This window comes from Ruegeria sp. HKCCD4315 (assembly GCF_013112245.1).
Lineage (GTDB): Bacteria > Pseudomonadota > Alphaproteobacteria > Rhodobacterales > Rhodobacteraceae > Ruegeria.
Genome location: NZ_WVRN01000002.1, coordinates 57,672 through 115,114, shown reverse-complemented (window position 1 = coordinate 115,114; position 57,443 = coordinate 57,672). Strand labels below are relative to the sequence as shown.

Sequence of the window (57,443 nt, the reverse complement as noted above, 5' to 3'; positions counted from 1 at the left end):
GCAAAACGCTTTCATCGCCTTGTCCGGCGCTTCGATCCCTTCTACGGCCGAGGTCATCAACTCCACAAAGTGGAGCTTGTATTGACGGACACAGAAAACAAGCAATTCGTCTTTGTCTTCAAAATAGTAGTGCAGGCTACCCAGCGACATATCTGATTGCGCGGCGATGTCGCGCAGCGTGGTGCGCGCATAGCCATAGATTTTCAACGCGTTGATCGCGCTTTCGGCTATCTCGCGTTTTTTCGCATCGCGTTTGCGGACCTTATGGGTTTTGCGGTCCGCAAGCTTGTTTATCGGTTCCACTTTATTCATCCCAAACCAACTTGGCCGTTCCGTGGCATAGGCCCACCCGCTAGGGGTGGACCAATCCGTTTATGCGCGGAGCAGATCCGAGGCTTTTTCACCAATCATCACACAGGGCGCTTGGGTATTGCCGTTTGTGATTTTCGGCATGATCGAGGCGTCGGCAACACGCAGGCCGGAAATCCCGTGCACGTTCAGTTCGGCATCAACAACTGCCATTTCATCCGAGCCCATCTTGCAGGTGCCCACCGGGTGATAGATCGTCTGTGCATTACCTCGGATCCAGGCACGTATGTCGTCGTCCGATTGCACTGCAGCCCCAGGAAAGCGCTCTGCGCCGCGGAATTCATCCATTGCAGGTGACATCAATATCTTACGAGCGATCTTCACACCTTCGACCATTACATCGAGGTCTTTCTCGTCTGCAAATGCGTTTGGATTGATGTTGGGTTTGTCCGTCGGATCGCTGGAAGCCAGTGTCAGTTCGCCGACAGAGCGGGTTCCCACAACCCCCGGAAGCAATGTGAAACCTTCAGATCCATCGCTGGGGTTTCCAGCACCATCTGAAATGAACCAAGTGGGCGCGAAGTGGAATTGAAGGTCCGGTGCAGGGGCATCATCCATAACCGTCAAATAGCCGCCGGCTTCACCGATGTTCGAGGTCAAAAGACCCATCCCCTTCTCCATCAGCAAAGCGCCTTGAGCTTCGTCTGTCGCATGGGCCAGTGTCACCGGCTGAGTACACTCGTAAGCCACTGGTGCCATGTAATGATCCTGCAGGTTCTTACCGACACCAGGCAGGTCATGCACAACGTTTATGCCGATCGCTTCTAACTCGGCCTTGGGGCCAATACCGGACAGAAGCAAGATTTGCGGTGACCCATAGGCACCTGCCGACAGGATCACTTCTGAACCAGCTTTTGCTTCAAGTATCTCATCACCAACTTTGAAACGTACGCCCGTACAGCGATCATCTTCGATGATCAGGTTCTGAACATGCGCTTCGGCCTGGATCACGATGTTGTCGCGCTCCAGCGCTGGGTGCAGAAACGCGCCTGCAGTCGAATTGCGGAAACCACCTTGCTGGGTGACCTGATACAGACCAAACCCTTCCTGTTCCGTGCCCTCATTGAAATCTGCACGCTCGGCATAACCCGCTTCGAGCGCCGCTTTTACCATCGCCTGGCTCAGCACATTCGGATCGCGCTGGTCCGCTACGTTCCAGGGGCCGCCAACGCCGTGGTTTTCGTCTGCGCCACGTTCATTGTTTTCTGACCTTTTGAAGATCGGAAGAAGATCTGCATAACTCCAGCCCGGATTGTCCTTGCCCCAATCATCAAAACAGGCAGGATTGCCCCGTTTATAGATCATCGCATTGATAGAAGTGGATCCGCCAAAAACCTTGCCGCGCGGGCTGTAATAAACCTTCCCGTCTGAATGTTCCTGCGGGACCGTGGTGTAGCCCCAATCAAGATCGCTCAGGAAAAGATTGGGGAAAGCTGCCGGAATATGGATGAACTGGTTTTCATCCGCAGGACCAGCCTCTAACACCAACACAGTTTTGTCTGCATCTTCGGAAAGTCGCGCCGCCAATGCGCATCCAGCCGCCCCTGCTCCAATCACAATGTAGTCGTAGATTTCTGCGGATTGTGCCTTGGCATGACGCGCCCCCAAAGCCAATGGCGCAGTGACCGCCACACCCAAAGCGGCGCTCTGACGCATAAACGCGCGGCGCGAAAGGTTCCCTGCACTGAAGGATTTTTGCAGTTTTCCAAGCTTTTCTTGCTTCACGATTTCCTCCCAAAATCTCAGCGTCACGGCTTCGAATCCGGGTGACGCGCAAAAAGTGAAGCACATTTTCTGGACATCTGTACAGTTTTTTAGTTCAAAGTTTACAGGGTGCCACCTGCTTGCGCTGCAGTTTCTTTTGCCTGTTGGAATGATCGAACGAAACTTTTGTGGACCTGCCTTGATCGCCTGGTTTGGACCTTCAGCGGATACATCGCCCAGAACCTTAGAGGTCTGAAACAGAACTGACGGGCTGCCAGTACGCAGGCCGTTTTCTACTGCGCGTGTTCAAGAGCTGTTCGAATTTCTTGGCGTTTTCTGCGTGCCTCGCAGTCCTAAAACTCGCAGCCTGATTATTTCCGCAAAAAAGAAAACCAATATGATATAGAGAGATACGAATATGATTTCTTGCAGTGCAATTTAACGACGCAACCGGGCAATCTTGATTTGGGAGGTCAAAAATGCTTCGTACGTTTGGATGTTCTATCTCGCTTTTACTGGCATCAACGACGGCCTTTGCCGACGCGGTTCCCAGCAAAGAAGCGGCGGAAGGATTATTTTCAGATCAACCGTATTCCCCATATGCCGAGCGCTCTTTTCCCGAACGCCCCTTATGGGGCGACACGCATCTTCACACTGGGCTTTCGCTGGATGCAGGAGCTTTCGGAAACACTCTGCTGCCGGATGAAGCATGGCGTTTCGCAAAAGGCGAGCAGGTCATTTCTTCCACCGGGCAACCGGTAAGGCTGGCCCGTCCGTTGGATTGGATGGTACTGACGGATCACACCGACCTGATGGGTTTTGCGCCGGATCTTCAGGCGGGCAAGCCAGGCGTATTGGCTGATCCAAAGGGATTGGAATGGTACGAGGGCTACAAGGCAGGTGGTGAAGAGGCTGGGAAAACCGCCTTCGACATCATCACCAACTTCTCGCAAATGACATTGCCCGAGGTTCTGTTAGAATCTTACAGCCCCGGTGCCGACGCTTTTGCTTTCACTTGGGAACACATTGTGCTGGCCGCCGAGAAGCACAACGATCCCGGCAATTTCACGGCTTTCATCGGGTTCGAGTGGACATCGGTGCCCAAGGGCTTCAACCTGCACCGGAACGTCATGCTGCGCGATGGGCCAATCCGAGCCTTGCAAATGGTACCGCCAGTCACGCAGCCGCCTTACGGTGATACGGATCCAAAATCCCTTTACGCATGGCTAGAAGAGTATCAGGAAAAGACAGGGGGCCGCGCTGTTGCTTTTGCACATAACGGCAATCTGTCAAATGGATGGATGTTCCCAACCGAAGACACGTATCACGGCGGCAAGGTCGACGAGGAATACGTGGCAGCCCGCGCGAAATGGGAACCCCATTATGAGGTCACTCAAATCAAGGGCGACGGCGAAGCACACCCCTTCCTGAGCCCCGACGACGAATTTGCGGATTACGAGAACTGGGATGTCGGTAATCTGGACATCACCGAGCTAAAGACTGACGACATGCTGGCTGGCGAATACGCCCGAGAGGCCTTGAAACGTGGTTTGATGCTGGAAGAAAAGTTCGGCGTGAACCCCTACAAGTTCGGAATGGGTGGCGCGACGGACAGCCATACCTCTTTGGCCACAGCTGAAGAGGATAACTTCTTTGGGAAATCGGTGAGTGTCGAGCCTTCGGCCTCGCGCATCCAACATCCATTCATTGCCAATGATCTAGGAGAGATTCCCGGCGACCTGCTTGTTGCTTCCGGATACACCGCAGTATGGGCTACAGATAACACGCGCGCTGCGATCTTTGATGCATTCAAACGGCGTGAAACCTACGCGACCACTGGGCCACGTATTGGCCTTCGGTTCTTTGGCGGGTGGGACTTCGATCAAGCGGATGTTGAAACCCGTTTCCTTGCGAATGTTGGCTACACCAAAGGTGTTCCAATGGGGTCAGACCTTCGCCCTCGCGAGGGTGATGGTGCACCCTCATTCCTGATTGCCGCACTGCGCGACCCGGTTGGTGCAAACCTTGATCGCGTGCAGGTGGTCAAAGGGTGGCTGGATTCAGAAGGAGCCATGCAAGAAAAGGTTTACGACGTTGCATGGTCGGACAACCGAGTTGCCGATGACAACGGTAAGATCCCTGCAGTTGGAAATACGGTCGATGTGGAAACTGCCAGTTGGGCCAACACGATCGGCACTGCCGAACTTGTGACTGTTTGGACTGACCCAGGTTTTGATCCGAGTGAGAGGGCGTTTTATTACGTTCGCGCCATCGAAATCCCGACCCCGCGCTGGGTGCTGTACGATAAGCTGCGATTAGGCGCTGAGCTTCCGGAAGACGCAGTACTTACGCATCAGGAGCGCGCCTATTCATCTCCGATTTGGTACACGCCGGCGGAATGATCAGGTCAACACATGAAATTGGATACCGGGGCGGTTACTACGGCCTCGGCTCCTCTTCCAGCGCAATGATCTGGGTCAGGGCATCTTTGAAGAGCGTGTTCACATCGTCTTGATGCACCGGCTCGATGCCAAAGCTCATGCGAAGCCCTATTCACGCAGAGTACCAAACATTGCAGGGGAGTTCAGTATGCCATGGTCAATCTTCGTCTGAAGCTCACCAGCCAAGTGACATCGTGACTTTTTTGCACTAAGCCTTACAAGGCTTGCAAATAGGACCGGCCTTCTCAATGCGTCGACGAATTCCATCGATTACTGCGATGCTTTGCTTCGAGGCAGCGGCTAAAACCGAAGGGTTTGCGCGTGCGGCAGAAGAAATGAACGTGACCCAAAGTGCGATCAGCCGCCAGATTCAAACGCTTGAGGCATTCGTTGGGCAATCGCTTTTCATCCGCTCGAAACAACGGGTCAAGCTTACGGCGGCGGGTAAGACACTACTCGCCGAGTTGTCACCGCTGCTTGAGGAACTTGAGTTAACCATTCTCAAGACCAGATCACATGACAGTGCTGAAGGCAGCCTGAACATCGGCGTTTATCCCACTTTGGGCAGCCGTTGGTTTATGCCGATCATTATGGGGCCTGAAGCCGACAAAATCCGTCACGTGCTCAATCTTGTGACTTACCTTAAAAACTCTGAGATTGATCCCAGCCTGGTGGATCTGGCGATCGCGCAGGGCGACGAGGGCTGGCAAGGGTACCGAGCCGACAAGTTAATGGCCGAAACGCTTGTCGCTGTGGGTGCCCCCGACCAATTCCCAATACCGGTTGAAGACCCGCATGCCCTATTGGACCACCGGATATTGCAACATTCTACACGCCCACTATCCTGGCAGATATGGTTCCGGCACCAGGACCTGAAATTGCCACGCAAGATTATAGGGCCAATATTCAGTCAATTTGAAATGCTGATCGATGCGACCAAGGCCGGACACGGCATCGCGATAATCCCCGACATTTTAATCAAAAAAGAACTGCATCAGGGAAGTTTAGTCAAAGTGCACCCTTTTGAAGCGAACACCAGCAGCGCTTACTTTCTGCTGACGCCGGAAACGAAAATCGGTGTAGCCCGAATTGAACGAATGCGAACTTGGTTCTTGGAAAACATGCGGCCTTGCGATCCTGCGGTCACAGGCTAGCCTAAATGAATTTTCGCCCCGACAGGTCTGAAAGTTGATGCGTTTTTGTTATCAAGTCATGAGGGATTGCAACTTTCAAATTGCCGCGTTCCGAATAAGTTTCCCCAAACGCAGCGCGAATGGGAGAGTCCCTTATGACCTTTATGCCCCAGATCAAAGACAGCGATGTAGATCTGATTCAGAACGCCATGACCACCATGCCTGACTATCGGTCAGTGTCAGATTTTGTTCCCGGCCCCGGAATTGCTCGGCTGGACCTGAAATTCGATATCGAAAAACTTCAGGGCGCGTTGGAAGAATGCCTAAAGCGCGAAGAATTCTTGGGAGGAATGCAGGATCAGGGTTTTGCTGCCCTGCCCCTGACCCAGCGCCCCGGCCAGACCGAATGGACCCCGAACGACCTGTCGGGCCGCTACTGGCTGCGCGCTGATGAGCGCTATGTCGAAGAGCCGCGTGAAGATCTTGTGCCCGAGATCGATTTCTCGGAATTCAACCCAAAATTCAAAGGCACTTATTTTGAGCATGTGCACGAAGAGCTGTCCAAGCGCTTCCCCATTGGCCGCACACGCATTCTGTCGAAAGGCCTGTACAACTGTAACTCGTGGCACCGCGATCCGGAACCGCGCCTGCATATTCCGCTGATCTCGAACCCCGGTTCACTGTTCATCGTGAACCATCACGTGACTCACCTGCCTGCTGACGGCTCGGTCTACTTCACCGACACCCGCGCCTATCACACCGCCCTGAACGGTGGCGAAAAGAACCGCGTACATATCGTTGCCGCATTAGCCTACGATCAGGTCACGGAATGAGCCTTTACGGGTATGTTGCCGCAGATGCAGGAACCAACTGCATCTGCGATCTGCGCAGTGATACACTGACCCAACCCAGCGCCAGAATGCGCGAGGCGATGATGTCCGCGCCGCTGGGCGATGATGTTTATGGCGAAGATTCAACGGTTGCTCGGTTGGAGCAAGAGCTGGCCGCTCGACTGGGTAAGGACGCCGCAGTCTTCTTTCCCACCGGCACCCAAAGCAATCTGGCCGCTGTTATGGCCCATTGCGAACGTGGCGACGAGATGATCGTCGGCGACCGCTATCACCTGTACTGCGACGAGGCCGCGGGCGTATCCGTATTGGCCGGGGTTTCGATGAACCCGGTGTCCGTCTCGGATGACGGAGGCGTGGACGCTGACAAAATTGTTGCGGCGATCAAGGTCGATGACCCTCATTATGCACGCAGCCGTTTGTTGAGCCTTGAAAACAGCGTCGGGGGCCGGGTCGTGCCACTCGACCGGATCGACGCAGGCGTCAAGGTCGCGCGCGATGCAGGTCTGGCCGTGCATCTAGACGGGGCACGGCTCTTTAATGCCATTACGGCTCTGGGCTGCGATGCGGCCACATTAGCAGCCCCATTCGATACGGTGTCAGTCTGTCTTTCCAAAGGGTTAGGCGCTCCGGCCGGGTCAGTTCTGGTAGGCCCCTCGGAAATGATGGGTCAGATCAGGCGCAACCGAAAAATCCTCGGCGGCGCGATGCGGCAATCCGGAATGCTGGCGGCGGCCGGCCTCTATGCTCTGGAACACCACGTGCAGGAATTGGGCGGCGACCACGTCCGTGCGGCACGACTGGCTAAAGCGTTGCGCGAAACCGAAATAGGTGAGGTGACCTCACAAACAAATATGGTGTTCCTGAGCCCCGAGCCCAAAGATCACGCCCATCTGATCGCGCACATGGCCGGATCGGGCATCAAGATCGGTGGGCAATCCCCCGCGATCCGTATGGTTCTGCACCGGGATGTGGACGACAGCGCGCTCGACGCCGCAATCTGCGCGTTCCAGAGCTTTCAGCCGACCTGAAACAAGGGCAGCCACATGACCGATGTTATGTCTTTCATCATGAACACCTCTTATGACGAGTTACCGCAGCCCATGGTCCACGACGCAGTGCGTGCCTTGGTGGACACGCTGGGGGTGGGTATGAGTGCAGTGCAGACGCCCCTGTCCCAGATCACTCAGGCTCATGCGCACATGATGTTTGGTGGGCAAGCAGCGCAGATCTGGCCCAAAGGCAAAACCGCCAGCGCAGCCGGAGCTGCCCTGGCCAATGGCATGACCATCGACGCGCTGGATGCCCATGACGGACACAAGCTGACGAAGGGCCATGTGGGCTGCGGTGTTATCCCCTCGGTCATCGCGTTGGCGCAGGCCGAAGGTATCACTGACGCGCGGGAATTTCTGACGCTTGTGGTCATCGGCTACGAAATCGGCACCCGCGCGGGCATCGCCCTGCACCGCAGCGCCTGCGACTATCACACGTCCGGCGCGTGGGTCGCACTGGCTGCCGCTGCTATGGGTGCACGCATTCTCGGGCTGGATCGGATCCAAACGCGTGAAGCGCTGGGGATCGCTGAGTATCACGGTCCGCGCAGTCAAATGATGCGTGCTATTGATGCCCCAACTATGGTCAAGGACGGTTCAGGCTGGGGAGCAATGGTTGGTGTCTCAGCGGCTTATTTGGCCCGCGATGGCTTCACGGGCGCGCCAGCGATCTCGGTCGAGGCTCGCGATCTAGCTGATATCTGGGGCGATATTGGGCAGCACTGGTACATTCAGGACCAGTATATCAAGCTCTATCCGGTCTGCCGCTGGGCCCAACCCGCCGCCGAAGCCGTCATGGCCCTGCAGCGCGCGCACAAGTTCACCGCCAGCGATGTGACCGCGATCAGGGTCGAAAGCTTCCATGAAGCTAAACGCTTGAACGCGATCCCAACAACGACCGAGCAAGCGCAGGGCGATCCTGAAGATCGGCTTGGTCACGACGTCATCCGTCGCAAATTCCTTCGTTTGACCGAACCGGTCATGGGCACGGACAAGGCACAAGATCTGCTGGCTAGCATTGAAAGTCTGCCTGATGGCGGCGATCTGAGCGTTATGCTCGGAAAGCTTAGTTATGAAAGTTCTACCTTCTAAGTCTTAAGGTGCGAAACCTCTTACTGATCTTTGGTTAAACGGTTTCCTGCACACGCTTGCGATACTGGTACAGATAGCTGTTGTGGGGCATCATCCGGTGACGGATGCGCTGAGCGCAATGCGGTGTGCTTGCGGGATCGACGTATTTACGCTTTTACGGCACCCGCCCGGTGGATTGCGCCAAATCGGCATGAAACTTGCCACCTTCGAACCAGCTACAGGCAATCCAGATCGCCGCGTTGTTTCATCATGTGTTCGAACGCGGTTGATGTGGACCGGGGGATGGCCCAGAGCGCGATGATTTTATGCATGGATCACGTCTCCAAAGTCGCCATCAACTGACCGTGGTAAGATGTTGGAGCAAGGCCCAAGGTCTTGAATAGGCGCTAGTAGAGCGCCGTGTCGTGACCAATGACCGGTTTCCCCAGCCGTTTTTCAAGCTCGGCCGTATGGTGCACCGGGCGGCGGGCTACTCCGTCCGAGGGGCGGCGATAGTTCGACATGCCGTTGATCAGGTAGGCATCCACATTCGGGGCCTGTTCGGCGGTGTAGTCGAAGCTCTTCCAGATCAGCTCTTCATCAAAGCACCAGACGCAATCATCGACATCTTCCTGCGTGGCAAACCAGCCCTGATCAAAGAAATTCCCGGCCCAGACCACGTCAAACCCGGCCTCTTTCAGGAACCCGACCGTGCCCATGTACCAGGAATTGGTGTGATAGCAGGCGTTCAGCGCCACCTTCTCGGCACCGATCTCGCGCAGCGCCTCGACCATGGCGTAACCCGCCATGTGGAAGGGCGTTTCGTATTTGTCGCTGAGCATCTCGCAATGCTGGCGGATGCCTTCAACGCCCAAACCGCTGGCATGCACCCAGTTCGAACCGACCTGCCCGCACACATCGGCATTGTTGATCGCCATGCACTCGACGAACTCCTCAAGCAGGCCAAAGTTCTTTTTCCGCTGGTCCAGACCGTGCTGATAGCCTGGAACATGCAGCATACGCCCATGTACGCCGACAGTATCGGGTGCCATGCGGATAAAGTCCGACGGAGCCGCGCAATAGTCGAAAGGCGGGCAGGTGAACCCCACCTGATAGGGAAACAGTTTACGCTCTGGGTTTTCCCACCGTTCAGGTTTGGTGAAAGTGTTGATGTGTCATCTATCCTGAGCGAGGCAGCTCCGCTTGTGCATCCTGAAACAAAGCGCAGCCGTAAATCTATTGCTTTTTCGGCAAGAACTCTTGCCAATTCTGGAAAGAGTTCCGCTGCATTTTGCAGGTTCAAACCGGATGTCAGGCAGAAGCGTTTACCGTTTCGTCTGCCTTTAGCCGGTGCTTATAAAGATGCTCGTAATGCGGCAGCGCTTGCGCATAGATCTCTTTGACGTGATCCGGCTGATCTTCAACCGAGCCATAGGTCCGTGGCATGGGCTTGAGCCCGCTGGACGCGCTCAGGCTGTCATGCCAGGACCCGTTATCATACCACCCCACTTCGGGCCGCGCGCCGGGTTCCCACGACAAGGCCTCGGGCACGAAGTCCAGACCGACGGCTTTGCACCAGGCCGATACGATATCTTCGGGGTTTTCCAGCAGATCGTCGCTGTCGATCACGGGCGGCGCTTTGCCGTCGCGTTCGGCAATCCGGTCAAAGAGTTTGCAATGTTCCTCGAACCCATACTCGGCCACGACCCAATCCGGGCCGCGCTTGAATATGGACGGGATAGACTTTGAAGGGTCACGGATCAGGAAACTGTGGGTCATCGGGGCGAGAAATTCATCGCTGATATCAGGGGCCAGAAAATGCGGCATGTCTTTGGAAAAGACCGGCTTGCTCCGTGCGGCCTGCAACATCCGATCATGCACCTTCTGCGTCGTCAGGCCCGGCACGCGTTCGCTGTCTGCGGTCAGGCGCGGCCACGCGGCATCGTCGCCCTTGTACCAGGCCTCGCCGAAGGGTTCGTGGAAACAGGCCATATCGCCCCGCATCCGCATCATCCATTCAAAAGCGGTTGATGTTGTACGGGGCGTGGACCACAGCAGTACAATTTTGTTCATCGCGTTCTCCCTGTTTACCGGTGCATCCATCCTCGCGCGAAGCCGGAAGAATGTTCGGGGCAACGCTGAAGCAGACCGCCGCACAAATCCATTGCTTTTGCTGCCGCGAGGATTATCAATTTGGACATGAGTACCATGCGACGTGTCCCCTCGATGAGCCCGCTCATCGCCTTTGAAGCGGTTGCACGGCTGGGCAGCGTCACGTTGGCAGCGGAAGAGCTGAACACATCGCAATCCGCGATCAGCCGGCACATACGCAATCTTGAGGAACGGTTTTCGCTGGAACTGTTCCAGCGTGACGGTCGCGGGATCGCACTGACGGCGGCCGGCAAAAGCTATCACGCGGCGGTGTAATCGGCCCTGACCAGCCTGCAATCGGCCGAGCATCGGCTGACGCAGGCGCAGCGCTCGCTGACCATCGCCTGTTCGTATTCCGTCAGCCATCTGATCATCATGCCCCATTACAACCAACTGCGCCGCCGTGTGGGTGAGAATGTCACAATCAATGTGCTGACGTCGAATTACGAAAGCCAGAGCATGGTCAACGAACCCAATGCCGACGTTGCCATCGGATACAAGTTCAACGGGCCGGGCGGGAAATTGCAAAAAATCCTGCACGAAAATGTCATCCCCGTCGCCTCGCCCGAGTATATCTTACAGCACAAAGACATCCTCGAAGGACCGATCGAGGGATGGAGCCAACTCCGCTTTCTTGACCTTCCGCAGGGCACGCTCGGTTGGGCAACGTGGAGCGATTGGTTCAGCAATCACAACATCACACCCAACATTGCGCCGGCCGACACGTTCAGCAATTTTGTCTACCTGCTCGAGGCCGCCTCTTCCGGCGCGGGGATCGCGCTCGGATGGCAAGGATTCATTGAGCGCTACCTAAAGATCGGCTCTATCCAGACCATCGGCGACCAATGGTATTCCACAAACAACTGCCTGTGGGGGCGGTGTACCCAGCAAGGCCATAACAAAAGATCCGCCCAGGATTGCCTCGCCTTTCTAACCGAACTCTTCGAAAACGCACCAATGCGCCAAAACTAAACCAAGCAGCAAAGCATCAGGCCCCATCTTCATGCCGCGGCAGAGTCGGGACCGTCTGCAAAGATCATGAGCATCATCAGTGGGATGCGTGCCTGGAACTGCATGTATTCGTGATAGTTCACCGCGTAGCGCATGGTCAGCGGGTTGGTGATGACGGCCAAGTCCACGTCCCGTTCTGCCATGGCCTGGCGAATGCGGTCCATGCGGTAGTTGTTCATCGTGTCCCAATTGATGTCCGGTGCAGGCAGGACGGCCTTGGAATATTCGCCAAGCGGTTCACGGTCCATCATCAGGCTGTTTCCAAAGTTGCTGCGACGTCACGCAGACGCAGGTTTTGCGGGTCAAGAACCGCATCTGGCAGCACGATGGCTTTGTGCATTTCACCAAACACGATCACCTCAAGCTCGGTCCCCGGCTGCGCGGCCTGTGGTTTGACAAAGGCAAAGGCCAGATTGCGCCCCGTGACCGGACCAAAGCCACCCGACGAGATCAAGCCGACCTTTTCGCCGTTCAGATAAACCGCCTCACCGCCCAGCACATCGGTACCCTCCATCTGGACGTCCAGATAGGCGATGACCGAAGAACTGCCGGTCTCGGCCAGCTTGGCCAGCGCCTCTTTGCCAACAAACGCCTTGTCGAACTTCACAAAACGCATCTGGTCGGTGTGCACGGGGCTGGCGTCATTGGCCAGTTCATGCCCGCCGCGATAGGCTTTTTCCATACGCATCATTTCCAGCGCCTTTGACCCAAACGGCACCATGCCATGGGGCTGTCCCGCGTCCCAGATCGCGTCCCACACAGCGCCAAGCTGATCCATGGGCGCGTGCAGCTCCCATGCCAGTTCGCCCGAGAAGGACAGGCGCAGCGCAATCAGGTTGACCCCTGCAACCGACATTTCACGCGCCTTGAGCCAGCCGAAGTCGGCGTTTTCCAGCGACGCATCGCTGAGCGGGGCCAGCAACTCGCGGGCTTTGGGGCCCGCCACGGTCAGAATGCCCCAATCGTCGGATAGGTTGCGGATGCTCACATCCTCGGACCCGCGCTGATGCACGGTGATCCAGTCCCAGACGCGGCGCTCGGACGGGCCGCCGGTCACAAACCAGAACCGATCCTCGGCTAGCCGCGCAATGGTTGCCTCGCCCTCGATCGTGCCTTGTTCGTTCAACAGCAGCGTCAGGCAGGTGCCGCCCACCTTTTTGGGCATCCGGTTGGCGCAAAGCCGGTTCAGATACGCCTCCGCCTCGGGGCCGGTGACCTCGAACTTGGAAAAGGCCGAGAAGTCGCCGATGCCAACGCCTTCATGTACCGCGCGGGCCTCGGCCAGGGCGGCCTCCCACGATGGGCCACGTTTCCAGGACTCGGGCTCTTTGCCACCCCATTCGGGTTTGCCGTAAACGCGGGGACGCTCCCAGCCGCCAGCCTCTTCGAACACGGCATGCAACGCCTTGGTCCGGTCATGCACGCCAGAGTTTCGGATCTCGCGGCAGGTTTCATATTGCAGCTGCGGATAAGGCAGCGACAGGCGCGTCATGTAGTTCTCGCGGCAGCGCTGATAGATATAATCCTCGTCCACACGGCTATGGAACCGGCGCGGATCAAAGCCGCGCATCGAGATATCGGCCGTGCCATGCACCATCCATTGCGCCAGCGCCCGGCCCAGTCCCGGCCCCCAGGCAATGCCCACGGTCGCACCGCAGGCCAGCCAGTGATTGCGCAAGCCCGGCGCAGGCCCGACCAGCGGGTGGCCGTCCGGCGTATAGGTGATTGCGCCATTGACGATGCGTTTGATGCCGCGCTCCATCAGGCAGGGATAGCGTTCAAAACACTTCTCCAACCACGGCATAATACGGTCATAGTCGGGTTCAAACAGTTCGTTCTCGCTGTCCCAGGGGCAGCCCTCGCGCCATTTGGCCAGCGCGTCATGGGTGTCATACAGCCCGATCAGCGCCCCACCCTGTTCGCGGCGCAGATAGCCCGTAAAGTAATCATCGCGGGTGACGGGGATTTCATGACCCATCGCCTCAAACTCGGGCACCGCATCGGTGACCACATAGTGGTGCTGCATCGGGACAATCGGCAGGTCCAGCCCGCTGAAGGCCCCGATCTGGCGCGCATGGTATCCACCGGCATTGACCACATGCTCACAGATGATGTCGCCCTGCTCGGTCACCACCTTCCATTCGCCCGAGGGCATCTGCTGCACATCCGTCACCCGGTTGCGGCGCAGCACTTTGGCCCCCCGCATCCGCGCGCCCTTGGCCATCGCCTGACAGGTGCCGGATGGGTCAACATGGCCATCATCGGGCGTATAAGTCCCGCCGATGATATGCGACGTGTCATAGATCGGGTTCAGCTTGGCGATTTCTTCGGGGGTAACCCAGCGACACTCCTGCCCGCGGGCCAAAACCGCGTCACGCGTGTGCATCAGCCAGGCACGGTGATCCTCGGTTGCGGCCACGCGCAAGGACCCGCAATTGTGCCAGCTGACGCCCTGCTCGGTCTCATCCTCAATGGTTTTATACAGATCCACCGCATAATCGTGACAGATCCCCAACGCATGGCCCGCCGTCATGCGACTGACCAATCCCGCCGCATGCCAAGTAGCCCCGGACGTCAGTTCCGCCTTTTCAACCAGAACAACATCTGTCCAGCCTTCCTTAGCCAGATGATACAGGACGCTGGCACCCATATTGCCACCGCCGATTACAACGACCCGAGCCGATTCCATTACAGTTCTCCGCGTTTCCTGCCGGAGACACTTCCGCATCGGAAAAATTTTGTCCACATTTTTTTCCTGCAGTATATCTTTTTGCCAATAACTTGATTCGGAGGACCACAATGGACGGTGCAGTCGTAAGAGAATCCAACCAGGATCGCATGCGGCGCATTCTGGGCGAAGACGGGTACGCGCAGCTGTTTCGCAACATTGACGAAGCCGCAGGCCTGCCAAACGCGGCATACTGGTCGCCCGAATGGTTCGAGATGGAGCAGGAACTGATCTTTCGCCGCTCCTGGGTGTTCGGCGGCGCGCGCGCGGAAATCCCCGAACCCGGCGACATGAAGCCCATCGACATCGCTGGCACGCCGATCGTTCTGGTCCATGGCCGCGACGGTGTGATCCGGGGGTTCCAGAACGTCTGCCGCCATCGCGGCATGCAACTGGTCACCGAACCCTGCAAAAAGGCCACGCTGACCTGCCCCTATCACCGATGGGCCTATGGGCTGGACGGCAAGCTGCGGTCCCGGCCGCATTTCGACGGGCCCAATTCCAGCGGCACGTTCAAAGACGGCGGCGGCGACAAGCTGGACCTGATCCCGGTCCGGGTAGAAGAGTTCTTTGGCTGTCTGTTCGTCAACGTTTCGGGCGACGCGGATCCGCTGGATGTGTGGATGGCCCCGGTTCTGGATCAGCTCAAAGGCTATGATCTGTCAGCCATCCGCTGGGCCGGGAAGCGCGATTTTACGGTCGAGGCCAACTGGAAGCTGGTTTACGAGAATTATATGGAAGGCTACCACGTTTTTGCCCTGCATCCCCGCCTGCTGGACTTTGCCCCAATGGACGTTCGGTGGTCCGGAGAATGGCGTGGTTCGACCTTCGTCAATGGCTACCGGTTCCCGAAACTAGAAGAAGGCCGCGGCCAGGGCCTGCCCCATTATCCCGGCCTGTCCGAGGAGGATCGCATGCAGGGACAGTGGTTCCTGACCATGCCGCATTTCGCAGTCGAGGTGTATCCCGATCAGTTTACTGTGTTGGTCGCCTACCCCGAAGCGCCGGACAGATGCCGAGAGGAACTGCACGTTTTCGTCATCGGAGATGAGGCCGCAACCGGCGACAAATACCGCAAGGAACGCGAAGACCTGATCCAGATGTGGGACGATCTGAACGTCGAGGACATATCGGTCCTCAAAGGGCTTCAAAATGGCCGCCGCTGCTTTGGATACGACGGCGGCCGTCTGTCACCGCATTGGGAAGGACCAACATTGGCCTATTCCCGCAAAATCATTGAACTGATGGCGGATAGCGAGACGATTTAACGGGACTTCATGATCACGGGCGTGTTGGTGTGAACGATCTGCAAATCGTTCTCACCATTGTTAATGTATTTATGTGGCTTATCGCCGGAAAACCCAAAACTGTCGCCTTCTTCCAGCACAAAAACATGGCCATCTACTTCCAGAGTCAACTGCCCGGACAGGACATAGCCCACCTCTTCGCCCTCATGGCTCAACGGGTTGTCGCCGGAATGACCTCCTGGAGAAAACTGCATCAAAGACATAACAATCTGACCGTCGATGCCGGGCGACATCAAATACACTGAATGATCCAGATACTCGGTGCCGGCAAGGCGTGAAAAGTCAATTCTACGGCGAAATCCCTTGCGAACGACATACTCGTTTTCCACAGGATCATCATTGGGCGAAGGCGGGAACAACCAGCCTACCTCGATCCCCAAAGCTGCACTGATCCGCTGTAACGCGTCCAAGGAAGGCTGCTTCTGCCCCCTTTCAACAAGGCTCAGAAACCCAACCGACAAAGACGCCGCTTCTGCGCATTCGGCCAGCGTCATACCCATCGCGCGGCGCACCCCACGGATTTCGTGGCCAACTCCAGCATTGGCATTCGCCGCTTCGGTTTGAGACGTTGAATTCGACTTTGTTACGCGCGCCATAAATCAGTTCCTGGACCTTTCGCAAAACTCTGGCAATCGACGCTTACACTGCAATCAACGAAATGGCTATCCGTGCCTCCCAACACCCTCAAAACAAACTCTGACTGGGTAGATCAAGAACGTGATTTGTGGGATAACGGATTGGCGTCTATGCCGCTGTCCGATGGCTGAGCCTTGGTCCGGTGCAAAATCAATCAGATTGAAAGTCTTGAAGATCAGTCGCCACAGCCACCGCCGTCTCCCGAGCTACAGTCGCCTGCATCTTCGTCGGCAAAAGGGTCATGACTTTCAAACACCAGCGTCAGCTCACTTTTAGAGCTCAGGCTATTGAGGGTGATTGCAAAGCAGACCAGCGGCACGCTCAACCAAAGCGCACCGAATAATAGATCGCCACTCTGAATGATGGAGCTGGCGCCGGTGCAAATGAAGACGATCAAGAAAACCAGCATTATGAAAGTTCCAACTTTATTTTTCATCTTCCAGATGCCTTTCGGAGGAGTTCCGAATAGCTCTTTGTACGCTCGGACGGTGGCCTTGTAGTCGTCCAGATGTCTGGGGCCTTGACCGCCGGGGTTGTGGTGCACGGGTTTGCCCAGCTTTTTGCAGAAGACATCCCAATAATCGCGACTGTGCTGCATATGCAGGTGCCACACCAAATCGACCGCCTTCGAGGGGACGTTTCGCTCTGATCGCGTGGCACAAAGATACATGAATTTCTTGTATTCAGTGATCGCAACGGCAGCAGTATCAGGAGAGATGCAGTTTTCGGCCATCAATTGATCAATGAATGGCGCGCCTGTCGCATCATCAGGCATTTTATGCGACTTAATCAGCTCCCATAGCTGAGTATTGAGAGAGGTCATCGGAGCCTCCTATGTTTTCTCTTTTTTGCGATTTCTGCCTAGCGCACGAATATGACAGGTTTGTGACACGAGCGGGAACGTGTTGGAAATGCAAAGACCTTGAACGGTTCACGACCAATCTGACCTACCACCGGCATTGGGGCCCAGCGCTTTCAGAGCAACCCTGCACCCCTTCAGTCCTCAGGATTTCGCGCGTGTTTTCGACGCCACAAGGAATACGTTCCTGCGAACCAGAGTCATAACTGTCGATCCCTCACAGAAACAAGTTTTCGAAACGAGAGTGTCGGCGCTGATAAACGTCTGTCGACACCCCGGTCCAGCGGCACCACGCAATAGGAAAACACGGAATAAGATGCGCTTCAATGGTGAACCTCACCAAGGGACAATTCCTGAACGCAGTCCAATAAGGCAGTGGTGTAATGAGATTTATCGTCCCTCAGCCGAAAAAGCGGTACGGAAATACTGACGGCGGCAATCGGGCAGGCGTTCTCGTCCAGGATGGCCGCGCCAAAACAAACGATACCGACTTCATTCTCTTGACTGTCAAAAACGAAGCCTTGGGCACGGCATTGATCGATCTGCGCGCGCAATTTGATTGGATCAGTTGTCGTAAACGGGGTGATCGGCTGCAAGCTCGAAGCATCCAATAAGGCTGAAAGCTTTTCGTCCGACAGCGCCGAAAGATAGGCTTTGCCGACCCCACTGGAGTGAAGCGGAACAAAGGTGCCTATTGTCGAGTTCATGCGCACCGTCTCAAGGCTTTCGATTTTGTCGATATAGACCAGTCCCTCACCGCTTGGCACGGCGAGGTGTACGGTTTCGCCGGTCTGATCCCTGACGCGCACCAGGGCATCCCGGGCGCGGTCCCGAATGTCCGACGATGCCAAGGCAAGACGGGCAAGATTGACCAGACGTGGGCCGGGTTTGTACCTTTTGTCTCTGAGTTGCACGATCAGCCCTTCGGCTTCCAAACTGTTTAACATGCGGTACAGAGTCGGGCGTGTAAAAGCACATTCTTCCAAAAGATCGGCCAGGGTCGGCGGGTTTTTGCGGTCACAAATGTGCTGCAACAGCCCGATGCTGCGCGCAAAGCTTTGGGTTCCTTGGACCTGTTTTACCATTCCGGCCTCTCAGATTGACGGCACATATCAACGATGTAAATTTCCATATAATGAATCTGTTGTCCACAATGTGGTCATTCTAAATTGCTAAAGAAGGTAAGCCGAGATGCCACTGACCAATACAGACGAAAACCCGATGGTGCCCTATAAACACCCGATGCCGCAGGATGCCCTGCCGGAAATCGTGGTGCCCAACGCGCTGGCCGAAAATGACCCCCGTATGTGGGTCCAGCAGACCGAGACGGTGTTTTTCCGCCCACTGTGTTTGAACGTAAGTCAAGGTTATTGGATGAACCTTTTGAAGGTGACCAAGGCAGGCGTTCTGTCCCGCCATTGCCATCCGAACCCCGTACATGGCTTTGTTCTGAAAGGCCGCTGGCATTATCTTGAGCATGACTGGGAAGCCACTGAAGGGTCTTATGTTTATGAGCCTCCGGGTGAGACCCATACTCTGGTTGTGCCGGATGATGTCGAGGAAATGATCACTTATTTTCAGGTCAATGGGGTGATGTACTATTGTGATCCTGATGGAAATCACCTCGGTTATGAGGATGTTTTTACCAAGATCGACATGTGCCGTGCGCATTTCGAGAAAGTCGGCCTCGGAGCAGACTACGTGAAGAACTTCATCAGGTAACACTCATGAGCAACGTATCATACGACTTTACAGGCCGTACCGCTGTGGTGACGGGTGGGGCAGCCGGGATCGGGGCAGAAATCGCACGCCACTATGCGGCAGCAGGCGCCAACGTGGCGATCTGGGACTTGTCGGAACCCGACGACGCCCCTGAAGGCGCGATCTCATGCAAAGTGGATATAAGTGACCCAGACCAAATCGCCGCAGCCGTTGCAAAGACCAGAAGCGCCTTCGGCGGCGTTGATTTTTTGTCGCACAATGCAGGTTTCGCCGGGCCGACCCTGAGCGTCGTGGAGAGCGACCCGAAAATCTGGGCGCGCGTCGTCGAGGTTAATCTGACCGGAACATTTCACTTGGCTCACGCCATTGTTCCACTCATGCAAGAGGCCGGCTTTGGTCGGATCATCAACATGGCATCGCTTGCGGGCAAGGAAGGCACACCCAACGCCTCGGCCTATTCGGCGTCCAAGGCGGGCGTCATCGGGTTTACCAAGTCAATGGCCAAGGAACTGGCCCAGACTGATATCCGCGTGAATTGCATCGCACCTGCCGCCATCAAGACGGCGATCCTGGATCAAATGACGCCAGAGTTTGTGCAGATCATGGTCGACAAATCCCCAATGAAACGTCTGGGCTGGGTTGAAGAGGCTGCACGCATGGTGATGTGGCTCAGCTCGGAAGATTGCACGTTCAACACTGGTGCCGTCTTTGATCTTTCAGGCGGAAGAGCGACCTACTGATCGCGTACATTTGCAATTTCACGACCGGGCCTGTGTTAGTGGCCGCACATGTATTGGCAGCGCAGCACGGCCCATAGTTTTTGCAAGCCCGCGCGCGCAACTGAAAGTCTTAAATCCGTTTTTGGCACCATCGGATTTGTCGGTGTTGTTTCGGGCTCTGGCACCTTGGCCAGTGAAATGGCGATCCGGGCGAGCAAGTCCCAGGAACCTGCTCGACCCGTTTCCAATATCCCCAGCCATACAATTTGCCGCGGTTTTGACCGGATCAGCTGCGCACCAAGTGCCCACCATCAACGTCCAGAACGGTGCCGGTCAGAAAGTTATTTGTCATGGACAGGACAACAGCTTGTGCGACTTCTTCCGCGGTTCCGACGCGGCCGACGGGCAAGCTGCCGCCGACTTGCGCGTACATGGCTTCTCGTGCCTCTTCCGGCACCGCAGCATAGGCTTCCGTATCAACCATACCGGGACTGATGCAATTCACACGGGCACGGCCCGACAGTTCCAGCGCCAGCCCTTTGGCTAAGGCTTCAACCGCCGCGTTCACCGCAGCCAGACCTGTTGTCCCGGCAGACGGGCGGCGGCTGAGCACACCGGAAAAGAACGTGATGGAAGCACCTTTGGTCAAAGCAGGCAGGACCTCACGCGCGGCCACATACGGGCCGATGAACTTGGCCTCAAACATACCACGCAATGCGTCAGTGGGCAGCTCTTCATAGGCCCCATGCGCAGCGCTTGAGGCCGAGATCACCAAGTGGTCCACCGTCCCGAGATTGGCGGCCCAGGATTTCACGCCTGCCTCATCCGTAGTGTCTACGGGCGCGATTTGCACAACACCCCCGACCTCTGTCGCCGCCGCCTCAAGTTTGGCCAGACTGCGACTGGCAAGTGTGACTTTTGCCCCAAGGGCGACTGCCATCTTGGCCGTAGCCTTACCCATACCACTACTGCCGCCGATGATGACGACGTGTTTGCCTGCAAGGGCGGCTTCAAAAACCGTACTCATTGTGTTGGTTCCTTGTCTTTAGGGTTACCTGTTCGGGTCAGTTGATGCTCAGCACAAGCTTGCCAGTCGTCTCGCCTGCTTCCAGACGGCGATGGGCCTCAGCAGCTTCGTCAATCGGCAACATGGTGATCTGAGGACGCAGAACGCCGGTTTCCAGCAGGTTGAACACGGTCGACATATCAGCGCTGAAGGCATCGGGGCGGTTCAGGAAATACGTGTAGATATCGCTCACCCGCACTGAAACGGATTTCTGGAAGTGCTTTGTCAGATCTTCGGCAAAGCCACCTGCGGGCGGTCCCGCAAGGAACCCAAACACTACGGCCGTACCTAGCGGTGCCAGCGCGTCGAGGTCCGATTTCAGTGTTTCGCCCGAGATTGGATTCAACGTCAGATCAACACCACGTCCTTCAGTGATCTCCAAAACTCGCGCAGCGACGTCTTCTTGGCGGTAATCAATGACGTGATCAGCGCCCTGCTCATATGCGTAGCCAAGCTTGTCGGTGCTGGCAGAGGCAATCACGGTCATACCCAGATGTTTGGCGATTTGCAGAGCCATCGTACCAACACCGCCCGCCGCCGCGTGAACCAGCACGGATTTTCCTGCCACTGCACCACCGAGATTGACCAGCATATGATAGGCGGTCATTGCATTAACCGGGATCGCGGCAGCGGTTTCAAAGGTGACGTCGTCAGATAGCCTGGTCACGTAAGGTGCCCCAATCACGGAATGCGTGCCATAACCGCCCGCACCGATCGGCCCCATCCAAGCCACACGGTCGCCCATGGCAAAGCCTTCGACCCCTTCGCCCAGCGCTTCAACAACTCCGGCGCCTTCGACGCCTGGTACGTGCGGCAGGGTAGGCATCATACCTTCTGGCATCTCTCCCCGTCGGATGATCGTGTCGATAAAGTTAACGGCTCCGGCATGGTTACGGATCAAGACGTCGCCGGGGGCTGGCTGAGGAACGGCGCGGTCGGATTTGCGCAGAACATCGGGCCCACCGTTTCGCGTGATTTCGATTGCATAGGACATAACGTGTCTCCTTCTGTTGTGCAGAAAGTAGAGACCGTCAGTTGTAATGATAATCGTTGATTTCAGGAGTTATTATCTCAAAAATAGAATTATGATCTACAACGACCTTGCCCTGTTCACTCTTGTCGCTGACCATCTCAGCTTTTCCAAAGCTGCGGACCAACTTGGTATCCCTCTGAGCCGGGTCAGCCGAAGAGTTGCCGAATTGGAAAACCATCTCGGCACCAAACTGTTTGAGCGCACGACCCGCCAAGTACGTCTGACAGAAGAAGGCCGCCGCCTTCTGGATCGCTGCCAGGAGCCATTCGAAGCACTGCGAGAGGTTGCGGGATTTGCTGACGAAACCAGACGCCAGACCATACGCATTACGGCCCCGCCCCTGGCCGCCCGTGCAACGATTGGCCCACGTTTGCTGGAGTTTGCACAGCAAAACCCACATGTGCAGCTGGAAATGACACCCACGAACGTCATGTTGGATTTTTTCAGCGACAATATCGATTTGGCCTTTCGGGTCGGTCCACTGACGGATTCCAGCCTTGTCGCAAAACGCCTTTGGTCGGTTCCTTACTGTTTTTGCGCCGGGTCGGGTTTTATTGAGGAGAACGGATTGAAGGGCGCGATTTCTCGGCAGGTTTTTCAAAGCTTACCTGCCCTGACCGCTGGCCAGCCTTGGGTTTTGGAAAACGGCGACAAACTGCAACCCAGCAACGTCGCCCACAGTTTAATCGACCTTGACGTCATCGCACTCGCCGCGCGTCGCAATCTGGGCGTTGCAATGCTGCCTCTGGACATGATGGGTGGAGATTTGCACGAGCTTGAGGTTCAGGATACGCGACCTTTGACACGAGAAATGTTCGCCGTTTATCCCAGCCGCCGCCTGCTGCCCGCGCGGGTCAGAGCATTGATTGATTTCATGGCACCGGGATAGCGCCTACCATTCGATTGGCGCCCCATCGCGAAAGAAACCGCCTGTCGGGCCGTTGTTCGGCAGAGTTGCCGCCCAAACAACACCCCTCGCCCCCTCAGACACCGGGCGGCCACCCCCGCCCATGTCCGTGGCAACCCAACCGGGGCAAACGGCGTTGACAAGAATACCTTCGTGTTTCAGCTCGGCTGCGGTTTTGATGGTCAGCGCATTCAATGCTGCCTTGGATACACCATAACCTGCCGTGCCACCGGACATGTCGCTCAGCGCGCCTGAACCGGAAGACACATTGACGATCCGGGCACTCGCGCCACGTCGCAAAAGAGGAGTCGCTGCGATTATGGTATCCCAAGCACCAAAAAGATTGGTGTCAAAGGCACGCCGCACGCGATGCAGGTCGGCGCAATGCGCCTGCTGATCCGTGTCGTAATCCACACCTGCGTTATTGACCAAAATATCGAGACGCCCGTAGCTGGGTTCAATCTTCAGAATAAAGGCGGCGGCGACAGAGTCCGGGTTCGATACGTCCAGCTGAAAGGCTTCCACCCCGTACCCGATCTCATCTGCGGCCCGATGTCCTTTATCCAGGTTTCGAGAACCGAGCAGAACTTTTACCCCATGATCTCTGGCCAATTGTCTCGCGACTTCTTTTCCGATGCCTCGGTTGGCGCCGGTTACAAGTGCGATGCGTTGGTTGGTCATGCAGATCCCTATGACTTTGTGTCAGCCGGCATATCTAAAATAGATCGTGGCAATGCAGCCAGCACCAGTCCACTCCTAAAAGTGGAACGGTGTGGCAGTCCTTCAATCTATCAATTTCCTTGATTTGCACGCTCGGCAGCAATGGCGACAAGGCCGCGATCTCCGGTTTCCCAAAGCGCCGTCATGGTCAGAGAGGTTACAACCCAGCGGTCCCCGGATTTTTCCAGCGCATAATCATAGCGTCCGCCCAGAACCCACAAGCCATCCTCAATGCGGTGGGTTGCGGTGAAATCAGCCTGCGCCGTGGCTTCGGATTCGGCAAGTGACGTGATGGCATGGTTGGTGACCATGTGGTGGGTGCTTTCAAACCCAGGCAGGAATGCAGACCAACCTGCGACAAGGTCGTCGGCGGGTTGGGTGACTGGGTCACCGCCCCAAAGGCTGGTGTAATCGGTCGTCACCGTATCGGCAAAGGCACCGCGCACACGGGCCCAGTCGTGACGGTCAGCACCCGCTGCGATATCGGTGATCGTGGTTGAGATGGTGGCCTGCTGATCGGCGAAGGCTGCGCTTGCGATCATGGTGGCAGCTGCAAGTGTGGTTGTAAGGTTTTTGGGCATCGGTCTACTCCGGGGTAAAGGGCAGGCGCCGAAGTCAACTTCGGCGCCTGATAAGGTGTTCAGCTGTCCAGACCAGCCTGGAAGTGATCGGCCACGGTGTCCGCTGCACGGGTCACATCCTCGGGGTTGTCGTAGAAGTCGAACTGCGTGACGTCTTCCAGCCACTGAGCCGTCGCATTGCCCGCAAATCCTGCAAGGAAAGTCTGTACGCCCTGCGGGATGGCCGCGCTTTCCGAGTGCACAATGGCCAGCGGTTTGTCCAAACGCTGCGGATTGTCGGCAGGGTGATAGGTCAGCCAACCTTCCCAGCCTGCATTGTTCCACTTGTCGTCATATTCGGGGATGCCACCACGGTCGGCCTCATAGTAATACCCACCAATCGGCATCAGAACACCTTCGGCACCTTCCGGCCCGGCTGCAGGAATGATCTGCCCACCCGCGGCTTCGGCAGCGTGGGAGACTTCGATCAACCCGGCAACGCCTTCTTTGCCCCCATAGACGGCTTCAACAATCTCTTCATTCTGAAGCCAGGGTGCGACAAGGCCGACGCGCTGCACCAACGGATTTCCGGAAACGGCATCGACCATGTAACCGGCCGAAGCACAGATCCCGAGCCCGTTGATGTGATCGGCATCTACTTCGGGCAGGGTCGCAACATATGCAAACGCTGCCTTGATGTCCGAGGTTTTGGCCTCGGGGCTTTCAACATAGCGCACATTGTTGGGCAGGTCGCCCGACTTGCCCCAGCCACGGAAATCGAAGGTGAAGGCGGCGAACCCGCGCGACGCCATTTCCTGCGCGTAGTTGGCTGGCATCTGTTCCTGCACCGATGTCCAGGCCCCGGTGACAACAACCGTGGGCAAAGGCGCGTCACCGCGTTCTTCCGGCAAATACAGCGTGCCGGTCAGGATAGACCCTTCGTTTTCAAAGGTTACAGTGCGGGTTTCGACCTGCGCAATCGCGGCAGTCGAAGCCATTAGTGCAGCGGCGGTGTTAAGGGCGAGGGTTTTCATGGCGGTATCTCCCAAAATCTGTCTGGTTGGGCTCAAGCCCGATGACATGAAAGATACGAAGGCGGCGGATGCGATACTTGCACCGGTCTGCCCGGTTTTTGAAAGATTCTGCTTCAGCCGTTTCGCCCATCTCCCCGAAGCGAACTGGCCTGATACCTTGGCATGGGGACTGGATGTCGAAATGTATGTGGTTTGGAGACACCTGCACATGTAGGGCGATGGCGAAATGAAATTCAGAGACCCTGTAATCGCGAATTTCCGCACCGGGAAGAGTCCGGGTATTGGCGAAAGTTATCCGACCGAATAATCCTCCCTAACGCCTTGGTCGGCCCGACCGGACTGACCCTTTTTGAGAACGAGACGACCATGACCCCCGATATTCTATGCCTTGGCGAACCGATGCTGGAGTTCAACCCGCAGCCCGACGGGAATTACCTGCCCGGACATGGCGGCGACACGTCGAACTGTGCCGTCGCTGCAGCCCGCCAAGGCGCGTCCGTCGGCTTTGTGACACATCTCGGAGCCGATACGTTCGGCAATTCATTCATGGATCTGTGGAAGGCGGAAGGCATCGGCACTTCAACCGTACGCCAAGTGACAGACGCCCATACCGGCGTTTACTTTGTGACCCACGGCGCGAATGGGCACGAATTCAGTTATTTCCGGGCTGGTTCCGCCAGTAGCCGGATGAAAGCAGAAGACCTGCCCGTCAAGGCCTTGCAGTCGGCAAAAATCCTGCATGTTTCGGGCATCAGCCAGGCGATTTCGGACGTTGCCGCCGATGCCGTGTTCGCCGCCATCAAGATAGTGAAAGAAGCCGGTGGTCTGGTCTCGTACGACACCAACCTGCGCCTGAAACTTTGGCCGATCGAGCGCGCCCGCGCCGTGACCCATGCGGCGATGGCGCAATGCGATATTGCGCTTCCAGGTTTGGATGACGCAGAGCAGCTGACCGGGCTGTCTGACCCGGATGCCATAGTAGATTTCTACCTGAGCCTTGGCGCAAATATCGTCGCCTTGACCCTTGGGGCAGAGGGCACATTGGTGGCCACCCCGAATAAACGCGAGCGCGTCAAAGGCCGCCGGGTCGAAGCTGTGGATGCCACCGCTGCTGGCGATACCTTTGACGGGGCTTTCCTGTCGCGTATTGTTGCCGGAGACGACCCATTCACCTCGGCCCGCTACGCGAACGCCGCTGCTGCCCTTTCGACCCAAGGATATGGCGCGGTTGCTCCGATGCCGTACAAGGACGCGGTCGAGGCGTTTTTGGCCGAAGGGGACTGACCCATGAAACACGCTGTTGTCATTGGTGGAACGCGCGGGATAGGCGCCGGGATCGCTGACACGTTGCGACAAAAGGGGTGGCGTATCACAGCTACGGGCGTTGGTGCAGACGAAGTGAGCCGCCACGCGAAGCTGAATCCAAATGACACCTGCACGCAGCTTGATGTACGCGACACCATTGCCGTGAACACCTTCTTTACCAATATGCAGCGCTTGGACGGATTGGTGAACTGCGCCGGAATACTGGCGCGAGGCGCTGAATATGATCTCGAAACCTTCGAGAAGGTGATCGACATTAACCTTACCGGCACCATGCGCTGCTGCCTGGCTGCGCATCCTTTGTTGGCTGCGTCGGGTGGGTCAATCGTGAACACCGCATCGATGCTCAGCTATTTCGGCGGGCCCCTTGTTCCGGCCTATTCAGCGTCTAAAGGCGGTGTGGCGCAATTAACCAAAGCGCTTGCCGGAAAATGGGCCGCTGACAGCATCCGCGTCAACGCCGTAGCACCGGGATGGATCGAAACGGAAATGACCGAAGCCCTACGTGCCGATCCGGCCCGCAACCAGCCGATCCTGGGCCGTACACCGCTGGACCGTTGGGGTAAACCTGCTGAGGTCGGAGCCTTGGCAGCGTGGTTGCTGTCGGATGAAGCCGCTTTCGTAACCGGTGCCGTATATCCCGTAGACGGCGGCTATTCTGCGATGTGATGATCTGTGCCGCTGAGTCATCCCAGCGTTAGACCATGCTGACGATCGAAGTGATCTTTCAATTGCCCTTTTATAGTTCGTTCGCAAACGGTATTTTAGAGCCTCGCTCCGGCCCACCTAAACAGGCAGGCCGGACAAAGTGAGTGGTTCTGCTTAGTCGTACAAAACGGCCGAGATCTTCGGGTCGTCAATGTTTGAGGCGTCGTAGTAGTAGAAGCCTGTGTCGATCAGCGCCGGAACCTCTTCTCCGTTCAGGGCCGCAACCGCTGCCTTCACCGTTTCATATCCGATACCCACCGGGTTTTGCGTGATTGCACCCGCCATCAGGCCGCTCTTGATTGCGTCTTTCTGGGCTTTGCCGCTGTCATAGCCAATAATCACCAGACCTTCGGTGCCCAGTTCCTGAACGCCGTTTACCACACCGATGGCCGAGCCTTCGTTGGTGCCAAAGATTCCATTCAGATCAGGGTTTGCCGTCAGAATTGCTTTGGTGACTTCGGTCGACTTCAGGTGGTCGCCCTGGCCGTATTGAACCGTCACAACTTCGATATCCGGGTACTTCTCAGCCATGCGATTGACGAAGCCGTCGCGGCGATCGATCCCGGTACGGCTGGTCTGATCATGGGCGACAACCGCCACCTTACCTTTGCCACCGATTTTTTCGGCCATCTTGTCTGCGGCCAGCCCGGCTGCCGCTAGGTTATCCGTCGTCGCAGTTGAAAGCGGAATGTCGCTGTCTACACCGCTGTCAAAAGCGATGACCGGAATGCCCTTATCGTTGGCCTGTTTCAAAAGCGGGATCGCGGCTTGACTGTCCAGAGCGGCAAAACCAATAGCCTTGGGGTTATTCGCCAAAGCTGCGGCCAACATGTCGATCTGGCGGTCCACCATGGTCTCGTTATCCGGGCCTTCGAAGGTGATTGTGACGTCAAACTCATCTGCCGCCTGTTCCGCGCCCGACTTCACCGCTTGCCAGAACTGATGCTGGAAACCTTTGGACACCAGTGGGATGTAGATTTCTTCGGCTGCCGCCATCGAGGCGGGTCCTGCCAGGGTGGCCGCGCTCAGCGCACCCAGAATGAAACGACGTGAAAACATGTTTTCTCCTCCAGTTGGTCGTTTTGGCCTTTTGTTTAGTTGTTTGGTCACCCCGATTTCTTGCGTCGCGCCATATCGGCGTAGACGGCCAGGATGATGATTGCTCCGGTCACAACGGTCTGCCATTCCTGCGCGACGGACAGTACGCGCAACCCGTTGGTCAGCACGGCCATGATCAAGGCGCCAATCAGCGTCCCCAGGATGGTCCCGCGCCCGCCGGACAAAGACGTACCGCCGATGACCACGGCTGCAATCGCCTCCAGCTCGTAACCCAGCCCAAGTGCCGGCTGCGCTGAATTCAGACGCGAGGCGATCAGGATACCGGCGATGCCGCAGATCGCTCCGGCCAGGGCGTAAATGCGCATCTTCCACATGTCGGTGTTCACGCCGGACAGGCGCACCGCTTCTTCGTTAGAGCCCAGCGCAAAGGTGTAGCGACCCAGAACCGTGCGACCCAGAATGTAAGACGCTGCAATGGCCACCAGAAACAGGATCAGCACACCGTTGGGAATGGGCAGCGATGGAAAGACCTCTCCGATCAGTGACCCGCGCGAAATCTGGTCAAAGCCCGGCGTGTCGTTGAAGTAGATTGGTCGCGTCCCCGAAATCACCAGTGACAGACCTTTGAGGATCAGCATCATCCCCAACGTGGCGATGAAGGGCGGGATCTTCATCTTGGCGACGAAAGTGCCGGAACACAGCCCACAAAATGCGCCTGCTGCAATTGCTGCAATAACACCCAACAGCAGCGGCATCCCGAGATAGGTCAAAACCACGCCAGCTATGACTGCGCAGAACGTCATCAGCGTTCCGACGGACAGGTCAATTCCTCCGGTAATGATGACCAACGTTGCCGCGACGGCCAGAACCCCGTTGACCGACGTCGCCTGCAGAATGGCGATCATGTTCGATGTCTGCATGAAGTTGGGTGATGCGATTGAGAACCCGATCAGCAGCACAATCAGACTGGCGAAAGCCAACAGCTTTTGATAGGCGCCGCTGTCCGCAAGCCCCGCCAGTGGCTTTTTCTTTTCGATATCGGTTGCTGTGGTCATTGAACTGTCCCTGTTACCTGCATCGCCGCGGTACGTTGCGTGGCCAGATGCATGATGTCTTCTTGAGTGGTGTCTTTTCCGCCGGGCAGTATCCCGGTCAGCCGCCCCTCGCACATCACGGCGATGCGATGGCTGAGGCGCATGATCTCGGGCAGTTCGGATGAGATCACGATGATCGTCTTGCCCTGCCCCGCCAGTTCTTCCAGCAGCTTGTAGATTTCAGATTTCGCGCCAACGTCGATGCCGCGGGTCGGCTCGTCAAAGATCAGTATGTCGCAGTCGCGCAGCAGCCATTTGGCGATGACAACCTTCTGTTGGTTCCCGCCTGACAGCAGTCGAACTTCCTGCACATCCGACGGCGTTCGAATGCCCAATTGCTGGATGTAGCTTTTGGCGGTGTCGCTGATTTCACCATCGTGCAGAACCCCGCCTGCGCCCGTGAACAAGTCCATCGAGGCAAGTGCTATGTTGTCGCGCACGTTCATGCCGGTGGCGAGGCCGAAATGCTTTCGATCCTCGGACAGGTATCCGATCCCCGCTTTGACGGCGTCAGTTGGTGACTTAATCGACACCACCTGACCATGTACCCGAATTTCGCCGCTATCCTTGGGATCGGCCCCGAAGATAGCCCGTGCAACCTCTGTACGACCTGCGCCCATCAGACCGGCAAAGCCCAGAATTTCGCCCTTTTGGACCGAGAAGCTGACATCCTGAATTTCGTTGCTCCGGCTCAGCCCGGTGACCTCCAGAGACATCTCAGCATCACCCAGATCGGGCACGTCCAGCGGTTCTTCCTTAACCTCACGGCCCACCATCATGGCGATGATCTGGCTGATCGGGGTTTCAGCGGCCCCTACTGTTCCGACATATTCCCCATCGCGCATGACCGTTACGCGATCCGAGATCTGCTTGAGCTCGTCCATCTTGTGGCTGATGTAGACTACGCCCACGCCCTCGGCCTTGAGGCGGCGGATGATCACGAACAACTCAGCAATCTCGGCGTCATTCAGGGCAGCCGTGGGCTCGTCCATGATCAGCACCTTGGACCGAAAGGACAGTGCCTTGGCGATCTCGACCATCTGCTGTTTCGCGATGGTCAGACTGCCCACCAACGCCTTTGGATCAAGGCTGAGGTTCATCGAAGCAAAGATTTCGGCGGTCTGCGCATTCAGCGCAGCCTCGTCCAAACGACCAAAGCTTTTGCGCGGTTCGCGCCCGATAAAGATGTTCTGAGCGACGGTCAAATCGTTCATCAAGCTCAGTTCCTGATGGATGATCCCGATGCCCAGATCCTGCGCTTCGCGCGGGGTTGTCGGGCTGACGTCGCGCCCTTCGATCTTCAGCGTCCCGCCATCACGCTGATAAATACCCGACAAGATCTTCATCAGCGTACTCTTACCGGCACCGTTCTCACCCATCAGCGCGTGAACTTCGCCCGGTTCAAGATCGAATTGCACGGATTTCAGCGCGTGCACGCCGGGGAAGAATTTATCAATCCCCGTCATTTCGACCAATTTTTGCATTTGCCCTCCCATGTGCCCCTCTCCCTTGGGCCCAGCGCGCACTACATCACCGCGCCGATTTGCCAGGGGACGAATTCAACGCCCCCAAAGCCAAGTTCCTCGCTTTTGGTTTTCTGACCCGAGGCGACGCGGATGAGCATTTCGAACAGCTCTTCGCCCTTGGCCTCGATGCTGATCCCGTCGGTCACGACGTCACCGCAGTTCAGGTCCATGTCCTCGGACATGCGCGCGTACATTTCGGAATTGGTGGCCAGCTTGATACAGGGCGTTGGTTGGTACCCTGAAACCGAGCCGCGCCCGGTGGTGAACACAATCAGGTTCGCGCCCGAAGCGACTTGGCCGGTAACCGAACAGGGATCAAAACCGGGGCTGTCCATGAAAACGAACCCGTGTTTGTCCACCCTCTCACCAAATTTATAGACGTCGCGCAGAGGGGCTGTGCCCCCTTTGGCGACCGCCCCCAGCGATTTCTCCAATATGGTCGTGAGGCCACCGCGCTTGTTGCCAGGGCTTGGATTGTTGTCCATCTCACCACCGTTGCGGGCGGTGTAATCCTCCCACCAGTGGATGCGGTCGATCAGCTTTTCACCGACCTCCACGGTCTCAGCACGGCGCGTCAGCAAGTGCTCTGCCCCGTAGATTTCCGAGGTTTCAGACAAGATCGTTGTACCGCCGTGGCGCACCAGCAGATCCGAGGCGTATCCCAAAGCCGGGTTTGCCGTTATCCCTGAATACCCGTCCGATCCCCCACACTGCATACCCACCGTGATGGCACTGATCGGCGCAGGCGCGCGTTCGGCCTGATCAGCCAACTCGGCGATACCGCGCAGCTCCTCCAGCCCCCGTTCGATGGTTCGCCGGGTTCCGCCCTCGTTCTGAATCGTCATGTAACGCAGGGCGCCGTCAGCGCGGATTGGTCGCCCGCCGACAAGGTCGGCCACTTGCATGACCTCACACCCCAGACCAATCAGCAGAATGCCTGCGAAATTCGGATGCTGCGCATACCCGGCCAGCGTCCGGAACAGGGTGGCATAGCCTTCATCGCTGGCGGACATGCCGCAGCCGGTTCCGTGCACAATTGGGACCACACCGTCAACATTGGGAAAGCTGTCCAACAGCCCGGATTTTTCCGCCGCCTCGGCAATGAAACGCGCCACAGACCCCGAGCAATTCACGGTGGTCAGAATCCCGATGTAATTGCGAGTGCCCACTTTGCCGTCGGACCTGTGGTAACCGTCGAACGTCCGCTCTTCGGTCAAGGCAGGCAGCGGAGCGTTGGCGCTTGCGTGCGCATAGTCCTGCTGATGCGCCCCCATGCCGAGGTTGTGCACATGGATATGCTCGCCCGGCGCGATATCGCACTTGGCCTGACCGATAATCTGACCGTAACGAATGATATTTTCCCCGGCTTGAATTGAGACCACGGCGATCTTGTGACCACGAGAGACTGATGCGGTCAGCGGCACGGGAACCAATGCGGGCTGCTCGCCTGCGTTCAGATCGCGCAATGCAATGACAACATTGTCTCGCGGGTTGAGCTTCACGACATCGCGCGTCGCCCCTTCCAAAACACTTATGCCGCTATGTGCTTGCATCTTTTCCCCGCTTGCTTGGCCCATGTTGCTAATCTCAAATTCACTACTTGTCAACTAACATGTTAGAATGCTAAATTACAAAACATGAGCAAGCAACAAGACATAAACGCTGCACTGCTGCCTGAGATCACGACAATCGAAGGGCCGCTTGCGCAGCGTGTTCACCACTCACTGAAACAGGCGATTCTATCGCTGGATTTTCCACCCGGCGCGAATCTCAGGAAGGCACCCGTGTGTGAAAGGCTGGGTGTTTCGCGCGCGCCTGTGGCCGACGCGATTGCACGTCTGGCGTCGGAAGGGTTGGTGGATGTGGTGCCGCAATCGGGCACCCGTGTGTCCTACTTTTCGATGGATGAAATCCGCGAAGGCGTCTTCCTCCGCGAAGCGCTGGAACTTGCGACCGTTGCAAAGGTTGCCCGCGACCTGACCGACGATCAGCGCAAAAGACTAAGCCGCAATATGCGCCTTCAGGAACTGCTGATCGAGGACGAGGATATACCGGGCTTTTATCAGGCCGATGAAGAGTTCCACGGCCTGCTGATGGAATTCACTGGCTTTCGTCGCCTCGCGGATGTGGCCCAAACCGTTTCCTTGCAGGTCAGTCGCGCTCGTATGCTGCTGCTGCCCACCCCCGGCCGGATCGCCGAGACTTTGGCAGAGCATCGGGCCATTTTCGAGGCAATCAGCAATCGCGATGAACAGGCTGCGCAGGATGCTATGCGCACCCACCTTGGACAATTGATGCCACGCATCGAACTGCTGGAACAGCAAAAGCCTCATTTGTTCAACCTTACACCACAACTGCACAGTGAGGCAGGATGACAGTTTCTCAGACAGAATTGCTGAACAATCGGACCGCGCGGCCTGTTCCATTGACCCGCATGGGGTTTGGCGGGGCGCCGTTGGGAAACCTGTATCGCAAAGTCTCGGATGAGGACGCGCAGGCGGCATTGCAGGCCGCTTATGACGCCGGCATCCGGTTTTTCGATACCGCGCCCCAATATGGGCTTGGTCGGTCAGAGCAACGGTTTGGGCAGGCGATTAGCCGGTTTGGTCGCGAAAACATTCAACTGTCGACCAAAATTGGCCGGCTGCTTTTGGATTGCGAACCGCATGAAGTGACACCCGAAGCTTTCGTCGATGTGCCGCAGAAACGGATCGTGTTCGACTACACTTACGACGGGGTCATGCGATCTTACGAGGCCAGCCGCGACAGAATTGGCGTGGCCAACTCTGACATTCTTCTGGTCCATGATGTCTGTGTCTTCAGTCAAGGCAGTCAGGAAGTGTCTGATGCCAAGGTCCGCGAGCTTTTTGATGGCGGCGGTTACAAGGCTTTGACCGAGTTGCGCGATGCAGGTGAAATCGCTGCAATTGGGGCGGGCGTAAACGAATGGCAGGTTTGCGAAAAACTGCTTGGACTCGGGGATTTCGACGGCTTCCTGCTGGCCGGGCGCTACACACTGCTGGAACAGGAAGCCCTCGACAGTTTCCTGCCACTTTGTGAGCAGCGCGATGTCGGCATTATCCTTGGAGGACCTTACAATTCGGGCATTCTCGCGACCGGAGCTGTACCAGGTGCCAAATACAACTACGCCGACGCGCCCGAGGATATACTCGAGCGGGTACGCAAGATCGAAGCCGTTTGCGCGGCGCACGATACTCCGCTGATCGCCGCGGCGTTGCAATTTGTTCTGGGTCATCCTTGCGTCAAAACCGTGGTACCGGGGGCCGTTAACGCATCCGAAGTCCAATCCAACGTCGCATTGATGGAGCGCGACATTCCCCCCGGCCTGTGGTCGGATCTGCGGTCCGAGGGCCTGATCCGTTCAGACGCGCCCCTGCCAAGCGAGGCTGCAAATGCTGCGTAACATCGACCCGATCCTTTCACCGGAACTTCTTTATACCCTCAGGGCCATGGGCCACGGGGACGAGATCGTTATTGCAGATGCGAATTTCCCCGGCTCCAGCAGCGGACCGGACTGCATCCGGGCCGATGGGTCTTCGGCCAGTGAAGTGCTGCAAGCTGTTTTATCCGTGATGCCGTTGGATACTTTCGTACCTGATCCGGCGTTGAGCATGCAGGTTGTGGGCGACCCCAAGGCAATTCCTGACGCAGTCGCGGACTTTCAGCGCATCATAGACGCAACCGCCGACAACCCAACCAAAGTACAGGGGCTGGAACGGTTTGCTTTCTACGCGCGGGCAGCGAACGCTTTTGCCATTGTTCAGACAGGCGAACGCAGGCTTTACGGCAACATCATCCTGAAAAAGGGTGTGATCGGATGAAGATCGATGCGCATCAGCATTTCTGGGCTTTGGCGCGTGGCGACTATGGCTGGTTGACGCCTGATCTGGACGCGATCTACCGGGATTTTACGCCGGACGATCTAATACCGCTGCTAAAAGCTGCCGAGATTGATGGCACGGTCCTTGTCCAGGCGGCACCCACAGTGGCCGAGACCGAATATATGCTCGCTCTGGCCGACCAGCATGCGTTCATCAAAGGTGTTGTGGGCTGGGTCGATTTTGAAGCCGCTGATGTGGACGCGCAGATTGCTGCCTTGGCCGTTCACCCGGCACTGGTTGGTCTTCGTCCGATGATACAGGACATTGCTGACCCTCTTTGGATGCTTGGCGATGGGCTTACACCAGCTTTTGAAGCGGTTCAGCAGTACGACCTGACATTCGATGCACTGACCTTACCCCAACATCTGGTCCCGCTCAGACAACTTCTTCAGCGCCACCCCGATATGAGTGCGGTAATGGACCATGGCTCAAAACCTTTGATCAAAGACGCGATCTTGGACGGCTGGTCCGAAGACATGTCGACATTGGCCCGAGAGACCAGTGCGTGGTGCAAGCTGTCCGGCCTCGTGACTGAGGCTTCCACAGACTGGACTGTTGAAGATCTGCGTCCCTACGTGGATCACCTACTTAACACCTTCGGCCCGTCGCGTCTGATTTGGGGCAGCGACTGGCCGGTTTGCAAATTGGCCAGCAGTTACGAGCGCTGGTGTGAGACAACCGACACGTTGCTGAACCAGCTAAACAGCACAGAACGCCAGGCGATCATGGGTGGCAATGCCGCCCGCGCCTATAACCTCAGGGATTGAAATGACCATATCCACATTGGATTCCAACGGGCTGTGGCTCGGCCGTATTGAGCGTGCCGGGGTCGGCCCCAGCGTGGTAACACTGCGTAATGGTCGGGTTGTCGATATCACATCTAAAACGGCTCCAACCGTCCGAGACATTCTGGAACGCGAAGACGCAGCGGATTACGTGCGCAACGCCCAAGGTGAAGATATCGGCCCATTAGACGCCGACCACCAATGGCTCGCACCGTGTGATCTGCAAGCGGTTAAAGCCTGCGGTGTCACATTTGCCGGATCCATGGTCGAACGTGTGATTGAAGAACAGGCTGCAGGCGATCCCGCCAAAGCTGACGCGATCCGGGCGCGCATCGGGGGCCGGATCGGGGACAGCCTCTCGAACATTGTTCCGGGATCGGACGCGGCGGCAGAGGTCAAAGAAGCACTGATCGCCGAAAGTCTCTGGAGTCAGTACCTTGAAGTCGGGATCGGCCCCGATGCCGAGGTTTTTTCCAAGGCGCAGGTCCTTTCATCAGTCGGGTTCGGTGCAGAAATCGGGCTTCACCCGATCTCGACATGGAACAACCCCGAACCCGAAATTGTTCTGGCCGTTACCTCACGGGGTGAGATCAAAGGCGCAACGCTGGGCAACGATGTGAACCTGCGCGACGTCGAAGGGCGTTCAGCTCTGTTGCTGAGCAAAGCCAAGGACAACAATGCCTCTTGCGCGATCGGGCCGATGATCCGATTGTTCGATGATGGGTTCACACTGGACGATGTACGGCAAGCCGAACTGACGCTGACCGTCACCGGACCGGATGGGTTTGTCCTGAACGGCAGCTCATCCATGTCCCAGATCAGCCGCGATCCTGCCGATCTTGTGGAGCAGACAATCGGACGTCACCACCAATATCCTGATGGGTTGATGCTGTTTCTCGGCACGCTCTTTGCTCCGACCCAGGACAGGGATACTCCGGGCGGTGGATTCACACACAAACTTGGCGACGTCGTAACCATCGCCAATGCACAACTTGGGGCGCTGACAAACACTGTGCGCCTGTCGACCGAATGCCCCAAATGGACCTTTGGGGCGTCACACCTGATGCGAAACCTTGCCCATCGCGGCCTGCTTTAAGTGAGAACGAACATGTTGACTGGAAAACACCTGATCGCTGGCGAATGGGTCGGCTCAGATGCGACTTTTGCGTCCGAACCCGCGCATGGACCAAGCCACGACTTTTCTGTCGGGACAGCGGCATTGGTCGATAGCGCAGTAGAAGCGGCCGAGGCGGCGTTTGCCACATTCGGGTGGTCCTCGCGATCCGAGCGCGCCGCGCTGCTACGCAAGATCGCAGATGAGATCGACGCGCGCGGGGATGCGATCACCGAGATTGGCACTCAGGAAACTGGCCTGCCCGAAGCGCGTCTGCAGGGTGAGCGTGGCCGTACCGTCGGCCAGCTGCGTCTCTTTGCCGATCACATCGAAGCGGGCGACTATCTGGACATGCGCCATGACCCGGCCATGCCGGATCGCGCGCCCTTGCCCCGCCCCGATCTGCGGATGATCCAGCGCCCGCTGGGTCCTGTTGCGGTGTTCGGCGCGTCGAACTTCCCGTTGGCTTTCTCGGTTTCCGGGGGCGATACCGCCGCGGCAATTGCCGCCGGATGCCCCGTTGTCGTCAAAGGCCATTCGGCCCATCCAGGCACAGGCGAGATCGTGGCTCAGGCCATTGACGCGGCCATCAAAGCAACAGGGGTTCATCCCGGAGTGTTTTCACTTGTTCAAGGCGGCAAACGCGATGTGGGCACGCGTTTGGTGCAGCATCCGCTGATCCGGGCGGTGGGCTTTACTGGCAGCCTTGCAGGTGGACGGGCGTTGTTCGATCTGTGCGCACAACGGGACGAACCCATCCCATTCTTTGGTGAACTGGGTTCGGTCAATCCAATGTTCATTCTGCCACAAGCTGCGGCTGCACGTGGGGCTCAGATCGGCACAGGCTGGGCGGCTTCGCTGACGATGGGTGCCGGTCAGTTCTGCACCAACCCCGGTATCGCTGTGATCATTGACGGTCCGGATGCCGACGCGTTTCAGTCGGCAGCCCAGACCGGGCTGTCTTCGGTCGCTGACCAGACAATGCTGACCGATGGTATTGCCGCAGCCTATCGGGACGGCGTTTCGCGTGTCGCCGCCGGAACAGGTGTTTCTCAAATTATGGGCGCCAGTTGCGCGACACGCGATGCGGCCCCTTACCTGTTCACTGTTTCCGGCGATAACTGGCTGGCCGACAAACAACTGCAGGAAGAGGTTTTTGGCCCATTGGGCATCATCGTGCGCGTAAAAGACGTCTCGCAAATGCAACAGATCGCGCGGGCCATCGAAGGGCAACTGACCTGCACGCTGCATCTGGACGCGGGTGACAAACCCGAGGCTCAGGCGCTGCTTCCGCTGCTGGAACGCAAGGCGGGTCGTCTGCTGGCCAACAGCTTCCCGACCGGTGTCGAAGTCTGCGATAGCATGGTTCACGGCGGCCCCTACCCTGCTTCAACCAACTTTGGCGCGACGTCTGTGGGAACTCTGTCGATCCGCCGTTTCTTGCGGCCGGTTTGTTATCAGGACATCCCAACAGACTTGCTGCCCGAAAAACTGTGAGGCACCAATGACAACTTTCAACCCATCCAACCGACTTGCAGGTAAGACCGCTCTGATTACAGCTGCAGGACAAGGCATCGGCCGTGCAACTGCCGAACTGTTCGTAATGGAAGGCGCACATGTGATCGCCAGCGACATCAACGATGTTTCGCTTGCCGAACTGGGCAGTATTGCGGGTATCGAGCCGCTGAAGCTGGATGTCACCGACAATGAAGCGGTGACAACCGCCGTCGCCGACCTGCCGCACCTCGACGTTCTGTTTAACTGCGCGGGCTACGTCGCAGCAGGGTCAATTCTTGAGTGCCCAGAGAAGGATTGGGATTTCAGTTTCGACCTCAACGTCAAGGCCATGTTCAGACTGATCAGACTGACCCTGCCAGGGATGCTGGAAAATGGTGGCGGATCGATCATCAATATGTCCTCGGTCGCATCGTCCATCAAAGGCGTTCCAAACCGGTTTGCCTATTGCGCGTCAAAAGCTGCGGTCATTGGCCTGACAAAATCCGTGGCAGCCGATTACGTCACGCAAGGCATTCGGTGCAACGCGATTTGCCCTGGCACCGTCGACAGCCCCAGCCTGCATGACAGGTTGCGCGCGACGGGAGACTACGAAAAGGCAATGACCGATTTCATCGCCCGTCAACCGATGGGCCGAATTGGCACAGCGGACGAGATCGCAGAACTGGCACTGTACCTGGCCAGTGACGCCAGTAAATACACCTCGGGTCAGCCATTTGCCATTGATGGCGGCTGGACGATCTAAACGGAAGGACCTTGCAATGAGACTGCTACGTTACGGCCTAACGGGGGCCGAGAAACCGGGTATATTAGCGTCGGACGGCTCTGTTCGCGATCTATCCGGTGTGGTCAATGACATTTCGGGCGACGCTCTTGGCGACGCCGTTCTTGAAAAATTGCGTGCACTCGATGTGGACAGCCTGCCAGCGGTGAATGACGATACGCGCATAGGTCCCTGTGTTGGCAATGTCGGCAAATTCATCTGCATAGGTCTGAACTATGCGGATCACGCGGCGGAAAGCGGCATGGAATTGCCAGCTGAGCCGGTGATTTTCTTCAAGGCCACCTCTGCCATCATTGGACCCAACGACACGGTCGAAATCCCGCGCGGGTCGGTCAAAACCGACTGGGAGGTGGAACTGGGCGTCGTCATCGGCAAAGAGGCCAAATACGTCTCCGAGGCCGAAGCCATGAGCCACGTCGCCGGATACTGCGTGGTCAACGATTTGTCCGAGCGGGACTTTCAGCTTCATCGCTCGGGCCAGTGGGTCAAAGGAAAATCCGCAGACACGTTCGGCCCGATTGGCCCTTGGCTTGTGACACGTGACGAAGTGCCTGATCCTCAAAACCTGGCGATGTATCTTGAGGTGAACGGGCACCGCTATCAGGACGGGTCGACCAAAACGATGCATTTTGGCGTTGCAACGGTGGTCTCACACCTGTCGCAGTTCATGTCGCTGCAGCCCGGGGACGTGATCTCAACAGGAACGCCTCCGGGTGTTGGTATGGGCCAGAACCCTCAGGCCTATTTGAAACCCGGTGACAAGATGGAACTTGGCATCGAAGGTTTGGGCGTACAGCGACAGGACGTTGTGGCCGGGTAATCCAAAAGCGTCCAGCGGCACCCAAAACATTCGTTCAAGTAAACCCCGGACCACGCGTTCGGGGTTTTGTCTTTTCATAATCACATTCGATTGCTTGCCTCGGCGAACTGGGCGGGCCCGGCATATCCCGACTGAAGCGAGACAGACCTTAATGCTTAATTTTTAGACTACATGCTGCGGGTGTGTTCAAAAATTGAGCTTCCCGGACGAGCTTTGATCAAAAAACAGCCCATGCGGATAGAGTTTCGACACCCAAGCGGTGAAATACGCCTGATGTTCACGACGTGAAAGCCGCAGCCATCAATCAGTTCGCCCCCATACCGCCTGCGTCACATGCGACGCCGCCGCGCGCCGAAGGGCGGGTTACACTGTCCGCCAAGCTGTTTCGGGGGCGCAGCGTAATCGATCGTCTGCGGCAGGCGGGTTCGTTCAAATGCCTGTTTCCACGGGGACACGACCCCCTTCTGAATGCGGTGCTTTTGAACACGGCCGGAGGAGTAACCGGCGGCGACGCGTTCCACTTTTCGGGCCACGCCGGTGAGGGCACGGGCCTGACACTAACAACTCAGGCCTGTGAACGGGCGTATAAAGCAAAACCCGGTCAGACGGCGCGGATCGTCAACACCCTGAGCGTCGGGCCGCAGGCGCGACTGAACTGGCTGCCGCAAGAGACGATCCTGTATAATGGCAGCGCGTTGACACGGCGCTTGCAGATTGACCTGGCCAAGGACGCCTCGGCGCTAATAGTCGAGCCTTTGATCTTTGGCCGCGCAGCGATGGGCGAGACACTGACCGACATCCGCCTGAGCGATCGGATCGAGATTAGGCGCGACGGGGTCATGGAGTTTCTGGACGCCACCCGTTTCACCGGCGACCTGGCCGCCCATCTGGCCAGACCCCATATCGCCAATGGCGCGGGTGCCATGGCACTAGTCGCGCTTGCCTCCCCCACCGCCGAAAGCCAACTGGTCCCGATCCGCAAGATGTTGCCAGATACAGCCGGGGCCAGCCTGGTCCGGCCCGACCTGCTGGTGATCCGGCTGCTGGCCGAAAACGGTTTCACCCTCCGCAAAAGCCTGTTGCCCCTGCTGCGGCGACTGAACACCGACACATTACCCCGATGCTGGATGCTCTGACATGAACCTGACACCGCGTGAGAAAGACAAACTGCTGGTCGCCATGGCCGCCGAGGTCGCCCGCAAACGGCTGGCTCGCGGCGTCAAACTGAACCACCCCGAGGCCATCGCCCTGATCACCGACGCCGTGGTCGAAGGCGCGCGCGATGGCCGGTCTGTCGCTGACATGATGCAGGCCGGGGCCGAAGTGATCACCCGAGACCAATGCATGGAGGGCGTGCCCGAAATGATCCACGAGGTGCAGGTCGAGGCCACTTTCCCCGATGGCACCAAACTTGTGACCGTCCACTATCCCATTCGCTAAGAAAGGACCACAGTTATGACACGTATGCTTTTCCCCGCCCTGATCCTTGCTGGCCCCGCTGCGGCCCATACGGACACACATATCCACGCCCATGCCACAGACTACGCCGCGTTGGGCGTTGGCCTTGCTGTTATCGCGCTGGCCGCACTGGTCGTGATCACGAAGCTTCCGAAATGATTCCTGGCGAGATCATACCTGCCAAAGGTTCACTGACGCTCAATGCAGGGCGCAGCAGTCGTCTTGTTGTTGTCGCCAATACGGGTGATCGACCGGTGCAGGTCGGCAGCCACTACCATTTTGCCGAAGCGAACTCTGCCTTGGATTTTGATCGTTATGTGGCCTTGGGGATGCGATTGGACATCCCGGCAGGCACTGCTGTGCGATTTGAACCGGGTCAAACGCGCGAAGTTATGCTGGTACCCTACGACGGGCGCCGCCACATCTATGGTTTCAATGCACATATTATGGGGGCTCTGAAAGATGCCGGGCAAGATCAGCCGGAGTGACTATGCCTCCATGTTCGGCCCAACGGTCGGCGACAAAGTACGATTGGCAGATACCGATCTGATTATCGAGGTCGAGAAAGACCTGATCGTCGAGCGCGCAACAGCTGCGCGTTTCAGCGAAACCGGCCACCGCGAAGACGTCTATGGCGAAGAGGTCAAATTCGGTGGCGGCAAGGTCATTCGTGACGGGATGGGGCAGTCTCAGGTCACACGCGCCGAAGGGGCGGTGGATACGGTGATCACCAACGCGCTGATCGTCGATCATTCCGGCATCTACAAAGCGGATGTTGGGCTGAAAGACGGGCGCATCGCCAAGATCGGCAAAGCCGGAAATCCCGATACGCAGCCCGGCGTCGACATCATCATCGGCCCTGGCACCGAGATCATCGCGGGCGAGGGTCGCATTCTGACCGCAGGCGGGTTCGACAGTCATATCCATTTCATCTGCCCACAACAGATCGAAGACGCGCTGCATTCCGGCCTGACCACGATGCTGGGCGGCGGCACCGGACCGGCGCATGGGACACTGGCGACCACCTGCACACCCGGCCCCTGGCATATCGGGCGGATGTTGCAGGCAGCGGACGCGTTTCCGATGAATCTGGCCTTCGCAGGCAAAGGCAACACCTCATTGCCCGCAGCACTTGAAGAACAGGTCAAAGCCGGTGCTTGTGCCCTGAAACTGCACGAAGACTGGGGTACGACCCCCGCCGCCATCGATTGCTGCCTGTCGGTCGCTGATGCAATGGACGTGCAGGTGATGATCCACACCGATACGCTCAATGAATCGGGCTTTGTTGAAAACACCGTAGCCGCCATGAAAGGCCGCACAATCCATGCGTTCCACACCGAAGGCGCAGGCGGCGGCCACGCCCCGGACATCATCAAGATCTGCGGTGAAAATCACGTTCTGCCGTCCTCGACCAATCCTACGCGGCCCTTCACCGTAAACACGGTCGAGGAGCATCTGGATATGCTGATGGTCTGTCACCATCTCGACAAATCCATCCCCGAGGACGTGGCCTTTGCCGAAAGCCGCATCCGGCGCGAGACTATAGCGGCCGAGGATATCCTGCACGACATGGGGGCTTTCTCGATCATCGCGTCTGACAGTCAGGCCATGGGCCGCGTCGGAGAGGTCTTGATCCGCACGTGGCAAACTGCGGACAAGATGAAGAAGCAGCGCGGGCGTCTACCCGAGGAAACCGGTGAGAACGACAATTTTCGCGTCCGTCGTTACATCGCGAAATACACCATCAACCCAGCCATTGCCCATGGCCTGAGTCACGAAATCGGAAGCATCGAGGAAGGTAAACGCGCTGATCTTGTTCTTTGGAATCCTGCTTTCTTCGGGGTGAAACCAGAGATGGTTTTGCTGGGTGGCACAATTGCCTGCGCGCAGATGGGGGATCCGAACGCATCGATCCCTACGCCGCAGCCAGTTTACAGTCGCCCTATGTTCGGCGCGTATGGGCGATCGGTAGAAAACTCGGCGATCACTTTTGTCTCGCAAGCAGCCTATTCAGACGGGCTTGGTGATACACTGGGATTGGCAAAAAAGACCGTCGCCGTCCAAAACACGCGAGAGATTGGCAAACAGGGTCTTTTGCTGAACGACACGACGCCTCATGTCGAAGTCGACCCGGAAACCTACGAGGTCCGGGCAGATGGCGAATTGCTGACCTGCCAACCCGCCGAAACGCTGCCAATGGCGCAACGATACTTTTTATTCTGACCAAAAATTGTGCTGCGTTGCGACACGCGCAAGGCGGAAATGACCAAACACTATCTACTGAGTGAGGCCGATATGACAAATATTAAACCCCATGGGAGGACCAACGTTTACGAGGGTCCAAATGGCACATTCAACAACACATACGACCGCGCGCTTTTCGCTGCCCGGTTTGATCGCATCCGTCGGGTCGTCGATTTACTCGGCTCTGACCAGGCTAGCCGAAGCCCAATCACGCGTCCGGCAAGTCGAATTCCTGCAATCGCTCAGCGACGAGGAATTGAAAAAACGCGGTCTGACACGCGAACGGATCGTGCACCGGGTCTTTGCGGATTCAATCTGGCTCTGACCAACACTTCTACAGAGGAGGTACTGGTATGACCGCCCTGCTCTGTACTGCGCATCGTTATTCGGATCACACACATGGCGATCCGGCAGATTGCTTGTCTTTGACTTACGATGACCGGTTTTTGCGCCGCAAGGTTCTGACCTGTGAAAGCGGTGAACAGATCCTTATCGATCTGGCACAAACGACGTCTTTGAACCACGGCGGCGCATTGGTTCTGGATGATGGGCGCGAAGTGGAGATACAGGCCGCACCCGAAGCGTTGCTTGAAGTAAAAGCGCCGGACCTAACGCGTATCGCATGGCATATCGGCAATCGCCACACGCCCTGCCAGATCGAAAAGGATCGACTTTTGATTCAGGTCGATCACGTTATCCGGGACATGCTGTTGAAAATTGGCGCATCGGTAAAAGAAGTGCATGAACCGTTCACCCCCGAAGGCGGAGCCTATGGCCACGGCAGGACCCATGGCCACACCCACTGACGCTGACATTCTGACGCTAACCCAATGGTTGTCTCCTGCCTATCCTGTCGGGGGGTTTGCCTATTCGCACGGGCTGGAAGCGGCGATTGACGCGGGAACTGTCGCGAATTCTCGGGATACCGAAGCCTGGATCTCAGATGTGCTTGAACATGGCTCTGGGTGGAATGACGTGTTGTTTCTGGTGGCTGCGTACAATGCGCTGGACAAAGATGAGCTCATCAATACCGATAGCATCGCGCGGGCCTTTTGCGCGACATCCGAAAGGCTTATGGAAACCGATCTACTGGGTCAGGCATTCGGAAATGTCACGAAGGGCGTTTGGGAACTGGACCTTGGACAGTTCACATATCCGGTCTCTGTCGGTCAGGCTGCAAGATTACAAAACCTTCCTGTTGCGCTAACAACCAAGATGTTTCTGCAAGCATTCGCAAGTAACCTTGTCGCCTGTGCAACTCGCCTCGTGCCACTGGGGCAAACTGATGCCCAAAGCGTGATCCGCCAGTTGACGCCGCTGTGCGCTCAGGTTGCTGCAAGGGCACAAAAGGCGAGTCTGGACGAATTGGGCTCTACCGCGTTCCTGGCAGATCTGGCGTCCATGAAACACGAAACACAGTATTCGAGGATCTTTCGCACATGACCAGTATGAACGGCCCACTTCGCGTCGGTATCGGAGGCCCGGTCGGAGCCGGAAAAACCACTTTGACCGCTGCTTTGTCCGAAGCACTGCGTGATGTTTGTTCTGTGGGTGTTATCACCAATGATATTTACACGCAGGAAGACGCCGAGGCACTGATGCGCATGCAAGTTTTGCCGCGGGACAGGATCATCGGCGTTGAAACCGGCGGTTGCCCTCATACTGCAATTCGCGAAGATGCCTCGATCAATTTGGCGGCCGTTGCTGAAATGCAGACACGCCACCCCGATCTCGACGTGGTGTTGATTGAAAGCGGTGGCGACAATCTGTCGGCCACATTCAGCCCGGAACTGGCGGATTTAACCATCTACGTCATCGATGTCGCGGCGGGTGAGGAAATCCCCAGAAAAGGCGGACCGGCAATCACGAAATCGGACATCCTGATCATCAACAAAACCGATCTGGCGCCGCATGTTGGCGCTTCGCTGGAGGTTATGGAACGTGATGCTAAGAAAATGCGTAAAGGACGACCTTTCTTGTTCTCGTCGCTTCGACACAGAAATGGGGTCGACGCAATCGTGGATCTGCTGGTGAAAGGAGGAGGTCTGGGGATTTCGAAAGCCAAGTAATTCCGGTGACAAACAAACACAACTGTCCACGCATAAATCCGGCTCGAAATACCCCAGGCAAAATCATGGTGACATTTTCCGGATAGGTTCGGTCGCAGATTCTAGGCTCAGGACCCATTGATTTCCGCTGTACGGCGCGTTTCACGGCAGTGCAAAACGAAACGGTGGTTTGTCTGATCTATTCTGGCCAAACGGCGATCAGACGGCTGGTCTGGAGCCCTTTCTTCCAAATCCCAGGGTAAGCCTAAAGCTGATACCAACGACGGAACCGCCCCTCTCGGGACGGTACTGCGCGATGCACTGCCGGGCAATGATTTGAGATCATGTCCGGTAGGCTGAAGGATTGGTGGCGCGTAGCGATACGCCACGACGGATGCCCAAAGGTCTGTCCAGAAACCGTTCTCGCTTCGACCGTCATTTATTGGTTATGAAACCTGACCCAAACCAACGCAGCAGCAATAGACGTTGCCAAAATCGACGGTTGGTTCATCAAAATGACGACATGTCTTTTAATATCCATTCATTATTGTTTGGTTTCAAAATCTCTCAACACCCGGAATCCAAGTGCCGTGGTTTTACCCTCAGGTGGGTTGAAGCCACGCACAGAAAGGTTGGCTGGTTTGGGGAAGGTACACCAAGGAGCAAAATGGCATGAGATATGGTGGCAACGAGTCATCCAACCCTAAGCGAGTCGGGGTGGTCGAAATGATGCCGCGATTGCTCCGAGTCCAACGCCGAAGTGTAAAAGGCACACTTCGCCAGCCAGCTACGGACGACAAATTTGACCATCCGCGAGGGGTTGAGTTTTCTCCAACCGGACGGTTAAGCTCTGAGTCCCCAACAATTCAATTGCATGACCCTTTTCCGTGAAATCCTGTCTCAATGCTTCTGGGAGGTTCCAAGTTGGAAGAGTTTAGCAAAATTAACTTAGGTCTTCTGGCAGCTGTATTCATCTCACATGCACTGATTGCTACCCCTCTTGAAGCGCAGGAGGCCGCCCCGGTGACCTATGCGCTGGAAGCAAACGTGGTTTATGGACAGGGGGTCGTGACGAAAGAGGGTAAGGAGGTTTCGCGCGATTTGTGGATGGACATCTATCATCCGACAGAAGCCACGGCCATGCCGCGACCTGCTGTGATCCTCACCTTCGGCGGCGCATTCCATCGCGGCAGTCCGCGACTTACGTTTCAATCGGGTGGTGCTCAGGATACCTCGATGGGCAATTATTGCCGCCGTTTTGCCGCGCGGGGCTATACGTGCTTTGCAATCGATTATCGGCTGACACCCGAAGGGCCTGTGCCATCGGGTGAAGGTTATCAAACAGATTGGATCGCGCCAGACAGTCTGTTGCCACTATTGTCCCAAGCCAACCACATTCGGGGCACTATGGACCTGCCGCCGCTTGATTTCAGCGTCCCCGAACAAGAGAAGACAATGGTTGATGGTGTGATCTCGGCTGCCGAGGATTTGCGCGAAGCGGTACTGCATATCCGGGACTCCGCGGCCGCTTACAACATCGATCCGAACCGTATTGTACTTGGAGGGTTTTCCGCAGGCGCAGTGACGTCTTGGAATGTTGCACATGGTATGGGAGTTCCTGTCTCTGGTGTTTTTCTCCTCTCGGGCACAGACGCCGGGTTTGACGTGAACAAGGCGGTTACAGCTTCGTCAGACAGACCGCCGATCCTCATGTTCATGGGTCAGTATGATCTGCCGGGCGCGTTGTCTTCAGTTCCCCTCTTGGTCGCTCACTACGAAAATGTCGGCGTGGAGCATGAGTTTGCGTGGGTGCCGGGCTTTGGCCATTTCTATCCTGCTGGTGCAGCCAGTTTGGGCAGCGATGCCTTGAGCATGTCCGTGGAAGGACGGATCGCCGAGTTCCTCGAACGTGTTATCGGCAACGGGCGGTGACGCAGAGCTTAGTTGTTGTAGGTGGCGGTTGACTGTCGTTTGAACAATAGTCGCCTTGAGAAACGTCAGCTTTTGCACAGACTTTGACTTCTTCAGCAATCAAATTTCGCTATTGCAGTGAATATCTCCTCTGACGGACCGTACCGCGGTGACAATATTCGTTGTCCTAACTGACAATTCGACCCTTGTTCCAAGCTATGCGACGCGCGCGAAAGGCAGATAAGCTTGGTGTCTCCATGACTGGTGCTCCGATCCGCCAAGCTTTCCGTTAACGAAAGCCCGATGTTGATGCAGGCGTCATAACACAAGATGCAGCGCCGCCGCCGACGGCAGCAGTGAGCCCGTAAACGCACATTCGATTGGACAGAGTATGCCAAACGATGTGAGCCGAGGGGTTGCTAAGCATTAGTCGTGACCAACGAGAGTTCTTTGGCCTCAGTCCTCGGGAGTATACCAAATTGGCGACGTGTAAGCGCGTTCCTGTGTTGACGTGGGCACGTCGGCAGGCAATTCGTCTCCAAACCGAACGGCGTCGTAAATTGTCCACCTCGGCGTGGGGATTTCCAAGACGCGGGCATAGTAGAAAGCCCGCACTGAAGGATCGAATTCAGGGTCCGTCCAAACAGTGATCAGCTCTGGAGACCCTATCGAATTGGTGAACGTACCCGTTGCAACATCCACAGTGTTCCCTACTGCTGGAAGGTTACCGTCCGCATCGGGTTCTCGGTCTCCTGACCAAGCCACGTCATAAACCCGCTCTTCAGTTTCGCCGCTGGCATTTAACCAACCTTTCACGATCTGAACGCGGTCTAGATTGCCGGAGAACGGATCTTTCAGCGCGGCAACCAAGAATGTTGGTGCGTCTGCGCCTTCTGTCGCGTCTGCGAGGTCCCCACCCATCGGAACGCCTTTTTCGTATCCGATTTCTGCGGGCAAACGAGATCTTGCATCAGCTTCTGTAAAGTCCCAACCACCAAAGAAACGAACCGCGATGCGACTGCCGGTTGTCCCATAGACCTCTTTCCGCTCCATTGCATCGAATATTGCTTCGCGCGTGTTGTCCTGAGCCCAGACCGCTGCATAGCCAGAAGCTGCCATCTCCCATCCAAGAATTCTTGTTGCTTCAAACTCACCAACAACATGTTGCCAACGACCGGTCTCTGGTTCGACGCCAGAGTGTTTGCCAAAGAAATTGTCTTCTTCCGCCGTTGCCAAAGCCGTATGGCTGTCGGTCGATCCCACTACTCCGAATTTGTATGGATTGGTGCCGAGCTGAGCCTCTAGCTTGAGACCGTTCTTCAATGCCTCACGCGCATATTCATATTGGAGCATCCAGTCTTCTTTGGGCGTTGGACCCAGGTTGGATTTATCCCAAGTTTCATAGTCTGCGAACTCATCGTTAGGGCTTAGAAACGGATGTGTTTCTCCGTCACCTTTGATTTGGGTGATTTCGTACATTGGTTCCCACTTCGCGCGCCGTTCCGCATAGTCACCTGTCAACGGCTCACCCGTTTCCGGGTTGGTTTCGACCGGGAACATAAGACCGTTAGAGACGTTGCCGTTGTGGGCAAGGGCCAGCACACGCCCGCCAGTCTCTTGTTCATATGTTTCCATCCAGTCCCATAACCGTTCCGGATTAAAGGTTTCTGCGGTCGTGAAAGGCAGCATCTGCCGTGCGCGAATGGCATCATCCCGGTAGATCACGTTGCGGTGGAGGTTGTTGCCAGCTTCGGTGGACGTCCATTCATATCCAATGAACGCTGTGAATGTGCCGGGGGCGTTGTGATGATCCGCAGTTTGCGTGAACTCGTCCCAGACGGATTGTACGAACCTGCGATCTGAAACGGCTTCGGGAAGAGCGTCCCCGGTGATGCCAGCGAAGGTTTCGATAACTTCCATTGTTGCGCCAAGCGCGACGTCCCCCCCAGCGTTGAGGCGTTCGTGCCAGTCTCGAAGCGTCGGGTCACGCATCAGCGTGGAGTTCCCCGCAACGATCTCATTCATAGCGCCCATGGCGTCAGAGTGATCAGATACGACAAGCCAGTCGAGCGGTCGCGACAACTTCACGCGCAAACCGTGCGACGTGGTGACTTCCTCACCTCGCGCAAACCTATAGGCATCGTCGGGGCTCAGAATGACGCCAAATCCGCGGGCGTCGAGCGAGTTTGACGTGTGCAGGTGAGTGTCACCCCACAGAGGTCGTGTAGGAAAGTCTCGACCTGCATAGGGTGAGAAATCGGCGGGCGCGGGTTCACGCATATCATCGACCGATATGGTCATCTCTCCAACTTGCCCGCCTTGTGCGGCCTCTTGAGCATTTGAAGGGCTTGTTATGAATGCTGCGGAAACGATTGCTGTCGATGTCGTCAGAAAAAACTTCATTTGAACCTCCCAGCCGAGCTGAACGCCAGCCTATGGCAACATCTGAGTGGGCTGTTCGTCAAGGAAAACAAAGGTTTTTCTTAGTTGATCACAAGGGATCCCGGAGGAGATTCGATTGATCGCTGATTGTAGCTTCGCCCGTAACTTGACGCCCAGGTGCTGCTTCAAAGCTCTGTACCGAATGGTCGTTCTTGACGATTGGTGACTTGGTTCGTCAGTCTTGAGCACGTGATCTTGATCGGAGCCGCTGTCATGAAATGGTTTTCTCGCACATTCCTACTTTGCCTATCTCTTCTATTTGCCACGGTCGCTTCAGCTCAAGACAAACCCAACATCGTATTCATATTTCTAGATAATTTTGGCTGGGGCGAACCCGGATTCAATGGAGGCGGCATAATCCGTGGTACAGCGACCCCGGAGATGGACGACCTGGCCGCGGAAGGATTACGACTCACGAACTTCAACGTTGAAAGTCAATGCACGCCGTCCCGTGCAGCGACTATGACCGGTCGGTACGGCATTCGGAGTGGCAATCATACGGTGCCACTTGGAGGTGGCGTCTACGGTCTGACCCAGTGGGAAATCACAATGGCCGAGATGCTCAAGGAAGCAGGGTATAACACGGCCATGTATGGCAAATGGCACCTTGGCTGGACCGAGGGACGCTATCCAACGAATCAAGGATTCGACGAGTTTTACGGCGTTGAAACCACTGATGTCACAGTCTGGCGCTCGCTGCCGGGCTTTGCCGAAGCCAACATGGAAGAACCGGTTGTGATGCAGGGTGTTGCAGGTGAACCGGCGACAGTAGCGCGCGACTATGATCTGGATTATCGCGGCGAGATAGATGGCGACCTGACAAAGAAAGCCATTGATTTCATCGAAACCAAGAGCGGGGAAGATGCACCATTCTTCATCTATCTTGCCTATACGCAGACCCACTATCCAAACATCGTGTCCGAAGAATTTGATGGCGCTACGGGAAACGGCGTTTGGGCTGACATTCTGCTTCAAACAGATAGCTATATCGGACGCATCGTTGATGCGCTTGAGGATGCTGGTGTTTCCGACGAAACGGTGGTGATATTTACTGCTGACAACGGCCCCGAAGCTCTTCCGGTTGGAAACGCAAATGTCTCGCCGGTTCCTGCAGTACATGGTACAGCCGGGCCTTGGCGCGGTACTCTGTTTACCAGTCTCGAAGGAAGCATGCGCGTGCCTTTTGCGATCAAGTGGCCGGGGAAGATTCCCGCTGGTTCGGAAAGCAATGACGTTGTCCACTCGATGGACCTTTATCCAACACTGGCCGCGTTTGCAGGCGGCAAGGTGCCTGATGACAGGGCCTTTGATGGCATCGACCAGTCCAAGTTCTTTCTGGGCATCCAACCGCGTTCTAACCGAGAAGGCGTGATCGTCTACATGGGCGAGCAGATATTCGGCGTCAAATGGAAGGACTGGAAAGTCCTGTTCAAAGAGAACACAACGGCTTTTGGTGCGACGAAGTCTTTCGATACACCACGGGTCTACAATCTTCTGAATGATCCACACGAGCGTGAAAGCGTACTTTTCCCTTACACATGGGCGGTCGAAAAGGCGCTACCGCAGTTGCAGGAACACATCGCAACGTTCAAAGAACACCCTCCAATCCCACCCGGAACGCCGGATCCCTACGAACCTCCCAAAAACTGAATGGGACGACGCGCCGACAACCGCGAATGGGATCACTGGGGCGACAACGGCGTCTGTTCTGGGCAATGACACGCTGAACGGGTCTGTTCTGAACCCGGCGGATGTCTTACTGGGCACCTCAGGCACTGCGAAGGACGACGTAACAACGCTGGGTCTGGACGTGACCCCGGTGGCGGGCTCGGTAACGATGAACGCGGCGGGCGAGATCATCGTGGCTCCGGGAACGTATGTCTTCACCTACGAGATCTGTGAGACGTTGAACCCGACGAACTGCGACACGGCGCAGGCAACGGTTGTAGTGGATGCGGCGGTGATCGACGCGGTGGACGACGCGTCGACGGCGGTGAATGGGATCACACGCACAACGACGGCTTCGGTTCTGGGCAACGACATGTTGAACGGATCGGTTCTGAACCCTGCGGACATTTCGCTGGGCACCTCGGGCACGGCGAATGACGGCGTAACAACGCTGGGTCTGGACATGACCCCTGCGGCGGGCTCGGTGACGATGAACGCGGCGGGCGAGATCGTGGTGGCGCCGGGCACGTCAGCGGGCACATATGTCTTTACCTATGAAATCTGCGAGACGCTGAACCCGACCAACTGCGACACGGCGCGTATCAGTGTGGAAGTGTCGAACCCATCGCTGATCGACGAGATTGCCGAGGACCTGATTGCAGTTCTGGAGGATGATCGCGACACGACCGTCGAATTGCAAAGCCAGCAGGCTCGTGATTTTGCCACTGGCGCACTGGATCGCCTCAGACAACGCAGCGCGCGTCAATGTGCGGCCGCCGTGAACGATCATCTGAACGACAGACCGATCCTGTTTGATACCGACAAGGCGCTCATCAAACCGGAAAGCGACCCCATTCTGGATGAGATCGCCGAGATTCTAGGAAGCTGTGAAGGCAGTGCCTTCGAGATTGCAGGTCATACCGACAGCGACGCACCGGATGCGTATAATCTGTCGCTCAGCCAACGGCGGGTCGATGCGGTTTTGCAAGCTTTGAAAGGCCGTGGCGTGGACACCGTCGGGTATCGCGCACGCGGCTATGGCGAAAGCCGTCCGATTGACACAAACGCGACGGCACAAGGCAAGGCACGCAATCGTCGGGTCGAGTTTGTTCCGATCGAAGCGCAGGAACAGTACGACACCTGCAAGAACACAAGGGACCGGGACCATACCTTCAACCTGCAGGCCAACGGCTCGGACGTGACGATAGATGGTGGGTTGTTCCACCAGAATTACAACTGCGCGCGCGATATATGGGAAACCATCGAGGGCTCATTGAACTTCCTCGAGACCGATAGCGGCCTGTCACAAACCCTGTTGAACCTGTCCTACCGTCGCGAGCGCATTGTCAGCGACAACAGGGTACACGGTTACTTTGTCGGGATTTATGGAAGCACCGGCGACGTGACCAGCAGGGCAAATGGCGAAATCCAGGGCTTTGGTATCAATGCCGGTGTCTTCGGTGCGAACCGGTTCAACAACGGTCTGTATCTCGACTATTATCTGGGTGGTGCCGTCGGCCGTCACGAATTTGATCTGGATTTCCAAAGAAGCTTTGGCACCATCGCGGCATCCGGCGATTACAGGTATTTTGCCGGGTTCGCGGGTGTAGCCCTTTCGGGTGAGATCGAACGGGAAGTCTATCGTTTCGTACCGCGCGCGGGGATCGACTATGCCTATTCGCCTTCGGTAGACGTGGATGTGGTTGCACGGTTCCAAAGCATTTCGGAATCGGGGTTGGTCGAGCTGGCCTCGCTGACCAACACGCGGCTCTTTGCAGAACTGAGGATCGAGCGTGAGGTGAACAGCGGCGCATCGCTTCTCGCCTTCACCCCGGTCGTGGCTTGCTACGCCTCGTCGGGAAACTTCGACAATGCCTGTAACATTGGCGCCGAGCTTGAATATGAAAGCTTCAATGAAACGGCAAATGGCTGGCAGCATGGCGTTCGCATCAGCGGGGAGCGTGGAGACGGCTTCACGGCCCTGTCCGTTGCCGCCGACGTGTCGCGGCGATTGCATGTGGGGCAGGTCAGCGCCCGCGCCGGTGTAGATGCGGCAGGGTATTTGAGCCTGGGCGGTGAGTATGAGCTGAAGTTCTGATACCGCGGGGCATGAAGTGTCCTTGGGCTTTGGAATGACTGAGAAATGCAATGGTTAGGCATTACCTAACCTCAAACCACTATCCGTTCGGCCCTTTGGGCCGAACAGCTATTGACGCGGAAGTCGATGGACGGCGTCGTAGGGCTGTTCCATAAATGTATTCATACAAAAGTGAGCAAATAGCAGATCTCAGACGGTGAGACTAAATGGAACGATCGGAGTTCGTACAAAAGGGGGCCCACGCCATCTTGCATGGGTTTCAGGCCAAGCCCGTTGAATTCTACTTTGTTCTTTTGCCCAAGGTCACAATGCTTGCAGTGAACGCTGCCATTGAGCCGTTAAGAATTGCCAACCAGCTCACCAACTCGGAACTCTACCGCTGGTACACAGTTTCCCCAGGAAAACAGGTCGTTCAGGGTGCCAATCTGATGCGCCTTTTGCCCGATCTGTCGCTGGAAGATGTCCCCAACGACGGAACGTGTTTCATTTGTTCCGGCGTCGAACCGGAAGAGACAATCGATAAGTCCGTGACCAACTGGGTGCGGCGGCGATGGTCCCACGGTCATCCGGTCGGCGCCATTTGTACCGGAGCATTTACTCTGGCCAGGGCTGGTGTGCTTAGGAACAGGAAATTCACGCTCCACTGGGAAAACCAGCCTGCATTCCGCGAGGTCTTTCCCGATCTTGCGCCCTCGCCCAACTTGTTGGAAGTCGACGGTCCTTTGTATACCTGCTCCGGCGGGACCGCATCGCTGGACATGATGCTGCACGCCATAGCCAACCAACATGGCAATGAGCTTGCCAGCCTTGTGGCCGAGATGTGCATCCACAATCGCCCCGGTGAACTGAACCCAACGCAACGAACAATGCGCTCTGCGCTAATCGGAAGTCGCAATCCAAAGCTGGCTGCAGCAATCACTTTGATGGAAAACAACATCGAAGCCCCACTTTCCTTACCGGAAATCGCTGATCAGGCCGGTCTGTCGCGACGTCAAATGGAACGATTGTTTGCGTCTCACGCCAATCAATCTCCTGCTATGTTTTATGCTGATCTGAGGTTGTCACACGCTTACGCTCTGTTGTCCGGAACGAGTCTTTCAGTGGCCGAAATCAGTGCGGCCACAGGTTTCGAAAGTGCCAGTTCTCTATCCAAACGGTTTCGGAGGAAGTACGGGCTTTCACCTCATCAGTTCACCCGCAGCTGGAAAATGGGAAATAGCTAACTTTTTGTATTCCGTGGCAATTTTGGAGAGAATTTACCTTTGCTAAACCGATGACATTGCTCCTGTGAGCTACGGCATCGAGGTATCGGACGAACGGTGTGTTTAGGTCGAGATTGCATCGGCCAATGGCTGCTTTCGGCGCTTCGCTACCACTTGCAGAAAGAGCAGCAATCTGAAGACATGGGCTCTCTACCGACCTGAGCTGCGAGAAGCTTGGGCTGCAGGGCGATGGACAAACCAGACTTTTGCGGTTGCACAAAACATGTCAACTTAATGCTTGATCCCCAACCTGAGCGTCCTGATTTCTGAATGCGCACATGTTCTATTTGGCGCTCATGCTTCCCAAGGAGGCTTCGCGCCGATCTCCGCGATCAGAAAGTCCATGAACACCCGCACTTTGGGGGATAACACGTTTGACTTAGGATAGATCAGCCACAAGACGTTGTCTTCCGCGGCTTCGAAGTATGACAGAACCCGTGTCAACTGACCTGATTTCAGGTGATCATGCACACTCCATAGGGCGTTCAAGGAAATACCGGCCCCGGCCAGCGTAGCGCGGACTTGGCTTTGGCCGTCATCGATAATTAGTTGACCCTTGGCCGATGCGGGATCGAAAATTGCGGTTTCGCCTGCCGATCCGGTCAGCCGGCGCCGTTGGCGATTTTGGAAAGCGATCAGGTGGTGGTTTGTAAGATCGCCAGGTGTTTTTGGGGTTCCGTATTTGTCGAGGTAGTTCGGCGCGGCACACAAAATGCGCCGGTCATCAGCCAGTTTCCGGCCTTTCAGACTGGTGTCGACAAGCGGCGCGTTCCTAAGGGCCAGGTCATAACTCCCTTCGATAAGATCGAACTGGACATCCGACAGACGCAAGTCGAGCGTGAGATCGGGGTGTTGTTGCAAAAACTTCGGCAAAATCGGCGCGATGTACAATTGAGCAAAAGAGCTGGGCGCAGCGAAGCGGAGTGTGCCTCGGATGGTAGCAGCTTGCTTGCCTAGAGCAGCAAGTGCGGCCTCTTCCTGCGCGATGATTTCTTTTGCGAAAGGCAGGAAATCGACACCTTCCACTGACAACGACACTTTGCGCGTTGTTCGATGCAACAGTTCGGAACCCAAGTTTTGTTCCAACTTGGCGAGCTTGGCGCTCGAGACGGCCGGTGCCATGCCCAATGCGCGCCCCGCAGCGCTGATGTTCAATATTTCTGCTGCTCTTACGAACAATCGCAGCGCGTCTGTATCAAACCCCATTATACACAAAACCCGAATTATAAATCCCTAATTAGGCAGTTTATATTGAATTCGATCAACGTTAAATCCCTTTCATCGATGCAGCACAGTATAAGACGGAGGCGCAAATGACGCGGACAGCCACAGTCAACTACCACGTTCACAAGCCCTATCGGCAAGCCTTTGAACTGGATGCAGGCGGGATTGCGGGTAACCTGATTTCCCCCGAACTGGCCTCTACAACCGTTGCGTTGGAAGATACACGCGCAACGACCAAAACAATTGACTTTGAATCCGACGCGGTTAAATTCGTGCGTCTTGAAACGCAAGTGCAAGACTTCGCAGGTGACGACTGGATACAGACCTACGACGCTGAACTGACAGCGATGCTCTTGGACAGACTGGGCGCGCGCGAGGTTGTGGTTTTTGACCATACCGTTCGGGTAGATGACCCGGAAGCAACACGTAAACCCTCGCGCAACGTCCATAGTGACTACAGCAAGAGTGGAGCCGAAAAACGCCTTGTCGACCTGTTAGGCGCAGAGACCGCAGAGGAATGGGCGCGAGGTCATTATGCCTTTGTCAACGTATGGCGTCCTGTAGAGCATGCGATCAATTCGGCACCCCTGGGTTTTGTACTCCCGTCGTCTGTCGACCCGTCTGACTGGATTCTAATTGACCTGATCTATCCCAACCGAAAAGGACAGATCATGGGACTGGTAGGAAACCCGAACCATAAGTGGGTGTATCAGTCCAAGATGACACCGGGTGAAGTCGCGATCTTCAATATCTACGACAATCACGGCCTGCCTTCGATTGCGCATGGCGCGCTTGATATGGTCGAAGACCCAAACGTCACGACTATTCGCAAAAGCATCGAGAGCCGCATTTTGGTGCGCTATTAAAGGGGCATAGACATGTTGGATGAAATGCAGCCTACTGAGTTTGCGCAGATCAACTTGGCATATAACAGGGTGTTTCGTCCCGGACGGTTGAGCATTGGCCTTGTATTGCCGCTCGAATCTTACGCCGTCGGAGCAGAGCCGACACTGCGGGGGCATCTGGAAGCTGCTCAGAAAGCCGAAAAGCTTGGGTTTGCAGCACTTTGGCTACGCGACGTGCCCTTCAATGTTCCAAGCTTCGGTGATCCCGGGCAGGTTTTCGATCCGTTTGTCTATCTGGGCGCGCTCGCAACGGCGACGGATCGGATTGCACTTGGAACGTCGAGTGTGATCCTTCCATTGCGCCACCCCGCACATGTCGCCAAGGCAGCGGCGACGGCAGATGAGCTCTCGGGTGGGCGATTGCTATTGGGTATCGCTTCTGGCGATCGGCCCGAAGAGTACCCTGCGATGAACCAGAGCTACGACGACCGGGGCGCGCGTTTTCGTGATAGCGTGGAATACATCCGCGCGGTCGGATCGGC

General features: G+C 56.6%; 56 protein-coding genes and 1 pseudogene (2 of these 57 cut by a window edge). 37 read left to right on the top strand and 20 right to left on the bottom strand.

Annotation, left to right across the window (positions count from 1 at the left end; all coding sequences use genetic code 11):
* Positions 1-303, bottom strand: the 5' portion of a protein-coding gene (locus tag GS646_RS18545) for a TetR/AcrR family transcriptional regulator (protein WP_171187350.1). 294 nt of this gene lie to the left of the window's left edge; the window shows 303 of its 597 coding nt (coding positions 1-303); the start codon lies at positions 301-303; the stop codon falls past the left edge of the window.
* Positions 304-372: 69 nt separating this feature from the next.
* On the bottom strand, positions 373-2,094 hold the full coding sequence (locus GS646_RS18540; protein WP_371732113.1) for a GMC family oxidoreductase: 1,722 nt from the start codon (positions 2,092-2,094) through the stop codon (positions 373-375).
* Between the two features lie 458 nt (positions 2,095-2,552).
* Here GS646_RS18540 and GS646_RS18535 point away from each other — a divergent pair, with 458 nt between their 5' ends.
* The 5 genes from GS646_RS18535 to GS646_RS18515 all read left to right on the top strand — a co-directional run bounded on the left by GS646_RS18535 (position 2,553) and on the right by GS646_RS18515 (position 8,639).
* A complete protein-coding gene (locus GS646_RS18535) occupies positions 2,553-4,475 on the top strand; it encodes a DUF3604 domain-containing protein (protein ID WP_171187348.1) in 1,923 nt (640 codons plus the stop codon).
* A 287-nt stretch (positions 4,476-4,762) separates the two neighbouring features.
* Positions 4,763-5,668 (top strand): LysR substrate-binding domain-containing protein, encoded by a 906-nt coding sequence (locus tag GS646_RS18530; protein ID WP_171647927.1) that lies wholly within the window; start codon positions 4,763-4,765, stop codon positions 5,666-5,668.
* A 134-nt stretch (positions 5,669-5,802) separates the two neighbouring features.
* Entirely contained in the window at positions 5,803-6,480 is a 678-nt protein-coding gene (locus tag GS646_RS18525) for a hypothetical protein (RefSeq protein WP_171647929.1), read from the top strand.
* Positions 6,477-7,526, top strand: a complete 1,050-nt coding sequence (gene ltaE, locus GS646_RS18520) for a low-specificity L-threonine aldolase (RefSeq protein WP_171187342.1) — start codon at positions 6,477-6,479, stop codon at positions 7,524-7,526. Before GS646_RS18525 ends, ltaE begins: the two co-directional genes overlap by 4 nt.
* Positions 7,527-7,541: 15 nt before the next feature.
* Positions 7,542-8,639, top strand: coding sequence for an MmgE/PrpD family protein (locus tag GS646_RS18515; RefSeq protein ID WP_171187339.1), 1,098 nt, complete (start codon positions 7,542-7,544; stop codon positions 8,637-8,639).
* Positions 8,640-9,025: 386 nt separating this feature from the next.
* Here GS646_RS18515 and GS646_RS18505 read toward each other — a convergent pair whose 3' ends face one another.
* Positions 9,026-9,670, bottom strand: coding sequence for a hypothetical protein (locus GS646_RS18505; RefSeq protein ID WP_216600467.1), 645 nt, complete (start codon positions 9,668-9,670; stop codon positions 9,026-9,028).
* Between the two features lie 259 nt (positions 9,671-9,929).
* Complete coding sequence (locus GS646_RS18500) at positions 9,930-10,691, bottom strand: sulfotransferase family protein (RefSeq protein WP_171187338.1); 762 nt, start codon at positions 10,689-10,691, stop codon at positions 9,930-9,932.
* A gap of 126 nt (positions 10,692-10,817) precedes the next feature.
* Between GS646_RS18500 and GS646_RS18495 the strand changes: the two genes are divergently transcribed.
* Together GS646_RS18495 and GS646_RS18490 are read left to right on the top strand one after the other, a co-directional pair.
* Positions 10,818-11,045: a LysR family transcriptional regulator gene (locus GS646_RS18495; protein WP_171679261.1), complete on the top strand. Its 228-nt coding sequence runs from the start codon at positions 10,818-10,820 to the stop codon at positions 11,043-11,045.
* A 6-nt stretch (positions 11,046-11,051) separates the two neighbouring features.
* Entirely contained in the window at positions 11,052-11,741 is a 690-nt protein-coding gene (locus GS646_RS18490; protein ID WP_171647999.1) for a LysR substrate-binding domain-containing protein, read from the top strand.
* Between the two features lie 29 nt (positions 11,742-11,770).
* Here GS646_RS18490 and GS646_RS18485 read toward each other — a convergent pair whose 3' ends face one another.
* Together GS646_RS18485 and GS646_RS18480 are read right to left on the bottom strand one after the other, a co-directional pair.
* The gene (locus GS646_RS18485) at positions 11,771-12,031 is read right to left on the bottom strand and encodes an aminopeptidase P family N-terminal domain-containing protein (protein WP_171187334.1); all 261 of its coding nucleotides are present in this window, start codon (positions 12,029-12,031) and stop codon (positions 11,771-11,773) included.
* On the bottom strand, positions 12,031-14,469 hold the full coding sequence (locus tag GS646_RS18480) for an FAD-dependent oxidoreductase (protein ID WP_171647933.1): 2,439 nt from the start codon (positions 14,467-14,469) through the stop codon (positions 12,031-12,033). The genes GS646_RS18485 and GS646_RS18480 overlap by 1 nt, the downstream gene beginning before the upstream one ends.
* 110 nt (positions 14,470-14,579) lie before the next feature.
* Here GS646_RS18480 and GS646_RS18475 point away from each other — a divergent pair, with 110 nt between their 5' ends.
* Entirely contained in the window at positions 14,580-15,776 is a 1,197-nt protein-coding gene (locus GS646_RS18475) for an aromatic ring-hydroxylating dioxygenase subunit alpha (protein WP_171095495.1), read from the top strand.
* Here GS646_RS18475 and GS646_RS18470 read toward each other — a convergent pair.
* The 3 genes from GS646_RS18470 to GS646_RS18460 all read right to left on the bottom strand — a co-directional run bounded on the left by GS646_RS18470 (position 15,773) and on the right by GS646_RS18460 (position 18,395).
* Positions 15,773-16,411, bottom strand: a complete 639-nt coding sequence (locus tag GS646_RS18470; protein WP_171095493.1) for a cupin domain-containing protein — start codon at positions 16,409-16,411, stop codon at positions 15,773-15,775. The two genes, GS646_RS18475 and GS646_RS18470, sit on opposite strands and share 4 nt — an antisense overlap.
* 215 nt (positions 16,412-16,626) lie before the next feature.
* Positions 16,627-17,274 carry a hypothetical protein gene (locus tag GS646_RS18465; protein WP_171647935.1) on the bottom strand — a complete coding sequence of 216 codons (648 nt, stop codon included), beginning with the start codon at positions 17,272-17,274 and terminating at the stop codon, positions 16,627-16,629.
* A gap of 359 nt (positions 17,275-17,633) precedes the next feature.
* Positions 17,634-18,395: an IclR family transcriptional regulator gene (locus tag GS646_RS18460; protein WP_171647937.1), complete on the bottom strand. Its 762-nt coding sequence runs from the start codon at positions 18,393-18,395 to the stop codon at positions 17,634-17,636.
* Between the two features lie 106 nt (positions 18,396-18,501).
* Between GS646_RS18460 and GS646_RS18455 the strand changes: the two genes are divergently transcribed.
* Both GS646_RS18455 and GS646_RS18450 read left to right on the top strand, forming a co-directional pair.
* The gene (locus GS646_RS18455; protein WP_171647939.1) at positions 18,502-19,032 is read left to right on the top strand and encodes a 2,4'-dihydroxyacetophenone dioxygenase family protein; all 531 of its coding nucleotides are present in this window, start codon (positions 18,502-18,504) and stop codon (positions 19,030-19,032) included.
* Between the two features lie 5 nt (positions 19,033-19,037).
* Positions 19,038-19,772 carry an SDR family NAD(P)-dependent oxidoreductase gene (locus tag GS646_RS18450; protein WP_171187326.1) on the top strand — a complete coding sequence of 245 codons (735 nt, stop codon included), beginning with the start codon at positions 19,038-19,040 and terminating at the stop codon, positions 19,770-19,772.
* Positions 19,773-20,037: 265 nt separating this feature from the next.
* Here the strand turns inward: GS646_RS18450 and GS646_RS18445 are convergent, their stop codons facing one another.
* Together GS646_RS18445 and GS646_RS18440 are read right to left on the bottom strand one after the other, a co-directional pair.
* The gene (locus GS646_RS18445; RefSeq protein WP_171647941.1) at positions 20,038-20,778 is read right to left on the bottom strand and encodes an SDR family oxidoreductase; all 741 of its coding nucleotides are present in this window, start codon (positions 20,776-20,778) and stop codon (positions 20,038-20,040) included.
* 37 nt (positions 20,779-20,815) lie between these two features.
* Positions 20,816-21,811: a quinone oxidoreductase gene (locus GS646_RS18440; RefSeq protein WP_171187322.1), complete on the bottom strand. Its 996-nt coding sequence runs from the start codon at positions 21,809-21,811 to the stop codon at positions 20,816-20,818.
* Positions 21,812-21,902: 91 nt separating this feature from the next.
* On the opposite strand from GS646_RS18440, the gene GS646_RS18435 reads away from it, so the two are divergent.
* Entirely contained in the window at positions 21,903-22,739 is an 837-nt protein-coding gene (locus GS646_RS18435; protein ID WP_171187320.1) for a LysR family transcriptional regulator, read from the top strand.
* A gap of 3 nt (positions 22,740-22,742) precedes the next feature.
* Here the strand turns inward: GS646_RS18435 and GS646_RS18430 are convergent, their stop codons facing one another.
* The 3 genes from GS646_RS18430 to GS646_RS18420 all read right to left on the bottom strand — a co-directional run bounded on the left by GS646_RS18430 (position 22,743) and on the right by GS646_RS18420 (position 25,071).
* A complete protein-coding gene (locus GS646_RS18430) occupies positions 22,743-23,438 on the bottom strand; it encodes an SDR family oxidoreductase (protein ID WP_171187318.1) in 696 nt (231 codons plus the stop codon).
* 110 nt (positions 23,439-23,548) lie between these two features.
* Positions 23,549-24,058, bottom strand: a complete 510-nt coding sequence (locus GS646_RS18425) for a nuclear transport factor 2 family protein (protein ID WP_171647943.1) — start codon at positions 24,056-24,058, stop codon at positions 23,549-23,551.
* Positions 24,059-24,117: 59 nt separating this feature from the next.
* Positions 24,118-25,071, bottom strand: a complete 954-nt coding sequence (locus GS646_RS18420; protein WP_171647945.1) for an alpha/beta hydrolase — start codon at positions 25,069-25,071, stop codon at positions 24,118-24,120.
* On the opposite strand from GS646_RS18420, the gene GS646_RS18415 reads away from it, so the two are divergent.
* The 3 genes from GS646_RS18415 (at position 25,070) to GS646_RS18405 (ending at position 27,063) form a co-directional block, all read left to right on the top strand.
* Positions 25,070-25,285, top strand: coding sequence for a hypothetical protein (locus GS646_RS18415; protein WP_171187312.1), 216 nt, complete (start codon positions 25,070-25,072; stop codon positions 25,283-25,285). The genes GS646_RS18420 and GS646_RS18415 overlap by 2 nt on opposite strands.
* A gap of 152 nt (positions 25,286-25,437) precedes the next feature.
* Positions 25,438-26,355, top strand: a complete 918-nt coding sequence (locus GS646_RS18410) for a sugar kinase (protein ID WP_171187310.1) — start codon at positions 25,438-25,440, stop codon at positions 26,353-26,355.
* A 3-nt stretch (positions 26,356-26,358) separates the two neighbouring features.
* Positions 26,359-27,063, top strand: coding sequence for an SDR family NAD(P)-dependent oxidoreductase (locus GS646_RS18405; RefSeq protein ID WP_171095469.1), 705 nt, complete (start codon positions 26,359-26,361; stop codon positions 27,061-27,063).
* Between the two features lie 153 nt (positions 27,064-27,216).
* Here GS646_RS18405 and GS646_RS18400 read toward each other — a convergent pair whose 3' ends face one another.
* From GS646_RS18400 to GS646_RS18385, 4 genes are read right to left on the bottom strand one after another with little or no spacing between them, the layout of a single operon-like run.
* On the bottom strand, positions 27,217-28,161 hold the full coding sequence (locus tag GS646_RS18400; RefSeq protein ID WP_171187307.1) for an ABC transporter substrate-binding protein: 945 nt from the start codon (positions 28,159-28,161) through the stop codon (positions 27,217-27,219).
* 47 nt (positions 28,162-28,208) lie between these two features.
* The gene (locus tag GS646_RS18395; RefSeq protein ID WP_171095465.1) at positions 28,209-29,216 is read right to left on the bottom strand and encodes an ABC transporter permease; all 1,008 of its coding nucleotides are present in this window, start codon (positions 29,214-29,216) and stop codon (positions 28,209-28,211) included.
* A complete protein-coding gene (locus GS646_RS18390; RefSeq protein ID WP_171187306.1) occupies positions 29,213-30,739 on the bottom strand; it encodes a sugar ABC transporter ATP-binding protein in 1,527 nt (508 codons plus the stop codon). The genes GS646_RS18395 and GS646_RS18390 overlap by 4 nt, the downstream gene beginning before the upstream one ends.
* A gap of 41 nt (positions 30,740-30,780) precedes the next feature.
* A complete protein-coding gene (locus GS646_RS18385) occupies positions 30,781-32,334 on the bottom strand; it encodes a UxaA family hydrolase (RefSeq protein WP_171187304.1) in 1,554 nt (517 codons plus the stop codon).
* Between the two features lie 84 nt (positions 32,335-32,418).
* On the opposite strand from GS646_RS18385, the gene GS646_RS18380 reads away from it, so the two are divergent.
* From GS646_RS18380 to GS646_RS18295, 18 genes are all read left to right on the top strand, one after another.
* Positions 32,419-33,156, top strand: coding sequence for a GntR family transcriptional regulator (locus GS646_RS18380; RefSeq protein ID WP_171095461.1), 738 nt, complete (start codon positions 32,419-32,421; stop codon positions 33,154-33,156).
* Positions 33,153-34,205 (top strand): aldo/keto reductase, encoded by a 1,053-nt coding sequence (locus GS646_RS18375; RefSeq protein WP_171095459.1) that lies wholly within the window; start codon positions 33,153-33,155, stop codon positions 34,203-34,205. The genes GS646_RS18380 and GS646_RS18375 overlap by 4 nt, the downstream gene beginning before the upstream one ends.
* Complete coding sequence (locus GS646_RS18370; RefSeq protein ID WP_171095457.1) at positions 34,195-34,623, top strand: RbsD/FucU family protein; 429 nt, start codon at positions 34,195-34,197, stop codon at positions 34,621-34,623. The genes GS646_RS18375 and GS646_RS18370 overlap by 11 nt, the downstream gene beginning before the upstream one ends.
* Positions 34,620-35,450 (top strand): amidohydrolase, encoded by an 831-nt coding sequence (locus tag GS646_RS18365; protein ID WP_171187302.1) that lies wholly within the window; start codon positions 34,620-34,622, stop codon positions 35,448-35,450. The genes GS646_RS18370 and GS646_RS18365 overlap by 4 nt, the downstream gene beginning before the upstream one ends.
* A gap of 1 nt (position 35,451) precedes the next feature.
* Positions 35,452-36,564 (top strand): fumarylacetoacetate hydrolase family protein, encoded by a 1,113-nt coding sequence (locus tag GS646_RS18360; protein ID WP_171187300.1) that lies wholly within the window; start codon positions 35,452-35,454, stop codon positions 36,562-36,564.
* Positions 36,565-36,576: 12 nt separating this feature from the next.
* Positions 36,577-38,079, top strand: a complete 1,503-nt coding sequence (locus GS646_RS18355) for an aldehyde dehydrogenase (NADP(+)) (protein ID WP_171187298.1) — start codon at positions 36,577-36,579, stop codon at positions 38,077-38,079.
* A gap of 7 nt (positions 38,080-38,086) precedes the next feature.
* Positions 38,087-38,842, top strand: coding sequence for an SDR family oxidoreductase (locus tag GS646_RS18350; RefSeq protein ID WP_171187297.1), 756 nt, complete (start codon positions 38,087-38,089; stop codon positions 38,840-38,842).
* 16 nt (positions 38,843-38,858) lie between these two features.
* Positions 38,859-39,701, top strand: a complete 843-nt coding sequence (locus GS646_RS18345; RefSeq protein ID WP_171187295.1) for a fumarylacetoacetate hydrolase family protein — start codon at positions 38,859-38,861, stop codon at positions 39,699-39,701.
* Between the two features lie 284 nt (positions 39,702-39,985).
* Positions 39,986-40,837 carry an urease accessory protein UreD gene (locus tag GS646_RS18340; RefSeq protein WP_371732112.1) on the top strand — a complete coding sequence of 284 codons (852 nt, stop codon included), beginning with the start codon at positions 39,986-39,988 and terminating at the stop codon, positions 40,835-40,837.
* Position 40,838: 1 nt separating this feature from the next.
* Positions 40,839-41,141: an urease subunit gamma gene (locus tag GS646_RS18335; protein ID WP_171647947.1), complete on the top strand. Its 303-nt coding sequence runs from the start codon at positions 40,839-40,841 to the stop codon at positions 41,139-41,141.
* Between the two features lie 15 nt (positions 41,142-41,156).
* The gene (locus tag GS646_RS18330; RefSeq protein WP_171095443.1) at positions 41,157-41,318 is read left to right on the top strand and encodes a hypothetical protein; all 162 of its coding nucleotides are present in this window, start codon (positions 41,157-41,159) and stop codon (positions 41,316-41,318) included.
* Positions 41,315-41,647 (top strand): urease subunit beta, encoded by a 333-nt coding sequence (locus tag GS646_RS18325; protein ID WP_171187293.1) that lies wholly within the window; start codon positions 41,315-41,317, stop codon positions 41,645-41,647. Before GS646_RS18330 ends, GS646_RS18325 begins: the two co-directional genes overlap by 4 nt.
* Positions 41,622-43,382 carry an urease subunit alpha gene (ureC, locus tag GS646_RS18320; RefSeq protein WP_171187291.1) on the top strand — a complete coding sequence of 587 codons (1,761 nt, stop codon included), beginning with the start codon at positions 41,622-41,624 and terminating at the stop codon, positions 43,380-43,382. The genes GS646_RS18325 and ureC overlap by 26 nt, the downstream gene beginning before the upstream one ends.
* Before the next feature lie 121 nt (positions 43,383-43,503).
* Positions 43,504-43,728 (top strand): hypothetical protein, encoded by a 225-nt coding sequence (locus tag GS646_RS18315; RefSeq protein ID WP_171647951.1) that lies wholly within the window; start codon positions 43,504-43,506, stop codon positions 43,726-43,728.
* Positions 43,729-43,756: 28 nt separating this feature from the next.
* Positions 43,757-44,209 (top strand): urease accessory protein UreE, encoded by a 453-nt coding sequence (gene ureE / locus GS646_RS18310; protein ID WP_171187287.1) that lies wholly within the window; start codon positions 43,757-43,759, stop codon positions 44,207-44,209.
* A complete protein-coding gene (locus tag GS646_RS18305; protein ID WP_253746638.1) occupies positions 44,175-44,846 on the top strand; it encodes an urease accessory protein UreF in 672 nt (223 codons plus the stop codon). The genes ureE and GS646_RS18305 overlap by 35 nt, the downstream gene beginning before the upstream one ends.
* Positions 44,843-45,472: an urease accessory protein UreG gene (gene ureG, locus GS646_RS18300; RefSeq protein WP_171187284.1), complete on the top strand. Its 630-nt coding sequence runs from the start codon at positions 44,843-44,845 to the stop codon at positions 45,470-45,472. The genes GS646_RS18305 and ureG overlap by 4 nt, the downstream gene beginning before the upstream one ends.
* A gap of 903 nt (positions 45,473-46,375) precedes the next feature.
* Complete coding sequence (locus tag GS646_RS18295; protein ID WP_171187282.1) at positions 46,376-47,383, top strand: alpha/beta hydrolase; 1,008 nt, start codon at positions 46,376-46,378, stop codon at positions 47,381-47,383.
* Positions 47,384-47,818: 435 nt separating this feature from the next.
* On the opposite strand, the gene GS646_RS18290 is transcribed toward GS646_RS18295, so the two are convergent.
* Positions 47,819-49,765, bottom strand: a complete 1,947-nt coding sequence (locus GS646_RS18290; RefSeq protein WP_171187279.1) for a DUF3604 domain-containing protein — start codon at positions 49,763-49,765, stop codon at positions 47,819-47,821.
* Between the two features lie 252 nt (positions 49,766-50,017).
* On the opposite strand from GS646_RS18290, the pseudogene GS646_RS22990 reads away from it, so the two are divergent.
* From GS646_RS22990 to GS646_RS18280, 3 genes and pseudogenes are all read left to right on the top strand, one after another.
* Positions 50,018-51,271 (top strand): annotated as a pseudogene (locus GS646_RS22990) (sulfatase-like hydrolase/transferase); the annotation flags it as partial.
* A gap of 46 nt (positions 51,272-51,317) precedes the next feature.
* Positions 51,318-53,570, top strand: coding sequence for an OmpA family protein (locus GS646_RS22845; RefSeq protein WP_216601662.1), 2,253 nt, complete (start codon positions 51,318-51,320; stop codon positions 53,568-53,570).
* Positions 53,571-53,776: 206 nt separating this feature from the next.
* A complete protein-coding gene (locus tag GS646_RS18280; protein ID WP_171187276.1) occupies positions 53,777-54,793 on the top strand; it encodes a GlxA family transcriptional regulator in 1,017 nt (338 codons plus the stop codon).
* A 333-nt stretch (positions 54,794-55,126) separates the two neighbouring features.
* Here GS646_RS18280 and GS646_RS18275 read toward each other — a convergent pair whose 3' ends face one another.
* Complete coding sequence (locus GS646_RS18275; RefSeq protein ID WP_171187273.1) at positions 55,127-56,038, bottom strand: LysR family transcriptional regulator; 912 nt, start codon at positions 56,036-56,038, stop codon at positions 55,127-55,129.
* Positions 56,039-56,145: 107 nt separating this feature from the next.
* On the opposite strand from GS646_RS18275, the gene GS646_RS18270 reads away from it, so the two are divergent.
* Both GS646_RS18270 and GS646_RS18265 read left to right on the top strand, forming a co-directional pair.
* Entirely contained in the window at positions 56,146-56,922 is a 777-nt protein-coding gene (locus tag GS646_RS18270) for a CmcJ/NvfI family oxidoreductase (RefSeq protein ID WP_171647953.1), read from the top strand.
* A gap of 12 nt (positions 56,923-56,934) precedes the next feature.
* Positions 56,935-57,443 carry the 5' portion of an LLM class oxidoreductase gene (locus tag GS646_RS18265; protein WP_171647955.1) on the top strand. It continues 457 nt past the right edge of the window, so only the first 509 of its 966 coding nucleotides appear in the window; the start codon lies at positions 56,935-56,937; its stop codon lies beyond the right edge, outside the window.

Coding starts and splice junctions, on each gene's coding strand:
- GS646_RS18465 (WP_171647935.1), bottom strand. CDS start 17,274: ATGACCTCTCTCAATACTCAGCTATGGGAGCTGATTAAGTCGCATAAA.
- GS646_RS18460 (WP_171647937.1), bottom strand. CDS start 18,395: ATGGTAAAACAGGTCCAAGGAACCCAAAGCTTTGCGCGCAGCATCGGG.
- ureG (WP_171187284.1), top strand. CDS start 44,843: ATGACCAGTATGAACGGCCCACTTCGCGTCGGTATCGGAGGCCCGGTC.
- GS646_RS18505 (WP_216600467.1), bottom strand. CDS start 9,670: ATGGCACCCGATACTGTCGGCGTACATGGGCGTATGCTGCATGTTCCA.
- GS646_RS18280 (WP_171187276.1), top strand. CDS start 53,777: ATGGAACGATCGGAGTTCGTACAAAAGGGGGCCCACGCCATCTTGCAT.
- GS646_RS18420 (WP_171647945.1), bottom strand. CDS start 25,071: ATGAAAACCCTCGCCCTTAACACCGCCGCTGCACTAATGGCTTCGACT.
- ureE (WP_171187287.1), top strand. CDS start 43,757: ATGACCGCCCTGCTCTGTACTGCGCATCGTTATTCGGATCACACACAT.
- GS646_RS18270 (WP_171647953.1), top strand. CDS start 56,146: ATGACGCGGACAGCCACAGTCAACTACCACGTTCACAAGCCCTATCGG.
- GS646_RS18475 (WP_171095495.1), top strand. CDS start 14,580: ATGGACGGTGCAGTCGTAAGAGAATCCAACCAGGATCGCATGCGGCGC.
- GS646_RS18495 (WP_171679261.1), top strand. CDS start 10,818: ATGAGTACCATGCGACGTGTCCCCTCGATGAGCCCGCTCATCGCCTTT.
- GS646_RS18375 (WP_171095459.1), top strand. CDS start 33,153: ATGACAGTTTCTCAGACAGAATTGCTGAACAATCGGACCGCGCGGCCT.
- GS646_RS18350 (WP_171187297.1), top strand. CDS start 38,087: ATGACAACTTTCAACCCATCCAACCGACTTGCAGGTAAGACCGCTCTG.
- GS646_RS18405 (WP_171095469.1), top strand. CDS start 26,359: ATGAAACACGCTGTTGTCATTGGTGGAACGCGCGGGATAGGCGCCGGG.
- ltaE (WP_171187342.1), top strand. CDS start 6,477: ATGAGCCTTTACGGGTATGTTGCCGCAGATGCAGGAACCAACTGCATC.
- GS646_RS18400 (WP_171187307.1), bottom strand. CDS start 28,161: ATGTTTTCACGTCGTTTCATTCTGGGTGCGCTGAGCGCGGCCACCCTG.
- GS646_RS18525 (WP_171647929.1), top strand. CDS start 5,803: ATGACCTTTATGCCCCAGATCAAAGACAGCGATGTAGATCTGATTCAG.
- GS646_RS18315 (WP_171647951.1), top strand. CDS start 43,504: ATGGCACATTCAACAACACATACGACCGCGCGCTTTTCGCTGCCCGGT.
- GS646_RS18470 (WP_171095493.1), bottom strand. CDS start 16,411: ATGGCGCGCGTAACAAAGTCGAATTCAACGTCTCAAACCGAAGCGGCG.
- GS646_RS18415 (WP_171187312.1), top strand. CDS start 25,070: ATGGCGGTATCTCCCAAAATCTGTCTGGTTGGGCTCAAGCCCGATGAC.
- GS646_RS18450 (WP_171187326.1), top strand. CDS start 19,038: ATGAGCAACGTATCATACGACTTTACAGGCCGTACCGCTGTGGTGACG.
- GS646_RS18500 (WP_171187338.1), bottom strand. CDS start 10,691: ATGAACAAAATTGTACTGCTGTGGTCCACGCCCCGTACAACATCAACC.
- GS646_RS18425 (WP_171647943.1), bottom strand. CDS start 24,058: ATGCCCAAAAACCTTACAACCACACTTGCAGCTGCCACCATGATCGCA.
- GS646_RS18345 (WP_171187295.1), top strand. CDS start 38,859: ATGAGACTGCTACGTTACGGCCTAACGGGGGCCGAGAAACCGGGTATA.
- GS646_RS18430 (WP_171187318.1), bottom strand. CDS start 23,438: ATGACCAACCAACGCATCGCACTTGTAACCGGCGCCAACCGAGGCATC.
- GS646_RS18435 (WP_171187320.1), top strand. CDS start 21,903: ATGATCTACAACGACCTTGCCCTGTTCACTCTTGTCGCTGACCATCTC.
- GS646_RS18365 (WP_171187302.1), top strand. CDS start 34,620: ATGAAGATCGATGCGCATCAGCATTTCTGGGCTTTGGCGCGTGGCGAC.
- GS646_RS18290 (WP_171187279.1), bottom strand. CDS start 49,765: ATGAAGTTTTTTCTGACGACATCGACAGCAATCGTTTCCGCAGCATTC.
- GS646_RS18455 (WP_171647939.1), top strand. CDS start 18,502: ATGCCACTGACCAATACAGACGAAAACCCGATGGTGCCCTATAAACAC.
- GS646_RS18355 (WP_171187298.1), top strand. CDS start 36,577: ATGTTGACTGGAAAACACCTGATCGCTGGCGAATGGGTCGGCTCAGAT.
- GS646_RS18275 (WP_171187273.1), bottom strand. CDS start 56,038: ATGGGGTTTGATACAGACGCGCTGCGATTGTTCGTAAGAGCAGCAGAA.
- GS646_RS18515 (WP_171187339.1), top strand. CDS start 7,542: ATGACCGATGTTATGTCTTTCATCATGAACACCTCTTATGACGAGTTA.
- GS646_RS18410 (WP_171187310.1), top strand. CDS start 25,438: ATGACCCCCGATATTCTATGCCTTGGCGAACCGATGCTGGAGTTCAAC.
- GS646_RS18395 (WP_171095465.1), bottom strand. CDS start 29,216: ATGACCACAGCAACCGATATCGAAAAGAAAAAGCCACTGGCGGGGCTT.
- GS646_RS18530 (WP_171647927.1), top strand. CDS start 4,763: ATGCGTCGACGAATTCCATCGATTACTGCGATGCTTTGCTTCGAGGCA.
- GS646_RS18535 (WP_171187348.1), top strand. CDS start 2,553: ATGCTTCGTACGTTTGGATGTTCTATCTCGCTTTTACTGGCATCAACG.
- GS646_RS18380 (WP_171095461.1), top strand. CDS start 32,419: ATGAGCAAGCAACAAGACATAAACGCTGCACTGCTGCCTGAGATCACG.
- GS646_RS18325 (WP_171187293.1), top strand. CDS start 41,315: ATGATTCCTGGCGAGATCATACCTGCCAAAGGTTCACTGACGCTCAAT.
- GS646_RS18480 (WP_171647933.1), bottom strand. CDS start 14,469: ATGGAATCGGCTCGGGTCGTTGTAATCGGCGGTGGCAATATGGGTGCC.
- GS646_RS18485 (WP_171187334.1), bottom strand. CDS start 12,031: ATGATGGACCGTGAACCGCTTGGCGAATATTCCAAGGCCGTCCTGCCT.
- GS646_RS18390 (WP_171187306.1), bottom strand. CDS start 30,739: ATGCAAAAATTGGTCGAAATGACGGGGATTGATAAATTCTTCCCCGGC.
- GS646_RS18360 (WP_171187300.1), top strand. CDS start 35,452: ATGACCATATCCACATTGGATTCCAACGGGCTGTGGCTCGGCCGTATT.
- ureC (WP_171187291.1), top strand. CDS start 41,622: ATGCCGGGCAAGATCAGCCGGAGTGACTATGCCTCCATGTTCGGCCCA.
- GS646_RS18330 (WP_171095443.1), top strand. CDS start 41,157: ATGACACGTATGCTTTTCCCCGCCCTGATCCTTGCTGGCCCCGCTGCG.
- GS646_RS18370 (WP_171095457.1), top strand. CDS start 34,195: ATGCTGCGTAACATCGACCCGATCCTTTCACCGGAACTTCTTTATACC.
- GS646_RS18440 (WP_171187322.1), bottom strand. CDS start 21,811: ATGTCCTATGCAATCGAAATCACGCGAAACGGTGGGCCCGATGTTCTG.
- GS646_RS18335 (WP_171647947.1), top strand. CDS start 40,839: ATGAACCTGACACCGCGTGAGAAAGACAAACTGCTGGTCGCCATGGCC.
- GS646_RS18445 (WP_171647941.1), bottom strand. CDS start 20,778: ATGAGTACGGTTTTTGAAGCCGCCCTTGCAGGCAAACACGTCGTCATC.
- GS646_RS18385 (WP_171187304.1), bottom strand. CDS start 32,334: ATGCAAGCACATAGCGGCATAAGTGTTTTGGAAGGGGCGACGCGCGAT.
- GS646_RS18305 (WP_253746638.1), top strand. CDS start 44,175: ATGGCCACGGCAGGACCCATGGCCACACCCACTGACGCTGACATTCTG.